This window comes from Aliiroseovarius pelagivivens (assembly GCF_900302485.1).
GTDB lineage: Bacteria > Pseudomonadota > Alphaproteobacteria > Rhodobacterales > Rhodobacteraceae > Aliiroseovarius > Aliiroseovarius pelagivivens.
In genome coordinates this window covers 966,768-1,021,222 of the sequence record NZ_OMOI01000001.1, presented here as the reverse complement: position 1 = coordinate 1,021,222, position 54,455 = coordinate 966,768, and the positions used below count along the sequence as shown (strand labels likewise).

The following is a 54,455-nucleotide window of genomic DNA, read 5'->3' as shown; positions in this document are numbered from 1 at the left end:
GTTGGACCCGCTGGAAGGCACGACGCTGACCGCCAAGGACATGCCGAACGCACTGACCGTGATCGCAATGGCTCCGCGTGGCACGCTGCTGCACGCTCCGGACGTCTATATGGAAAAGCTGGCCATTGGGCCGGGCTATCCTACGGATGTTGTGTCCTTGGACATGTCGCCGAAAGAGCGCGTCGAGGCACTGGCCAAAGCCAAAGGCTGCGAGACCAAGGACATTACCGTCTGCGTTCTGGAACGCCCGCGCCACGAAGCAATGATCGAAGGCATCCGCTCGACCGGAGCCGCCATCCGCCTGATCACCGATGGTGACGTGGCTGGTGTGATCCACTGCGCCGAAGCCGAAATCACCGGCATCGACATGTATATGGGCCGCGGTGGTGCGCCGGAAGGCGTGCTGGCAGCTTCGGCACTGAAATGCATGGGCGGTCAGATGTGGGGTCAGCTGACTTTCCGCAATGATGACGAACGTGGACGTGCCGCCAAAGCCGGTATCACCGATCTGGATCGCATCTATTCGCGCGACGAGATGGTCACCGCCGACGTGATCTTCGCCGCCACTGGCGTCACCGATGGCTCAATCGTGTCGGGCATCAAGCGCGAACCCGGCTGGTTGACCACCGAAACGCTGCTGATGCGTTCGAAAACCGGTTCGGTCCGTCGCATGATCTATCGCAACCCGGTTGCAACTACCTAATGCTGGGCGCCCTGATCCTGATCGACATTCAGGAAGGGTTTGACGACCCGTTTTGGGGCACGCGCAACAATCCAAATGCCGAGGCAAACGCCGCCCGGCTTTTAACCCATTGGCGGGCGCACTCTGCGCCCGTCTTTCACATTCAGCACCTCTCGACTACCCTGGGCAGCCCGTTGAATCCGGATGGCGGATTGGTTGCCTTGAAATCCATGGTCTCGCCGCGCGACGGAGAGCCGGTGCTGACCAAAGATGTGAACTCGGCCCTAATCGGCACAGGGCTTGAGAAAATGCTTCGGAAGCAAAGCATTGAAAAACTTACCATCTGCGGCCTGACGACGCCCCATTGCGTGTCGACCACTACCCGGATGGCCGCCAATCTGGGCTTTGATGTCACCTTGGTGCACGACGCCTGTGCAGCCTTCACCGGCAATGCAAACCATGGCTGGCGTGAGGGACACCCCCTGACAGCGGACGAGATCCACAGCTCGGCCCTTGATCAGCTGAATGGCGAGTTCGCCACCGTCGTCGCGACCAATCAGGTGCTTGCATGAACGCCTTTCTTGGGGTCGAAAGCTCGCTGACGGGTCGCAAATGGCTTGGCCCCACGGCCGAAGTCGAACGTCAGGCCGAGGCCATCGCCCAGCAGACCACCCTTCCCGAAGCCCTCTGCACGCTTCTGGCCCAACGCGGCGTTCCTGCACACGAAGCCTCTGGCTTTCTTGATCCGACCCTGCGCGAGCTTCTGCCCGATCCTCGCAAGATGAAAGATATGGACAAGGCCGCAGCACGCATCCTTGCCGCGCTTGACCAATCCGAACGGGTTGCGGTTTTTGCCGACTACGATGTGGACGGTGCAACCTCGGCCACCCTGCTGATCGATTGGTTTCGACAGTTCAATCGGAATGTCACGCTCTATATTCCCGACCGGATCGAGGAAGGCTATGGCCCCAATACCACCGCGATGGAGAAACTGGCCACCGATCACAGCCTGATCATCTGCGTGGATTGCGGCACGCTCAGTTTCGAACCAATTGCCGCCGCCCGAGCCAAAGGCGCGGACGTGATCGTGCTGGACCACCACCTTGGGGCCGAAACCCTTCCTGACGCCAACGCCGTGGTGAACCCGAACCGCCAGGACGAAGCCGATGCGCCGGGCTACCTCTGTGCTGCCGGGGTCGTTTTCCTTGTGTTGGTCGAACTGGGGCGTTTGCTGCGCGAAGCTGGACGGACCGGGCCCGACCTGATTTCAATGCTGGACCTTGTGGCACTTGGGACGGTGGCCGATGTCGCCCCGTTGATTGACGCCAACCGCGCGCTTGTTCGCCAAGGATTGAAGATCATGGCCCGCCGCTCACGCCCCGGCATGGTGGCCCTGGCGGACGTGGCCGGCCTGAATGAAGCGCCGCGTGCATACCATCTGGGATATCTTCTAGGCCCACGGGTGAATGCGGGCGGGCGGATCGGAAAAGCCGATCTGGGCGCACGATTGCTGACCACAACTGACTCGAACGAAGCCCACTCGATCGCTGAAAAACTGAACGAACTCAACGCTGAACGCCGCGAAATTGAAGCACGCGTGCAAGAGCTGGCTCTGGGTCAAGCTGAACAGCGCGGCTTGGATCTACCGCTTGTCTGGGCCGCCGGAGACGGCTGGCATCCCGGTGTCGTTGGCATTGTCGCCAGCCGCTTGAAAGAAGCCACAAACCGACCGGCTATCGTCATTGGGTTCGACGGCCCCGATGGCAAAGGGTCAGGCCGATCAGTCACTGGTATCGACCTTGGGGCGGCCATCCAGAAGCTGGCTGCAGACGGGCTGATCGAGAAAGGCGGCGGGCACAAAATGGCTGCGGGCCTAAGCCTGAGCCGCGATAAGTTGGAACCCGCAATGGCGCGCCTGACCGAGCTGATGGCAAAGCAAGGTGCCGGGGATTTGGGGGCGGCCGATTTGAAACTGGATGGCATTCTTATGCCGTCCGCAGCATCCGTCGATCTGATCGAAAAACTCGAAGAGGCTGGCCCATTCGGTGCCTCAGCCCCTGCGCCACGGTTCGCCTTTCCAGATGTTCAGATCCTGTTCGCAAAACGCGTCGGCCAAAACCATCTGAAGATTAGTTTTGGAGACGGGCTTGGCACGCGGATCGACGCAATTGCCTTTGGCGCCTTTGATGGGCCACTTGGCCCGATACTGGAACAGCATGGCGGCGCAAGATTCCACTTGGCGGGACGACTCGAAGTGAATCAATGGCAGGGGCGGCTCAGCCCTCAACTGCGTCTGGATGACGCTGCAAGAGCCTGAAAATCATATACTTTCTCAAAGTGCAAAAAAGTAAAAATGCCTCTTGCACGGCATAGGGGTTTGACATAGAAACCCCTCACCACAGAGTGGCCCGTTCGTCTATCGGTTAGGACGCCAGGTTTTCAACCTGGAAAGAGGGGTTCGATTCCCCTACGGGCTGCCATTTTCCCCTTCAAAACTCCCGTTTCCAGCTTGAACCGCAAATTTGTGCGTGGTTTCAATAGCTTGCGCATGCATATGGATTGCCGAGACCGTGGAATGGAGATGATTTCACGGTCAATGGACCGAGTGTCTCTGTCGGCCAAATTTTTCTTACTAGTTTGCATTTGGGATTTCAGAGCGTCGCGATTAGCGCCCGCTGATCTGTCCATTCAACCGGGATGGCATGGGTCGCGATCCATGTGGATGTGAGGCCTTGGGGCTGTTTCCCAGCAAGGATGTCGCGCACGACGTCAGGTGCCAGAAATGCGAACTTCAGGGTTTGTTGAACGCGCTTTTTGGTGGTGGATTCGGTTTTGGCGATCTCGTCAAATGTCTCGCCCAGCCTGACCCGATCCAGCCAGGCATTGGCCCGGGCGATATTGGCGATTAGGGCCGGGTCGGTCGTTGCCAACGAACCGGACATGACAAAACGGGCCTCTGCACCGCAGCGCCTTTGGATGAAGGGAACCTCGAAGCTGAGTTGCTCGGAATTAATGTCGCCCTGCCGAACCTCCAGTTCCGCCCCTAGTGCTTGCCCATCCAATTCAAGAGCCAGAGCGCCCTCCCCGATCGTTGCCCAACGCAAGAAACCGAGAAGCGGCAACGGATCGGAATCCTTCAGATCTTGCAGTCGTTGTATGATTTCTACAGCCACGTTGGGGATAAGATCACCGCCAATGGAACCCGACAGGTGAGTTCGGATCGCCTGGGCAACGAACCTCTCAAGCCGCTCTGCAGGCAACCGCCATTCCTTACCCTTCAGACTGTCCTTGCGCCCGGTGGCATAGCCGCGAGAGATGTAGTAGCGATACCGCCGTCCTCGTTTCCTGGTGTGGCTTGGCGAAAGGCGCTCACCCCGCTCATCGAACAATTTGCCGACCAGCGGGGATGGGCTGGTCTTGTGGGGATGGGGTTCCTTCTGTTTGGGAGAGTTGGCGCTCAACTGATCCTGGACCCTCTGCCAGCGTTCCGGCTCGATGATCGCAGGATGCTGGCCCTCGAAGATCTGGCCTTTATGTGGAATGCGGCCGGCGTAGATCGGGTTGGTGAGGATATAGTGGATGTGCCCACGCAACAGGATATTGCCACCTCGCCAGTCACCGGATTTGGTTTGCCGCCTGCGTGACCGGATGCCAAGCCGCGCGGCCTCTTCTGTCACGATGTTCAATGCAGCATGCGTCTCATAGAGATCATAGAGTGTGCGAATCAGGGTCGCTTCACCCTCATTGATCTTCAACGTCCGCCCATCGGCATCGTAGCCCAATGGCACGTTGCCCCCCATCCAAAGCCCCCTCCGTTTGGAGGCCGCGATCTTGTCGCGAATCCGTTCGGCCGTGACTTCTCGCTCGAACTGGGCAAAGCTCAGGAGTAAATTCAGGGTCAGCCGCCCCATGCTGGTCGCGGTGTTGAAGCTTTGGGTCACAGACACAAACGACGCCTCCGCCGCATCCAGCCGATCCACCAGCCTGGCGAAGTCTGCCAGCGACCGAGTCAGCCGGTCGATCTTATAGACCACGATCTGATCAACCTGCTTATCATCAACATCTTGCATCAAGCGTTGCAGTGCCGGACGATCCAGATGACCACCAGAGATTCCACCGTCATCAAAAGGCCGATCGATCAGCTCCCAGCCCTCGAGTTTCTGGCTCGCGATGTAGGCCTCGCAGGCCTCCCGCTGGGCATCGAGGGAGTTAAACGCCTGATCCAACCCTTCCTCGGTGGATTTGCGGGTATAGATGGCGCAGCGGACCCGTCCCAAGTCAGGCGCTTCGATTTTGGGTTAGCCCAAAGAACCTTGGCCCGCTCCAATGCGCACTGGTGATGTGACGAGCCACAGCGCTCAGAGACCTGTAGGTCTTACCATCCAGCACATAACCTTCGGAAACGGCTTGCACCCGATACACACGACCATTCCATTCCCGCACCAGAGTCGCACCTTCGCCAACATTCTGGACTGCTTCATTTGCGTCGCCGCCCGCCAGAACGGCCTTCAGGACCCGCTTGTTGGCAGCAGAAAGGCCACCAAGCTTCCGGCACTGCAAATCATGCGCCAGCACCCGCTGCATGAACGGAATCGAGAGGTACCTGGGCGGATCTGATTTGAAAGCGCGGCGCCAGCTAAGTTGGCACTGGCCCCGATCCAGCGTCGCGATTTCCCGGAGCATGTCTGGGAGGTCATCAATTGCTGTCCGCACGCTCAATGTGCATCCGCCGGCTTAACGACCCGATAGACCGAGCCAGCCTTGCCCGGCGTACACTCCACCGTCATCCCGGCTTCACGCACTCCGGAGATTGCCGCCCGCACCGTGTGTGGCTGCCAGCCGAATTCCTTTTGCAGCACCGCGACACTTACTCCGCCTTTCCGCTTCAGAAGCGCCAGAAGCCTGACTTTCTTGGTTGTGCGTTTTGTCGAATTCTTGTGAGACAGCGGTCCCGTTGCATCGGCCACTCGCGCCGTTGTACTATGTGCTTTCGATTTGGTCGCCATGGTCGGACCCTCTCAATACCGGGGCCAGCCAATCCGGCCCCTTGTACTGAGCAAAACCCGGAAGTCCGGGCCACCCATTCGGGGCTTGCGCAGTCACGCTTGCGCGGCACGCGAAGTCCAGCCGGAATAGTGCAAGACTGCTCTCAAACGGACCATGACATCAAATGCACACAACGGCTGGAAAGAGCCTTTACGTAGCCTCCGTGAAATCTGCGTTGTCCGGCGCGAAGGGCGGGGAGCGGTCATTCGCTGCGGTTTGCGTAGATGTCTGCAATGCGGGACAAAGCGCCAATTGGCCGCAGTTGCGCTAACGGCGACTATAGGAAGGTTGCAACAAGCTTGGTATGCGCGGCTGCTCTGAAAGATCACCGTCTTAATCGGGTCATAGCCAAACGCTTACTTGAGGGTTTCGACCATTTCGGCGTAGCCGCGGGATATGGCATGTTGCAGCGGCGTGACTCCATCGCGATCTCCGATGGATTTGTCTGCGCCTGCATCGACGAGGATTTGCACAGTCTTGATGTGGTCAGGGCCTCCGTCGCCCAATACGACCGCTTCAATCAGTGCCGTCCACGCCAGATTGTTGATATGATCCAGTGGTGCGCCACCTTCGACAAGACGCGCGACCACATCGTGATGTCCAAGATGGGCAGCAGCGATCAGGGCTGTGCCGTTGTAAACGCTGGTGATCAGGTCTGGCGCGTTACCAAGCTCTATCGCCAGGGACACCATTTCCGGGTCATTCGCGACGGCTGCGATGGTCAATACGTCATAGACACGATTTTCGAGCGCGTTCATATCCGCTCCACCATTGGCCAGTGCGATCAGCACATCATCATGTGATGCAAAGGCCGCGACATGTGCGGGCGTGCGCCGTGATCGATCTCGGACATCCACATCGACACCTGCTGCGATCAAACGGTTGATTTCATCCACGTCACCCTCGTGGGCGGCATGGTGTAAGCCTGTGTAAGATGCGATGTCTGAGGCAGATGGGGCCGTTTGCGCATGGGCAGACCCGGCGGCGGCGATGGTCAAGGCGAACAGGAGGGAACGAAACATGATGTTACCTTTCAAGTAGAATGGCCCGCCCCGCTGAAGGGACAGGCCGTGTAATTTATTCAGCGCCGATTGCGTCAAGACCTGCACGAGCACATGTCTCGTCGATCGCGCCGGATGGCGCGCCACCGACCCCGATGCCGCCGACCAATGCACCACCGATCCGGATGGGCAAACCGCCAGCCTGGATCACCAGACGGCTGTCCATGTCGCGCAGACCGCCATTTTCAGGGTTGCCGCCGATAAAGCCCGCAAGACCTGCCGTGTCACGGCCCATGCTGGCGGACGTGAATGCTTTGCCTGTGCTGGAACCGACAGTGTGTGGGCCCGCATTATCCGCGCGCAAAAGCACTTTGGTCTCACCGCTGCGCGCAACGATTGCAACGCTGACATTGTAACCTTCGGTAGAACATGCAGCGACGGTGGCTTGGGCAGCTGTGGTTGCCATCTCAAGCGGCAGGTAAGGAGCGGTGGGCAGGTCTTGGGCGAAGGCGGCGATGGGTGTGAGCAGCGCGGTCGCAAGAGCAATAGAACGGATCATTGGTGTGTTTCCTTTTGTTGAACTGATGCTTCGGTTCTAATGCCCCGCCATGACCCGCGATATTCGTAGCATCCACACGGCTGTCCGTAGTTCTACCGACCCAGTCGTTAGTCTGCCTGTGCATCCAGCCAATAACGCGTAAGCTCCGCCGCTGAAGATGTGCCCGCTTTGGCTGCAATCGCTGCGCGATGGCTTTCGACCGTGCGTGGCGACAGGGTCAGCGCATCTGCGATTTGCTTTGTGGTCAGCCCTTTTGCGATCATCTCCAACACTTCTCTTTCCCGCGCGGACAGGTGCCGCACCAACGCCACGGCTTCTGCGCGTTCCGCTGACGCCTGTTGGCGGTTTTCAAGCTCTGCATGACCCTTCTGGATCGCGTCGATCAGGTCATTTTCGTCCACCGGCTTGCTGAGGAAATCAACAGCACCATTGCGAAACGCACGCCTGCACGCCTCTATGTCGCCGTGACCACTGATGATCACAGTGGGCCAAGTCACGCCCTTTTCAGTCAGCTTTTCCTGGAGTTTCAGACCTGAAATCGCAGGCATCCGTATATCAAGGATCAGACACCCCGGCGTCAGGTCAGCCGTTTGCGCTAAGAATGTTTCAGGAGACGCAAAACTGCGCACAGTCAGCCCGACAGTTTCCAACAACAGGCTGAGGGCGCTGCGGACCGCCTCATCATCATCCACGAGGTAGACGTGGTTGGTCATGATGCCTCCGTCTTGTTTGAGAGCGGCAGGGACAAACGGAACGTGGTCTGGGCCGTGTCATCCAGCAGCATGATATCACCACCCATTTCCTCAACCAGCCTATGACACAGCGCGAGGCCAAGCCCGGTTCCATCCGGCTTGTCTGTCACGAATGGTTCAAAGATGCGGGGCTTGAGGTGGTCAGGCACCCCGGGCCCGGTATCGCTGACATCCAATATGACGAAGCGCCCATCGACCAGCGTGCGGATCGTGACCTTTGCCGCGTCCGAGGCATCAAGCGCATTGCGCACCAAATTAAATACAACTTGTTCCAGCTCGACCGGATTGGCATCCACAAAGAGCGGATCGCCGTGCAGCGACAGGGTAATGGCAGCACCCTTCGTCTTCGCCTCGAGCGCTAACAGGTTTTGAACGCTTTGCGCGGCTTCATGAACAGAACAAACCTCTGATGGCGCACGGTTCGGTTTGCTCCACCGCCGCAGCCGCTCAAGGATATTCGCCGCACGCTGCGCTTGTGAAACCGTGTCGTCCAACACCGTAGCAAGACGGTCAACATCACCACGCCGCGCCATGTGGCGGCCAGCCTGTGCTTGGCTCAGGATCGCGGTCAATGGTTGGGCGAGTTCATGCGCCATGCCGCTGGCCATTTCTCCCATCGCATTGACGCGTGAGGCATGGGCCAACCGGGTTTCCTGCGCGCTGAGCTTGGCGCGATTTTCCGCGTCTTTAGTGCGCGCGCGTTGTTTGAAACCGAAAGCTGACAGCAGAAGGAGCGCCGTGACCAGCGCAATGACAGATAGCACTTTTCTGAACGGCAAGAGGTCAGACAGACCAACGGCCAAAGATGTCTCAAACACCAACGGCTGAGACGCACTACCAAGCGGCTTGGAAAACCCGGCCTCTTGTGACTGAAGTTGCCCCACCAATGCTGTTTGGCTGTCCGGCGTTGAAAGACGCAAAGACGCCGAAGGCGCGTCCCAAAACGGATCGTCGGTGGCGACCAACCCGCGGGCATCGATCACAAGCGCCAGTCCATACTGTGCGGCGTCCGAATTGGGTGTACGTTTCACGAGCAGGTAGTGATCTGGCACGTCGGGCAATTGCCCGACTTGCAACGCCCCGGTCGAGCGGCGGGCCAGTTCAACGACGCGATCCCTCGCCTGTGCAGAAAGGCCGGGCTGCGTTTCTATCACGGGTTGGGAAGGATCGTATGGCACGACATTCACCGACGTAATCCGAGGGTAAAACCGCTTGATCGTCGCGGCCACGTCGAGCAACAAATCCTGCCGCGCCACCCCGCCTGCCACAAAAATCGCAGACAACGATGTTAAATGCGCATCATGCTGATCTGCGCGTTGAGAAGCCAGACGATGCAGCGTTTGACTTTTGACCGTCAGTTCACTCACGAGATTTTGCCGTTCAAAGAACGCCAAACCGCAGAGCACGAGCGCGACGGCACACGCCAATAGCAAAGCGTTTTGCAGGAATTTTTTTGGGCGTGTTACGGTCATTTCTAATCATCGCAGGTGCGCGTGCAAACACCAATCCGTAATTCTACGGTGACCAGGCTTTGCCGCGATGACAATTTGATTGAGACACCGTATCGAAAGGACCTGTCATTTTCACAGTATCTTCGGGGCAAAAAAACCGCCATTGATACAGCCTGCAGCATCCGTAAATTTGGACTCTTCGCAGCCGATCGCCGCGTGTGTCACGAAGGCCTGGTGTGCTTATTGAACCGGCCGTTCGATCAATTGGTAGGGTTGGTCGGTTGACGCTTCATCAAGGACTGGATCACGTTCTACAACACTGAGCGGCCCCATTCCGCGCTTGATCGCCGAACGCCGGATGATGCATATTGGGCTGGCTTGGATCAGCAAAAAGCAGCATGAAACCTAAAAACGATACACCTTAGATACGCTGCAAAACTGTCCGAAAAGGTGGGACCACTTCACTGAACGCTAGATTAGCGCCTTGCCCGTCTCAACCGGATTTCCTCTGACAGAACCCTGTGCACGGCCCATGAGTATGCTGGACCACGCTTGCTCAGTTTTCAGTTTTCCGCGAATGGGCGGTGATGACGCTTTGGTGGGGCCTGTCTAAACGACCTTGTTGCGGCCTTGACTTCTCCAATCTGGATAGCCTTCCGAGCAGACGGCCATCAAGAGTGACAAGCGCTAGCATGATCAGTGTGAGGCCAGCAAATTGCGAGGTGCCAGTGGGCTCGTGCAGGGCAAAGGCACCTATTGTAAGCGCAGATACCGGCGCGACGAACGTCACTAAAGATAGGTTGGTTGCCCCGACGCGGGGCAGAATTGTGAACATCATCAGAAATGGTAGCGTCGTCAGGCCGATCCCAAAAAAAGCCACGCTGGTCAGGACACTCGGATCTGTTGCGTGGGGCACGCCGTCAGTGACAAGAGCAAACGGTGTTATAAGGAACGCACCTCCCGTCATCGCCCATGTGGTTGTGACGACGGGATCGATCGATTTTAGCTTGGTGACGATGTTCAACCCGACCGCATAGCTGAGCGGGGCGGTCATTGCTAACAGGGCGAACCGCCAATCGGATATCCCGATCTCAGGGCCGCCAGTCAACAGAATGACGGTTCCCACCATCCCGAGACCAACCCCGATTGATTTCCGAAGCGTTGCCTTTTCTCCGCCGATCCAGAAGTGCGATACGATCACCACCATAACTGGGGTCATTGCATTGGCAATTCCTGCGACCGAGGATGTGATCTGACCCTGTGCAAGTGGCAAGACTGCAAAAGGCATAGCAAACTGGAAGAATCCAAATGCAACCACCGCAATTAACGTGCTGAGATCCAAACGCATCGGTTTACGAGACGCGATTGCCCAAGCCCAACAGCCCGCTGCGCCCACACAAACCCGCAGCATTGAAATGGTGAGGGGGCCGAACTCATCCAGAAGCACCTCATTTAAAGCAAACGATGCGCCAAAAATCGTTCCGATCATGGCAATCAAGGCCCAGTGAAGAAGAGACATTTGTTCGATCCTTTCGTGATCTAGTGTCAATGATTTGATGGTCCTTAGCGCTATCGGGGATGAAGCCATTTGGGCAGGAAGCTGTAGGCGTCGCCGATATCGTCATGGCGAACTGCTACACCGACCCGTTTCAGCTTGTCGGCAAGCGATCCGTCATTGATTGCGTCGAACGTCTCGGTTGCACCGCCGATATGTGTTCCGTCGACGAAGATCTGGGGAATGGTTGGGCTGCCGGTCTTCACAAGCAGTGCCGCGCGCACTTTGGATGCAAATTCCGTTCCGCCAGAGAACTCCACGGAGTCCAGATCGACCGATCTGTAGCTGATACCTGCGGCTGCAAACAGCTTGCGCACCGACCAGCAGAATTCGCACCATTCCAGCGCAAATATGACAACCGGCTCTTTGGTGTCGCGAACTGCTTCTTCAACGAAAGCCTTGGCTCTCTCGTCGACCTCTGGTGCCGCAGCGGTGGGCGCGGACGCCGAAGGTGTCGATGCTTGTGGCTGACCAAAGCGAAATCCGGGCGAGGAGGCCGATATCGCCAATTCGTCAACAGACATGTCTTCGGCGATGTCTTCGAACAGCGGCGTCGATAGATAGCGCTCCCCGGTGTCGGGGATCATGGCCAGTATCCTGGAACCTGCAGGAGCGCTTTCGGCGATCTTCAAAGCAGCGGCCAGAGTTGCACCACTGCTGATTCCAGCAAGAATGCCCTCGCGCACCGCCAGATCTTTTGCCAAGCGCAATGCGTCCTTACCCGAAACAGGTGCGAAATCGTCGATCAGGCCGTCGGACAACGCCTCATAAGCCAATGGCGCGACAAAATCCGGTGACCAGCCCTGCATAAGATGGGGACGAAAGCGCGGGTGGCTTTTGCCCGGTTCAAGCTGCCGGATGTCGCTAGCGAGTATCTGCGCGTTGTCCGGTTCAGCCACGATGATCCGCGTTTCGGGGGATTGCTGTTTGAGGATGCGCGCCACCCCCTGCAAAGTGCCCCCGGTCCCGAAGCCCGTCACCCAGTAATCAAGACCGGTCTCTCCAAAGTCAGCCAGAATTTCCCGGGCTGTCGTTTCAGCGTGAACTTTTGCATTTGCGGCGTTTTCAAACTGGCGGCTCAGAAACCAGCCATGGATTCTGGCCAGTTCTTCTGCCTTGGACAACATGCCACTGCCCTTTTCTGAGGCCGGGGTCAGAACAACCTTGGCCCCAAGGAACCGCATCAGTTTACGCCGCTCGACCGAGAAATTCTCGGCCATCACGATGACAAGCGGATACCCTTTCTGAGCGCAGACCATTGCCAGACTGATGCCCGTATTACCCGACGTTGCTTCGACCACGGTCTGACCGGGTTTGAGAGCACCGGATCTTTCTGCGGCCTCGATAATGCCAAGCGCGGCTCGGTCTTTGACTGATCCAAGCGGGTTGAAGCTTTCAAGCTTGGCGAAAATCTCCACATCGGCCGGTCCGATGTTGTTGAGCCTGACCACAGGCGTATCACCGACTGTATCAAGGATGGATGCCCTGGGTCCGAAGCCGCGGCGGTCGCGCGCATGATCTGGTTCGGACAGCAGTTGACGTACATCGCTGTGAAGGGAATTGAGAGGTGCCAGAATGTTCATGTTCTTCCCCTTTATGCAGCTTGGGCCGCGTCAGCATTTGGACCGCGCAATTCGGCGTATTCCGCCTTCATGCAAAGGTTGAGGTCACGGTGCAGAGCCTTCAGCGACGAATGGTTCCAGTTCAGCGCGGCAACTTTTTGTGTGATGTCGAATAGCCGCCTACTTTGGGCGTTGCGTTGGAGCTGATACGCCAATGGGTTGGAAGGATTGCCGCCGAGTGCCTGTGCCAAGCGATGCGCATCAAGGAAGGCATCCGTAATGCCATGAGCCGTTGCCGGATCTTTGAAATACCCGGCGTCGCCAACAAGGGCCCATCCCGGCCCGGCGCAGTCCCGCATATGGCTTGGTGCCCCGCCAAAGCGGCGCAATCGGCCATCGGTAGAGCCGCGCTGCAGATGCTGGGCAAGATCTGGATCGCATTCGGCAACCACTGACTGCATACCAGCAAGCGGATCTGGACCGAACCGGTCCTTGAAAGCGTCCCGGTGCACCGCTGCAAAGACACAGTGAGCGCCTGCGTTTGTCGGAATTGCACCGGAGTAACTGTCACGCCCAAAGAACCAGCGGTAGCCGTCGTTGGGAATTTCGTCGAAGTACCCGTAGACGACGGCAGAACGTTCCTGCCCTTCGACTTGTGTCGCGGCACCGACCGCGCTGGCCACAGTGGACTGACGACCATCCGCCCCGATCAAGACATTGCAGGATACCGACATTTGCCGTCCGTCTGCGGTGACCAAATGCGCTCCGCACACACGGCCTTGGCTATCCTTGCTGGCGGACTGGAAGCTTACTCCGGTGTGTAACTCGGCCCCAAAGTCAACTGCCTTGTCGGCAAGTAACCGGTCAAGAATGCCTCGTCGTGGAGCGTAAAGTCCCTTAATGGCACCGTCTGGCTTGATATCCACCGATATCTTTTCGGCCCCGTAGTGAAAATTGGTGACACTAACCAAAGGCGTTTTTGCCTTTTCGATATCGGGCAGCACGCCCCAATCATTCAGAAGGCTAATCGCCGGACGCATCAACGCGTGGGTGGACAAAGTGTCATTTCCGGGTTCGTCACGATCTATCAGCAGCACCCGCGCACCGGCGCGCGCCAGTTCGATGCCGGTCGCGGCCCCTGCGCAGCGGGCACCGATGATGACGGCATCGTAATGGCTGTGCTTGAAAACTCTCTTGTTCATATGATTTCTCCTTCAGGCGGCCTTGATCAGGCCGAGGTTGCGAGTGAGGTGATTTGCAAGGTCGCGGGCGTCGTTGGCGGCTCCGTCGATAAAGGTCGATTTGCGTTGGCGCAGGAACGGCAACCCCATGACGTAAAGGCCCGGCGAAACGAAGCCTCCGTCGTGGCGAATGCGCCCTTTACGATCAAAGACAGGCAGATCGATCCAGCTGTGATCAGGACGGTATCCGGTCGCCCAAATCACCGTGCCAATGCCTTCGCGGTCCAAGTCAATTGAAAGGCGCGGCGCATCGGGGACACGGGTACGGGCTGGCCGGTCGCGGGCATCCACTTTGTCGAACAGCCCATTCTCATGCGCCCAATCGTCAAACCCGTTGAGCAGACGGTTCATTTTCAGGTCGGCAGCAGCGCAAACATTTGCGAGCGAACCGGAAAACATCACGGTGTTGTCGCGAACGCCAGCCATGCGGCCAACGATTTCAACGCCTATGTCCTGAAGGGCGTTGAGATCGAGCGGGTTCGTCCCGGCCTGACCGGTCAATTGCAAAGAGGGTACGCCCCGCTGACGGTCGAGATCCTCAACCTCGTCATAGCGATCGCCCCAGCGGCCGGTTATCTCCATCCAACTCAGAATGTCAGCATCGCGATAGCTGCGTGGCACGCGGACATGTTCGCCCACGGCAATCGTTACGTCCCGACCGGAGTTGTGGATTTCCCGGGCGATCTGGGTGCCAGAGGCAGAGGCGCCAACCACCAACACCCTGCCAGGCGGCAGATCGTTGGGGCGCTTGTAGTCCAAGGGCGATAACTGGGTAATATTTGCGGACAGATCCTGAGCAAACGAAGGTCGGCTGGTACGGGACGCTGCCCCGGTTGCGACGACGACGTTTTCACAGTCGATTGCCCCCTGATCGGTCTGCACCCGGAATCCTACGCCAAAGGGCGAGACACCGAGAACTGAAGTCTCCTCCATCACAGGGGCCCGGTTTGCGGCGGCAAAACCGGCCAGATCGTCCGCGAATTCGTTGACGGGCATGTAGCCTTCGGGATCTCTGCCTAAATAGGGCGCACCGGGCAAACCATTCATCCAGTTGGGGGTCAGCAGGCGCAGTGAATCCCAGCGCTCTTTGCGCCAGCTATTGGCGATTTGCCCGCGTTCCAGAATGACGTGGTTTATGCTGCGCTTTGACAGCTCTCGGCTCATGGCGAGACCGGTTTGTCCCGCCCCGATAATGACTGTATTTGAGCGTTTCATCGTTATAATCCTTCTGGCGAGAGCAACAGAACCCGGTGGGCCCATTGCGAGACAGATTGTGCGGTGTGCAGTGTGCGGCGGCGGTCCCTTAGGAACCGCCACCGGTGGGCTTCAGAGCCAGCTGCGCGGTGAAACGAGCGCGCGCTTGACATCGTCGGTGGTCAAATTGATGTCGCTGAGAAGATGGTCGTTCAAACGCAATTCGCGTTCTGCAATCAGCTTGAAACGACCGCGGCGTTTTTCCCGTCGGGATTTCTGCGCGGATTTCATCGCGGATGCGATCCAGCGAAAACTCCAACGCGGTTGGGGCAAAGCGGCCATAACATTGGCTCCTTTCATGCTGTGTCCCGCCTCAGGCGACGGACACGCTCACGTTGCTAGGGTTGGTGATGAGGTCGAAAACGGCAGAGCGTTTCTGCGACTGGGCCACAACCGCGGCGATCTCGTCGTCGGTAGCGTCAGCGTCGACTTCAAAGCGAACGCGGATGGCGGTAAAGCCGTTGCGGACGTCTGCATCTATGCCCAGGATGCCGTAGAGATCCATGTCACCTTCGACGAAGGCTGTGACCGAGCGCAACTGAATGCCGCGGTTTTGAGCGACCGAGGCGACGCCGGAAGCCAGACAGCTTCCCAGACCAGAAAGCACGATTTCGACAGGCGTCGGACCGTTGTCCGAGGCCGCGAATTCCGCCGGGTGATCCGCGTCGATGGTAAAGGCTTTACGATGCTTGTGCTCTTCACCCAGGCCGAAGAACCCTTCGATGGTCGAACGGCTATGCACACCGTTCTGCCATTCGGTTGCTGCCCGCCAGGTAAACTGGGCTGCGGCAGGCGCCTGAGAAAGCGCATCGCGTGCGTCGAGCAGTGCTTGCACGTTGACACCATTGTTGGCGGTATTTGCTTTGGATTGGTCGTTCATTTTCATGTTTCCTTGTTTGTTTGCAGAGAGGACAAAAGTGATCGAGTCATGGGTTTTCCATGTCATTTGACGACCCAATCAAACTGGTTACGGTACAGGCGGAACTCTTGGTTGCGCCGCTCGACCGACGTGGACGATTGGCAAAGAAATTCCATTCAGAGCCCGGCGCGGGCTCCGATCTTGGTTCCCGTTCGAAATTCGACCGGGCTGCTAGTGATGCTGTCCTGTGGTTCTCAGGATATCAGGATTAAAAACGGGGCCTTTAACCCCGCCTTAGTCCCGGAGCCGCCACCAGGTCGGACCCATCCACTCGGTTGCAGCTTTCCTCTGCAATCTTCGAGCTTCGCGCACGGCGGTTGCGCGAGAGATCCCAATGTCGTTGAGCATCCAGTCCTCCATGGACAGTAGATCAGCGGCTTCGCGCGAATAGCTCCGCCATTGAGGTTTGGAGTTGCGGGTTTCCGCTTGAAGGATGGGTCGTGTGAAAAAATTCAAAATTGTGGTCGTCATGTCGTTTCCTTTTCATCTGCTATGAGGAGGCCCGCGAATGAGTACTCCTACGGCGGTCTCTCCTCGCTTCGCTCTTTTGGTATTGTGTTGGGGACGGAGCAGTCATCGTCCGCACCACTCAGACATCTGCGCGGTTTCAGATACGCCTCGTGCCGCCAGATACGCGCACAGGGCTGCCGGGGGTGTTATCCAGTTCGACGCCTATTAAAGACGGCTGCCCCATATCCTCGCCCTGCCGGATCGTGAAACGTCCGCGGTGGGGCCAATTTCGATCCCTCAGGTATCCCCCAAAAGCCGCTGCAGCCGCGCCGGTGGCGGGATCTTCGAGGACACCCCCCGACGCAAAAGCATTTCGAACGACAAATGTTTGATCGTCCTTGACAACCACAAGCATGATTGTGGCAACTCCGAGTCTACGCATCACGTCCCGGCCTAGGCTCAGATCATAGGTCATGCCTGCCAATCTTGTTCGGTCTGACAACAGCAGTACAATGTGATCGGACCCACCATGAATGCGCGCGGGCGGCAGTCGATCATCAAGATCAGCCTGCCTGAATCCGAAGAGCGACAGAACTTCAGTAAGCAAGGCATCGGGCACAGCCTGGCTGTTTGTGGGCGGTGAGGTGAGCGTCGCCACCACACCTGTCTCGGATCGATGTGCATCAACTGTTATAACTGCGTCATTCAGCGTCAGTTCAAACGTTCCCCAACCAACCTGCTTGCCCAATACTGTGCCTAGGGCGATCGTCGCATGGCCGCAAAAGGGCACTTCGGTTTCCGGGGAAAAGTACCGAACGCGCCATTTCTTGCCAGACGCATCCAGCGGAACTGCAAAGACAGTTTCCGAGTATCCCACTTCTGCTGCAACGCGGACCATTTCTTCCTCGCCAATTGACGTATCCAGCAAAACTACTCCAGCGGGGTTGCCGCCTTCATGACCCTTGCTGAATGCCGCTATTCTTTGGATGTCCATGTTGTCGTCCTTTGTATTGGGTCGCCATCACACAACGTAGCGAGCCAGTGTTTGTTACGAAGCGAGGATGGCGGGGGAAAAGTGCTATCCTGACATCACGCGAATTTGGTCGGGAAACTGGCCCCGAGCCGATCGTGCTGATCAGCCCGAAGTGGGCTTACGCCGCGATACGCGCTTCTTCCGGTTCCCATGCGAATGGCTTGAACGCCTCGTCGAGAGGAAGGTCCAACGAGATGCTGGTCAGGTTAGAGATGGTCTTTTCGCTGATGCCAATGATGACCTCATAGACCTGAGCCTCGGTGTATCCGGCGGCTCGGAACCGCTCCAATTCACTCTGTTCGACATGTCCGCGTTTGATTACCAACGCCCGAGTGAAATCGTGAAGCGCCGCAAGTTTGGGATCTGCAATGGTGCCCCGGGTGCGCACTGCCTCAATCACCGCATCGTCGACTTTTTGAGCCTTGGCGAAGCCCGTGTGTCCGGCCACGCAATAACTGCATCCGTTTTCGACGCTGGTCGCGATGTGCACGATCTCGCGTTCGGTCGCGTTGAGGGACGATGCGCCGAACTGTTTGGTCACTTCGACGAAACCGTTCAATGCCGAGGCTGAACCGCCCATAACTGCAAAGACATTGGGAACAAAGCCAACCATCTTTGCCAGCCCTTCAAGAATGGGCCGTGCATTTGGTGCTGCTGATTGCAGGTTGTGAATAGTGAAGTGTTTCATTTGTGTCTCCTAAGGTTTTTCTAGTCTTCGAGTTCATCGAAGTCAGTCAAACCCTAGGAGATGGAACGGCACGTTCGATATTCCACGATCGGTGCGAATTCACTATCGTTTGAATTGCAGAAAACTACATAATGTGTAGTGATATTATATTCCGCTGTCGGAATCCGAACCGGAGAACACGCTGGGTTTCATCCAACCCGAAACGTTGTCGGTCAGCAATCTTGGTCCGATGATGGTCATATCTCCGTCAGCGATTGCCTTGCGATACGTTGTGTCCCCCATCCAGGCATCCACCATGACTTTGACGGTGGTTGTGAAATAGACATCAACGTCCTTGCCCGGGTCTTTGTCGCAAATATCAATCTCGCCGGATTGCACGACAAGCCACCAGGTAGACCCTTCCTGAACATCGATGAATTTGAAGTGGATGACGACTTCCCCCGACGGCAGTTTGTCGGGCTGGATGCTGCGCTGCAAGTTGGTGATGAGCAGACCAACATCATAATCCTTGGAGGTCAAATTGGACCGCGCCCATTGCATGCCCCAGTCCCCCAGAGAAAGCAAAATAGGCAAAAGCAACCGGCAGGATTCGGTCGGGAGGTACTCGAAGCCCTTCTGCCCGCTGATCCGTCGCTTCATGATCATTCCACGGTCTTCCAGATGAACAAGACGTCGTGTCAGAAGTGTCGGAGAGATTGCACCCAACCCTCGCTGCAATTCAGAAAAACGGCGACTTCCCATCAACAATTCGCGGATGATGAGAAGCGTCCATTTTTCTCCGATAATCTCAGATGCTTTCGCAATAGGACAAAACTGTCCGTACTCCATCTCACCCCCTGTGGCTGGGCGCGCCAGCTGCTTCTACACTTTATGGAGTGAAGTGTAGACCGGGAACAGTCGGCATGCAAATCTTGGAGCCTGAATTCGATCCGGAAAAGGGTATCTGCCTGATCAGGCCAAGGTCGAAATAGTCTTCTTTATTGCCTGAAGGGTTCGGTCGATATCAGCATCGGATGTGGCCCAGGAAGCCACAGAAAACCGCAACGCGGGGCGTCCATTCCAATTGGTTGCCCCGAACCATGCCTCTCCGCTTTCCTGCACCATCTGCGCAATATCAGACGAGCGCCCTTCGAAGTCGGGGAAGGTCGCCACAACCTGATTGAGAACAACATCATTCAGTATTTCAAAACCGCAATCTTGCAATCCTGCTGCAAGTCTTCTGGCCAAGGCGCAGCTCCGGTCAATCAGATCAGCAACCCCCTCTTTGCCCAACGAATGAAGGGCTGCCCATACTTCTACGCCCCGCGCCCCGCGAGAGAACTCTGGCACCATGTCTTTGGGAGCCGCGACACCTCCGATTTCAAGGTACGGAGCTTGTGTCGCCATTGCATTATGGATGGCGTCTGGGTGCCGACAAATGGCCATTCCGCAATCATAAGGCGTGTTGAGCCATTTGTGCCCATCGGTCACCCAGCTATCTGCGGCGTCATACCCGTGTAGCTGCGCTTGCGTTCGTGGCGAGGCCGCCGCCCAAAGACCGAAAGCACCGTCCACATGGACCCAAGCGTCGTTTGCCGCAGCGACGATTTCGGCAATCGGGTCGCTTGCTCCGGAATTCACATTGCCTGACTGAGTCAAAATCAGCGTCCTGTCGTCAGTATCGGGCAGTTTCGCCGATATCATTCGGCCTTGTGCATCGCAATCAACCCACTCGATTTCGTCCGTTCCAAAGCCAAGCAATTTAAGCGCCTTGAGCACTGTTACGTGCACCTGCCGCCCGGCCACGATGCGGACAGGTGGCGCGCGCCAGAGTCCCTTCCTCGAAACGTCCCACCCCTGACGTTCAAGCAATGTGTTCCTTGCTGCCGCCAGACAGGTGAAGTTGGCCATTGTCGCCCCTGTCACAAATCCGACAGAGCAGTCTTTTGGCAATCCCAAGATGTCCAGCAGCCAGGCTGAAACGACTCTTTCCAGCTTCACACCAATCGGGCTGGTCGCTTCGTTGAAGACAACCTGATCCCAAGCACTTGCCAACACTCTGGCCCCCAGAGCCGCTGGCAGGGTTCCACCAACAACCAATCCATAGAAGCGCCCCCCGACCGAGGCAGTTGTGGCGGGCGAGCCTATCTCATCCAGCATGGCAATTGTCTTCGCCGGAGCGCTCGGTTGCTCCGGCATTGGCGTGTCAAACTCCGTTAGCCTGGATATGGCATCGGGCGTCGGGGCGACCGAACGATCCGGGACGGTTTCAAGGTAGGCATCGGCTCTGGTGAACGCTTCGACCAGTGCAGCCTGTGAATGTGTCAGGGGGTTTTGCATTGTTGGCTCCGAATAGAATGGATCGCTCAGTGGTCGTCGATTAGCCAATAGGTACTTGTAGTGCCGCTTGCTCAGGGCTCCAGACGTAAGGCTCGAACGCTTCATCAAGCGGCAGGTCATGCAAGCTCGCGGTCATGTTAGATAGGGTTTTCGCGGCCACGCCAACGATGACGTCAAATGTGTGGGACCGTGTGTATCCGGCGGATTGAAACTGTTCCTCTACGTGCTTGGCAGAATGCCCCCGATTCAAGGCAAGGGTTTGGCTGAACATCCGCAAGGCCTCATATCTGGCGTTGGAAATGGGTTCCGCCCGCCGCATTCGGTCCACGTCCTCTGCGTCAACACCTGCTTTGAGTCCATAATAGGTATGCCCTGCGACGCAATACCGGCATTTGTTGGCAACGCTTGTGGATAGAAATACGACCTCGCGCTCGGCGTCCGTAAGCTGGCCCGCTCCAAAGCTACTTGAAAGTGCCGCAATTCCACCAAGCAATTCCGGGCGGGGTCCATAGATTGATAGGACATTGGGAACAAATCCCTTCTTCTCAATGGTTTGGTCGAATATGCTCCGCACTTCGGGTGCAAGGTTGGTCATTGTTTCATTGTCATATGGCATGTGGGTGGCTCCTTGGTTGTCGAATGCGAAATGGTTTAGGCCCCGAAAGGTGCGTCCTGCGCTTCGTGAACGACACATGTGATCGCCGATGCGGCCAGTGACGCCTCGGCAAGAGCGCCGCTTGCGCCGATCAATGCCAAATATTCGTGCCACTCCAAAAGGGAGCGCGATTTGCCTTGGTGTCGTTGTGTGGTCCTATCTGATCTGTATTGAGCTGACTGATTTCAGCGCCATACACAGCTGTCTAGTGAACCAATGGCCACCGATATACTGCACGATCGAAAGCAATCCACTACACAATTGAAAGTAACTGGGCGCGACCATCCGGCAAGTCACCCACAGGAAGGTAGAAGCACCCTGTCAAATTTTCCCGGCCAAACTTCGGCTAAATTACAGTTGGATTCAGGGATTTGGGAACATTCCACATTAATGTATGCTGCTAGGGACAACGAATATTCTAGCGCGCACAACTTTCGTGACAATCGATGCGTATGTATTGTGATGACAAAGGGGCAAGTTCAGCATGCATATTGGCCTGATTGGCGGGATTGGTCCTGCCGCAACAATTGCCTATTACAACAATCTGGTTTTTGAGTTTAGGAAAGCGGGACTACCCCTGGAACTGACTATTGTGCACGCAGATGTTACCACTTTGATATCCAACGCTGGTTCCGATAACCGTGAAGCTCAGGCTGCCGTTTTTGTGAAGCATCTTCGACAATTGAAGGCAGCGGGATGCGATGTGGCGGCGATCACTGCGCTCACTGGGCATTTCTGTTTCAATGAAACGCTGTCACAATCTCCCTTGCCATTGCTTAGCGCAATCGAAGCAATAGACCGCTATTGCGAGGATCAAGGGATTAGTATTGTCGGCTTGCTGGGCAGCCCGCCTGTTCTGTCTTCCCGTTTATTCGGACAATTGCGAAACACTAACTGTGTAGTCCCTAAATCTAACCCAGAGGAGTTGGGAAGAGACTACTTGGAAATGGCAACCTCCGGCGTTTGCTCCGAACTGACCCGCCAGAAGTTTCTTAATGCAGGGGCGGATATGGTAGCCGAGCAAAAGGCCGAGGCGATATTGCTTGCCGGAACGGACCTTGCGCTTGCCTTCGACGGACAATCCCCAGGCTATAAGACCATTGATGCCCTCGCTATTCACATTAATGCTTTGCTATCACTGGCACGTAGATAAATTTACAAGAATTCGTTTCCAGCTTCGGGCTCTTAGCCGCCCTCAGAGGCGGTGCGGCATCCTGTGATATGGTGGCCGGGTCAACGTCGGGTTGTCGCCGTGGGAGGGAGTGGCGGATCGGAGGATCAACCATGCAAACACCCAACTTACCTGCCATTCGAGCATGTCGCCCTGCCTGGAACAAAGGCCGCATTGTCGGGCAGAAACGCCCGCTGTTGCCCAAGCAGGTCTGGGCAATCCGCGTGCGATTGGAAATCGCTGAAAATCATCGCGACCTTGCCCTGTTCAATCTCGCCATCGACAGCAAACTTCGGGGATGTGATCTGGTCAAACTGATGGTGGCTGATGTCTTCGCCGCAGGGCAGGTTAAAGAGCGGGCCTCGATCATTCAGAGCAAGACACAAAAACCTGTCCGTTTTGAGATTACCGAAGGTACGCGGAAATCTCTTTTGAGGTGGATGGAGGAACCGCTAATGATCGGTTCCGAATTCCTCTGGCCGGGGCGATTCCACGAACGGCTTCATATTTCGACACGGCAATACGCGCACCTGGTCCGAGACTGGGTGAAATCGATCGGACTGGAGCCGAGCGCGTATGGAACCCATTCCATGCGGCGGACGAAGGTTGCACAGATCTACCGGAAGACCGGCAACCTGCGTGCTGTTCAGCTCCTGCTCGGACACACCAAGATGGACAGCACAGTCCGATATCTTGGTGTCGAGCTGGAAGACGCTTTGACGATCGCTGAGGCGGTAGAAATCTGAAGGCGCGGGCCGTCTTCGCGGACGGCCCATTCCGGACATTCGTGAATTTCGCGGCGAATGGCCGGAAAGAGCCCAGAGTTACCGATGTCGCGCAGCTCACGAATGACTGAAAACTCTCATGAACGGTCATAGTATTCACTCTTGGGCATTCCATAACACTGATCTTACGGCAAGTTATGAACCCGCTTTCGATTTCGGTCAGCGGCTCACTTCTGGGCGCGGCACCACGGCGGCTTCGGACAAGGGGAACCACTTCGAAAACCGTCGGCAGACAGCATTCTCCCCAAATAATTTTATCCGTTCATCTTTTAGAGCAGCAGAAAGTGACACATCGCCCATCCATACTTCCGTCATCAGGCGGGATTGGGCGGTAACATAAGCGTTCACGTCCTTACCGGGATCCTGATAGCACAGGTCGATATCATTTTTGGTGCAAACCAGCCACCATGTCCCAAACTCATCCAAGTCGGGATATTGGAAGCAGATGACCGTCTCACCATCAGGCAGTTCATCCAGTACGATATTTCTTTGGACATCAAACATCAGGAAGGTCACATCCCAATCATCATCATCCATTTCGTCACGCGCCCAACGCATGCCCCAGACGGCCAGGGCATCCACAACTGAAGACAATTCTTTTCCCGCCGCAGTTAGCCTATAATCGTGGCCACGTTGCCCGCTGATGGGTCGTTTGATGAGGATCCCACTTGCCTCAAGGTCTTTTAGGCGGGTGTTTAGAACAGTCGGCGAGATGCGCGGAAGCCCTTTCTGAAGGCTGGAAAACCGGCTGGATCCCAGCAGCAGTTCACGCACGATCAGTATGGACCAAGAATCCCCCAGAATCTCGGTTGCCTTTGCGATCGGACAGAACTGACCGTACTTCTTCATCCCGCACCTCCTAGGACAAATGTTAGTAAATACCTCCTAACTACGCAATTCGTAGTTCATTGCTACGCATCGCGAAGTATCTCGAATTCTTCTCGCCGGGCATTTTGAATCTTATCGCAAACACGGTCGCCGCTAGGTCGACCCTTGAATGGAGACTTCAAATGAAACGCCCTGGACTGATTGCATATGGCCTTTTGTGCTATGCGTTTTTCAACGCTTCCTTCCTGTACATGGCGGGCTTCCTGCTCGACCTTGTCGTGCCAAAGGCGATTAATGATGGCGCACCGGCAAGCACGCTGATCGCGATCGCGACGAATTTCGCGCTGATTTTCCTGTTTGGATTTTTTCACAGTTTGATGGCACGGCAGTGGTTCAAAGACTGGTGGACGCAACTCGTTCCGGTCGAAGCCGAACGCAGCACCTATGTGCTTCAGGCCGCGACCTTTCTTTCGCTTCTCATGGCCTTCTGGAAACCGATGCCAGCTGAGATCTGGTCGGTCGACGGACCTTTGGCTCTTGTAGCATATGCAGTCTTTGTGATTGGGCTGGTTATGGTGCTGGTGTCGACCTTCCTGATCGACCATTTCGAGCTTTTTGGCTTGCGGCAAATCTGGTCCGCGAATCTACAAAAGCCGATGCCCAATCCAACGTTCAAAACACCAATGCTCTACAAAATCGTGCGTCATCCGATGCAGCTAGGTGTGATCCTCGTGTTCTTTGCAACACCCACTATGACCGCCGGGCACCTCTTCTTAGCACTGTCAATGACTGGGTACGTCTTGATCGGCCTCTACTTCGAAGAACGTGCGTTGGTTCGTGAGTTTGGAAAAACCTATCAGAGCTATCAGGCTCGGGTACCGATGCTGTTGCCTAATCCGATGCGCCTTATGTTGCGCGGAAAACGAGTCGCCTGATCTTCGCTTTCTGCGCGGCGAACGGACCCCACACTATAGCTGGAGCAAAACGCAAACCGTTTGAACCCGAGCAACAGGCCTCGCGTGAATGCGTGGCCCAGCCTTTTAAGGGAGAAGTCCAATGACCAAATATGAACGAAATCCCGCGTTTTCGGCGCCTTTGGGCCCGGTTTCGCCAATCGTGAGTTTCTGGAACGATGTTCTAGCTCCGAAATTTATCGCCTACAGGCATATTCTGGAGGGCGGCCTGTCACGCCACAGCGAGCAGATTTTCCCGCAGCTAGATATCCGCAAGGGAGAGCGCATCCTCGACGTCGGTTGCGGGTTCGGAGACTCGACCTTGAATCTGGCAACGAGGGTTGGGTCAGAAGGGCATGTGACCGGCATTGATTGCTGTCCGGATTTTCTACACCTGGCGCGATCCGAACAGTATCATTCGGGTGTGCGCAATGTAGATTTTCAGGTCGCGGATGCCGAGGCAGACCTGCCCAAGGAAGCGTTCGACATGGTGTTCGCCCGTTTTGGCACCATGTTTTTCACGAACCCAGTCAATGGGCTGCGGAACCTGAAAAATGCGTTACGCCCCGGCGGGCGGTTGACGCATATCGTATGGCGCGAGCGCGAGGAAAACCCGTGGTTGGCAGCGGCCCGATCAATTCTTCTCGACCATCTTCCGCAACCTGACGCAGATGCACCGAGCTGCGGGCCAGGCCCATTTTCCATGGCCGAACCTAAGCTTGTCCATACCCAGATGACAGCTGCAGGGTTTGTCGACATCTCGTTTGAGAAGATTGACGCGCAGGTCCTGGTCGGGCGAACCATTGACGAGGCCATTGCCTTTCAACTGGCAGTTGGTCCGGCCGGCGAAATCTTCCGCACAGCTGGCGATGAAGCGGAACGCAAGCGCGAGGTGATAGAGGCCGACCTCCGCGACATGTTTTTGTCGGCCGACTGCGACAAAGACGGCATCTGGATGAAAAGCGCTTCATGGATGATTAATGCAACGTCACCGCAACAACTGGGGAAGGACGCGCCATGAACATTCTACCCAGTGAAAATGCACCTGGAATGCAGGTAGGTGAATCCATTGAGGGTGGATGTACCTGCAGCCATGTCAGGTATCGCCTGTCTTTGCGGCCTTTGATCGTGCATGGTTGCCATTGCACATTATGCCAAAAACAAACTGGCGCGGCCTATGCTGTTAACGCGCTGATCGAGGAAAACCGGGTCAAAATCTTGTCGGGATCGGTACGTGACATGCGTGTCACGACACCCAGCGGCGCCGGGCAGACGATCACGCGCTGTAACCGTTGCGGTGTCGCGGTCTGGAGCAAATATCACGCTCTGCCAAAGATCGGAAATCACGTGCTTTTCATTCGTGCCGGGACGTTGAACGATCCTGCAAGGATGCCGCCTGATGTGCACATCCACACCTCAGCCAAACAGCCTCACGTGATCCTTTCCGAACAAACACCGCAGTTCGACCAGTTCTACGATCCAAGGAAGGCCTGGCCGCCTGATAGCATCAGGCGTTATGCCGATATTATCACATCCCATGACATGCGAAGTGAAACTACTGCGGTCCGATTGGGGGGCTGTGTCTAGTGGCAAGCTTGGCTTGGCCCCTTCAAGTTTATTGTTGGAATGGCAGATCCTATCTTGCCGATCAAACCATGGATAGCAGATTTCCAATGTCGGCTATGTCCCGCTCAGCAGTCACTCGGCTTTTGAAAATGCTGCGCAGCCGATGAATGGCCGGTCTGGCGAAGCTGCACTGCGGCGCGGCCGAACACCACCAAAGGTCGCTTTGGGCCGATAGCAGCGTCTGCGGCGATTGGGGGGGGCTCGTTTTTTTCCGCAAACAAGGCATTTGATCAGAGCGCCGCGAAGGGCCGGTGCCTAGCAAAGTTACAACAACCGTATACTCGGCATAGCCACCGGCTCTGCATGCCATTTGAGGAACTGCGATAGACTGTCGACCTGATCGTCATGTCTGCCGTTTGGAAACAGGGTGATCTCGCGCTGGAATTCGGCCAGCCACGGAGATTCAACGGGCACCGAGATCTGACCGCCTTCGATCAGATGTGACACCGAAAGCAGACGTGTGGCCTTGTCATCCTTCGGAATCATGCCCCTGATGCTCAGAAAAGTGTCCGCTTTGAGGTCCTGGATCAGCTGGATACCGGAGCCAGCCTCTTCGATCAGTATCAGCTTGGCTTCCCACGTGCCTGCATGCGCTACAATCCTACGGCGCAGTTGCGGAAACTCGAGCTTGGCCCGCATTACGTCCAGCAACCAGGCAGTCTTTCCGCGCACCAGCCAGGTCGTGCAGACTGACCAATCATTGGCTTGATCCGCCTTTGAGGCCGTGTCCCAGCTTTGAACGATCCGGTCACCGGAACGCTGGCTCGGGACGGCCTCATAGGCCTGGAACCAGTCCCATTTGACCAGGCCACCGCCCAGCGGTGCCGGGCGCTGTTGATACTGGGCGGCAAAGACATAGGAGCCAAGTTCGGATTTGCGCTCCTCCAGAAGGGTGCGCGGCAGGCGCTCTGGATGCAGCAGGTGGCCGGGTTCCCGCACCACCCTACCCCGCCAGCCAATATCAATCCCACACGGGTCTTCGGCGATGGCCGGAAGGTCAAGATGATGCCAACCGCCCTGCTCCAGCAGGACGCCTGCCAGATCGGCCTCATGCACCCGCTGCTGGATCAGGATGATGGCGGAATTGGCCGAATCATTCAGTCGGCTCAACAAGGTGGACCGATACCAGTTGAGGACCGCGTTGCGTTTCACTTCCGACGTTGCGTCTTCGGGCTTGTGCGGATCGTCAATGAGGATGATGTCACCACCCCGGCCGGTCAGCGTGCCGCCGACTGTGGTCGAGTAGCGCCCGCCGCCCCTTGTGGTGCCAAAGTCGGCGCGGGCCCCCTGGCCTTTTGCGATCCGGGTTGCGGGGAACGCGTCCCGGTACCACCCGGTGCCCAGCACCTTCAGGCAGTCTAGCGCCAGCTTTTCCGAAAGACCATCCGCATAGGACACCGCCAGAATGTTGAGGTCGGGGCGGTGCCCCAGCATCCAGGCCGGAAACGCCACCGACGCCGAGATCGACTTCAGGCAACGCGGCGGAATGGTGATAATCAGACGGTTGATCTTCCCAGCCGCCACCTGGTCCAATTGATAAGCGATGGCATCGATATGCCAGTTGTGCTGATAACTGGCGCCGGGATCGACGGTGGCAACCGTGCGCTGAATGAAGCTCGACAGATCCTTGCGCAACAGGGCGCGCAGGATCTCGGCTCGGTCAAGATCTCCCATCATCATCCTGCTCAACCTCCGAGTTTTCTCTGTCCTGCTCTCCATTTTGTGTCTGGCCAATCAAGCAGTCCGCGTAGCGCTCCAGAATTCCGTCTTCGGTGGCGCTCAGCTGGCGCTCTGTCTCGCGAGAGCCCTCTTCAAAGGATTGCGCCTTCGCAAGATCAAGCATCCTGTCAATCGCCCGGGCATTGCCCTTCAGCGCCTGTTCACGAAGTCGCATCAGGGTGGCCCTCTGACTGCTCACTTTACGCGATTTGCCATTCTCACTGACGGTGACTTTGGCATTCAGAACATCGCGCAGGTCGCTGCCAAAGTCCTTCGAGCCCTTTGGGCGACCCTTCGGATTGCCCGATTTGCCCTTTTTGAACCGGGATATTTCCGGCGGTTTTCCAAACCCGATTTCATAGTCTTTCTTCCTCATGACTCGCCTCGCGCCTCGCATTGCTCTTCGAGGGCGCTGAACGACATACCATCACCGATGCGCACCGGATCTTCGCCAGTCTCCTTGCGCCATCTGCGCAGGATCACATCGACATAAGCCAGATCGATCTCCAGGCCGCGTGCCACCCGGCCAGATTGTTCGGCGGCAATCACCGTGGCACCCGCCCCAAGAAACGGATCCAGCACGATGTCGCCACGCCTGGTGACGTCCAGTAGCGCGTCTTTGACCATCGTCACCGGTTTGGCGGTCGGGTGCGCATGCAGCTCTTCCATCCGGCCCGCACGGAACGTGTTCACCCCGGCATAGGTCCAGATATTGGTGCGGTTGCGGCCATAATGGCCCAGCTGCACGTTGTTGCGATGGCGCGCTTTGCCTTTGCGGAACACAAAGACCAGCTCGTGTTGTGAGCGGTAAAGAGATCCCATGCCGCCATTGGTCTTGGCCCAGACACACAAGTTCAGAAGGTTGCTGAATGCATCGTTGCCAGCCACCAGCATTTCCCCCATGTGGCGCCAATCCATACAAGCGAACCAAACCGCGCCATCGCGACTGAACTCTGACGCCAGACCCATCGTGGCTCTAAGGAATTCCGTGAATTCAGGCTTCGACATCTCGCCCGAGGCCTCGGCAAACTCCCGATGCTGAATGGCGCCTTTGCCAGAGACATGGCCATTGATGCGCACGTTGTATGGTGGATCGGTAAAACCAGCATCTGCGCGTTCGTCACCCATCAATCGCTGCATGTCTTCCTTTGAACGCGCATCACCGCAAAGAACGCGGTGGACGCCAAGCTGCCAGAGATCGCCGACCTGGGTGACAGTCTCCGCACCGACCTCAGGCGTTTTAACCACGTCTGGTTGATCGCAAGCGACTTTACTTCGGCCTTCCAGGATCACGTCAATCTCACCAACCTCAAACCCGGTCAGATCCACGTCAAAGCCGATTTCCATCGCACTCAGATCCGCCAGTTCTGCCGCCAGAAGGTTCATATCCCAACCAGCATTCAGCGCGATCTTGTTGTCCGCCAGCATCAGACCCCGTTTCTGCTCCGAACTCAGATGGCCCATAACAATCACCGGTACCTGCTCCAGCCCAACCTCCTTCGCGGCCGCCAGACGTCCGTGGCCGGCAATCAGCACGTTGCTCTCGTCGACAAGGATCGGATTGGTGAACCCGAAAGCCCGGATACTGTCCGCAATCTGGCGCAACTGGCGCCGGTCATGCGTTCGTGCATTGTGCGGATTGGCCGTCAGGAAGGACGGTGGGTGGTAGCTGATGGAAAGGGAATGCATGTGCCTGTCTCCTTCTGTCAAAGGCTACTCAAGCAAATCCGACCTTCCAGTCGAGCGATAATGGACCGGTTAATTCTTTACCGCCCTCAGGACCTCGAGCGGTCTAGTTCCCGCAGATGTTCTATGGCTTTTCGATACGGTTTCGCCATATCAGCCGGAGTTTTCGGGCGGTATTTCTCCGGCAGCACTGCATGCAAATCGCCTGCCAAAAGACGGCATATTTCCAGCCCCATGCCAGTGTCACGCTCTTCATAAGCGTTGTAAGTCCGTCCTGGCACGGTGCCGGATGCGCACCAATAAGACTGGGCAAAATACCCAGCCAGATAGGCCAGTGCCGGCTCGCTAGGGCCGCGTTTCACACCAGCTGCAATGGAAACGTCCAACAACTCCAGGACCTGCGGCAGGAATTCAGCCGCCTGTTCTGGCGCGTTTCGCAGAGGATTAATGACCTCCCACCGCAGGCACTCCTCCAAATGGATGGTGACCAGCCGCTCCAGCACAGGGAACTGTTCAATATCTCGCACGAATTGATCCAGCGGAACCCGCTGTTCACCTCTTTGCGCCCTCTCCAGAACCAGCCGCAAGTTGCGTATATAATCCCGCAGCAGAACGCCCAGCTTCACTGGCACAGGTTTGGTGTAGCTTATTTGCTCAGCGTGGGTCGCCAGCTCTTGCCACAACCCGATCTGGAATTGAGCCATATCCACTGCACTGGCAAAGCCACGCCCCAAGTCCGCCATCAAGAGGCCAATTTGATCCTGAGTGAGCCGGGTCTCAAGAAGTTTCCGGATAGTTTCCAAACTGGGCTCGGAAATAGCGGCACGATCTGCGACCCACCCGAAATCCGCTATTCCCAGACTTGTCAGTAAGGTTTCCTCAAGCGCGGGGCAATAATCATCAGGGCAAGACATGGCCAAACTTAGCAGATCCCAATGCCAACGGACAGAGACGGAAAAAACAGCGGGCGGAGATCACGCATTTCCAAGCTGAGGGGTAAGCAGCTGTCATTCGCTGCGGTTTGCATCAAGGTCCGCTACGCGGACGAAGCCGACATATCGGTTTGGATGAATCGGGTCGCGCCGCAGCTAGTTTTTCCAGACCCGGCGATCGGCCACAGTCTTCGCAGTTGCTCCAACGACGAGAACACAAAGCCCGAATTTCGAGATGATCTCCATCGTCCCTTCGATCAGCATGGCATGAAACACGCTACTGGCCACGGCAACAGTAATGAGGGCGGTGTGGACGCGGCGCCAATTGCGCGGACTTAGCCCCAAGCTCTTGCGAAAGGCTGCCAGACCTGCGGCTCCGAATATCGCCCACATAGCAAGAACCCCCCAAACGGAAAACGGTGTGGGAGAACGAAAAAGCAGCGCGTCGATCACGTCTGGAGGACTGGTGATCCAAAGACCTGCGACGTGGACAATGATCGTCGCAACCAGAATGCCGCCGACCAAGCGGTGCGCCGACCGCCCCCACCGGGGCGGCAGCCCGGGCAGATGGACACCCGCCAACAAGGGCTGTAGGAGCATAAGTACCATAGCAGACACACCCGCGAACCCAGCCGCGATGTATATTGGTTGGCGCCACGCAAGTAGCGGGCTTGACGCCGACAGGGCTAGTGGAACGACAATTGCCGTGGCAAGAACTCCCCAAACCAATATACGTTGAGTGGGGCTCACGTTTTTGCTGTCCATCAGATTACTTGGGTTGAAGCACGAAGTGGGCGCTGAGAGTGGTGTCTTTCGAATTGGGCATCACTGGACGCAGGTAGACGGTTTCAAACGCACCACTGTCATAGGCAAGGTGGCCGTGCGCCTGCCCAAACGCAGGCACGATTTGTGGCATTTCCAGGTGGAACTCACCGTTGGCATCGGTCAGCGTTGCGCCGTGGCTTCGCAAGTCTCGTTCGTGCCCTTCAGTTGTGTGTGCCCAGATCTGAATACGCTGTCCCTCAAGCGGCATGCCGTCACCTGCGCGCCGCACGGTCCCGTGCATCAGAAAACCGCCATTGCCGATCCGGTCCACAATCGGAGCGCCTGGGCGGTAGTTGTTTGCGCCACCCCGCATTGAGGGAGTCGGCGCCAGACCCTTGGCTCTGGCGGGTGCAAGACTGCCTGAATACCCCAGCCCCGCAACCACGCATCCGGCCGTAATGAACGATCGACGGGTAAACAGAAAGTTGGGCATGGCACTTGCTCCAATATCGAATTTCTCTTGTCGCGCTGTCTGAAAAGACCAGTCGCAGGACCATGATACTATAGCAGATTGCGTAAGTTTCCGAGAGCCGGATGCCGGCAAATGCGCCAATTCATGCTCAATGTTTCGTGATATTGGTTGGGCCGTACACCCCCCGAAACTGGTGTCTGTAAAACTGGCAATGCTCTGCACAAATGACGGCATTTGAAAAATTGATTAGGCCAGATCGCCTGTTTCAGGCGACATTCAATACACGCTGACCGGGAGGAACACCATGAACCGCATGACCGCAAAGGACTTTGATCAAGAGCTGTTGGATCTTTATGATTTCTACGCTCACGGGAAGATAACGAAACGCGAATTCCTTGATCGCGCCGGAAAGTTCGCGGTTGGAGGCATAACCGCTGCTGCGCTTTTAAGCATGCTCAGCCCGAATTATGCCTTGGCAGAACAGGTGTCCTTCAACGACCCCGATATCCATGCCGATTATATCACGTACCCGTCGCCAAACGGGACCGGTGATGTCCGTGGGTATCTGGTACGTCCCGCAAACACCGAAGGGCCTTTGCCCGCAGTCTTGGTGATCCACGAGAACCGGGGCCTAAACCCTTACATCGAGGATGTCGCCAGACGCTTGGCGAAGGCAGGCTTCATGGCGCTTGCCCCGGATGGTTTGACTTCGGTTGGCGGCTATCCCGGCAATGACGCCGACGGTCGAGAGCTTCAGCGCACGGTTGATCGCGCTGAGCTTATGAACGATTTCTTTGCTGGTTTTGAACATCTCCTTGCACGGGATGACAGCACCGGAAAAGTCGGGGCCGTAGGGTTCTGCTATGGCGGCGGGGTCGTAAGCGCGATTGCGGTTGCCTATCCGGAATTGTCCGCAGGAGTGCCGTTTTACGGACGCCAACCTGCCGCTGACGATGTACCCAAAATCGAAGCCCCCCTGTTGATCCAGATGGGCGAGCTTGACGAACGCATCAATGCGGGCTGGCCGGACTTCGAGGCCGCTCTTAAAGCGAACAATAAAGTGTACGAGGCCCATATTTACGAGGGCGCAAACCATGGTTTCCACAATGACAGCACTCCACGTTACGATGAAGCCAAAGCGACGCTCGCGTGGCAACGAACCATAGCTTGGTTCAACACATACCTGACATAATCTGCAGTTCGCGACGGCACTGCACGTCACTCCGTTGCCCCACGACTTTCGGGCAAGGCGGATGCCACGCTTATCATCAGTGTCCGCTTCGGGCTCGATGCCGTCATTTGCCGCACATCGTTCGAGTGACCGGTTTGGGTCTCACCCTGTCCCTTGTCGCCACTTCCCTGTTAATCTGACTTCCTTCCCTGTTTTCTCAAAGAATTTCCCTGTTAGCATTTGCAGGGAATTCTCTGTCAAGTCATTGCCTACACACGGGAAATACTGATCCAGATGTGTGAAAGAACCCCCAAACCGACTAAATTCCCTGTTCTTTCCCTGTAAAACAGGGAAATTCAGGTGAGACTGGCTAGCTCGAGACTGGGCGCACTGCCATTTATTTCCGACAATAGAAACCGTTCATGCACCCGATACACATCCGGTGCCATGCCTTCTGTTCCATTCTGTCATTGTGAAACTTTTTTGCACTTCGCGCATTTCAGCCCTTGCGCTTGCAAATAGGCTCGCCTAATAAGCCGCCTACCAACAGCGTGGCCCGTTCGTCTATCGGTTAGGACGCCAGGTTTTCAACCTGGAAAGAGGGGTTCGATTCCCCTACGGGCTGCCAGTTGGGATCTTCTCAAAAAATACTGTGACTGGAATAGCAACCGAGCCGATGGCTGGATGTAAGATGTTCAGCGCGACCTTCTTAGTGCCCCACCTGAAACTTTGCGCGACCGCCCGGGCCTTCGAATACCACCACGCGGATTTCACCATCAGACGCATACTCAGCAGTGACCGTCATGCAAATCGGCGCACCTGTCAGACCACGTGTAAACTTGCGGCAATACTTGCCGTCCTCCAAAGTCCATGTTCCTGCAAAAGAAATGCCGTTGAACACACCTTCAAGCGTTCCATCGGCGTGAATATAGGATTGAGATACCTGCGTGCTGTTTAATTGGCGCCCTAGGATAGATCGAACAATTTCCCCAGTCTGGGCCATCCCCGTATTCGACATAGACAACACCCCGACCGCAACGCCTGAAGCAAAGGTAATCGCGCGACATAACAATGGCATAGGGGCCTCTGACATAATGGGGATCAAGGTTGTGCTAAGGCCAATACAAGAACCTGTCAACCAGTCAGAGAATTACCAGTTTTTCCAGAATACCCTGCAATCGTATACGCTGCGCGCCCTGCGTGTTTCGAGGCATAAAGCGCTTTATCCGCTTCTTCGGACATCAAAGTTTGATCCGGCTTCAGATAATTGGAGGATGACACAACACCGATGCTGGCTGAAATCCGGCAGTCCATACCCCGGTACTTGATCGGGGCTTCAATCCGCTTGATCAGGCGAGCAGCTATTTTTTCAAGCCGCATGGGGAAGACCTGATTGTCCAGAACAATCACGAATTCGTCCCCACCAACACGCGCCACTAGATCCTCTTTGCGTGTTTCTTCTCGCAGGATCTGAGCCACAACCTCGAGTACCGCGTCCCCTGCGGCATGCCCATGCGTGTCATTGACCGACTTGAAAAAATCCAGATCCAGATGCATCAGCGAGAAAGGTACGTTGCGACGAAACTGCCGCTCTAGCCGCGCCTCAAGGGCGCGTCTATTGGCCAATCCCGTCAACCCATCTGTCAGCGCCTGAGTTTGGGCAACTTCTTTTTCATCCTGAAGGCGGTGCGCCAACTGACTGGCAATATCCATTGCGGCAGATTTGGCTTCGACCAGATACAGCATTTCGACCGTAAGGTCGGTCGGCGCAAAGTCAGACCCGGTCAATTCATAACGCGCCACCGCTTCTGCAATGGAATACCCGAAGGAGAGGTTTAACAGTACGCTGTCCATATAAGGCATCAGCGCCACCGCCCCAGTCACCGGTGTTCCGTATTCATCACGAATTTTCAACTGCACCCGCTTGGCATCAAACTTAGCTACATCTTCTATGCGTTTGATGTTTCGGGGCCGCTTTAGCTCAAGCAAGCCAAATACGTTGCGCCCAACCAACCTACGATTGGCGAACACCTTTTGGATGGTCGGACCCGCATGTTGCACTAACCCAGAGCTGTCGATCATCATGTGCAAGGGTAACACATGATCCAGCGCACCACAGGTGAAGGGTATCGGGCGTTCGATATTCATTATGCACCATCTGTTGCCCAAAGAAATTCCCGCCCCTGAGCATGTTGACGATCCAACAGGCGCGCCGAGATAATGACACCGTCTCGACTTTCGGAAAACACTTCGAGAAACACCAGCGAACCGTAGTCATCTGCCAACGCACGCAGAACGCCCAACAGGACGTAAGGCGCACCGCTAGGACTGTTTTCGCATGTAATTTCAAAGCAATGCGGCTGGGTTTCATCCACCTGCACATCGGGTAAGGTCAAATCTGGCACGGCAAGGCGCGCGCGCCCCTTGAGATCTTCAAGCGAATGTAAGAACTCGGTAAAATCGACCCCTCCGAACCGAAGTAATCGCCGCACCCGCTCGACACGCGGATCAGTAACAAGAAACGTTCCGAAATCTTCCAGCAGAGAATTTCTGTCGCGGCTTTGCTCGATCGACAGCTGCCTTAGAATCGATAGACAGATCTGATCATCATAGTGAAACATCGGCTCGACGGACTGCAGGTGAAGGTCCAGATCCGCAAGCACCTTTTCCCAGACCTGTTCCCCATAGGTCAGGCGCACAAAGGATTCGAATATCCATAGTATCAAGCCATGCATCATCATCACACGCGTCATTTCACGGTAATGTTCTAAGGCTCATTTCTTAACAATTAGAAAAGGCGCGCTTCGATCTACGCCTGTTGATCCAACCAATCAGGGATTTGCCCGATGTCATCCAGAACCACATCTGCAAAGGAAGACAACTCGCCTTGGGTGGCCAATCCTGTCAGCACACCAATTGTCTGCATCCCAGCTGCACGGCCAGCCTTCAAATCATGTAAGCTGTCACCCACCATTGCTACCTGACCCGCTTCTATGTCCACTTGCCGCGCGAAGGCCAGACAGGGAGCCGCGTCAGGCTTAACACCGTTGCCGCTGTCATAGCCCGAGATGAAATCGAACAGATCCGACACCCCCGCCCCTTCCAAATGTTGTCGCGCAGGGCGCTCGGCGTCATTGGTTGCAACCCCAAGTGCCAATCCTCGGGCGCGCAAATTTTCCAACAACGGCACCAAGGCCACAGCCTCGACCTGCGGAGCGGTTTCAGCTTCGTCGTTAAGAATAGTTTCCAGTGCACCCGCCGACAAATCAAAGTGCTTCTGCAGTGCCGAAACGATCTCGGCTGGGGTGCCAGCGATCACAACACTGTCACGCGCAAAGGTCTGGGTTTCCATATCGAACCCAATATCCCGTCCGACCTCTGCCGCTCGAGAATGGTCGCCATTCGTCAGTCGCAAAAGCACCGCATGTGCCCAAGCCTCCCACGTGGCTTTAAACTGAAAAAGCGTTCCGTCTTTATCAAAAAGAAGAGCCTTGATGGTCATGGGTAATCCTACCTGAGTTTCCTTGGCACACTGCCTATAACTGCCCATCAGGTCCAGTGCGTTTCTGACCCACCCGGCAAAGCATGTCGAACCTGTGAGACCTGATCATAGGCCAGCCCCTGAGCGTCACATGCCTGCATGATCCAGCGATCATCCATCATCAAAAAATCCAGCATCGCGGCAAGAAACTCGGGATTGCCAGCACTGTCACGAAGCGTGTCCTGCCCCGCCCCTGTTGCCCCCATAAACACCGGTAAGAGCTCCTCATTTGACACCAGCCAGGCCAGCATATTCAGCGCAATCCGTTCGGCTTGATCTGACGTCAACTTAACACTCCTTTTCATTTGGAAAGGATTTCTTAACCAATCTGCGGCAGGATGTCTGCAACTCAATTTCAACACTTAGAGAAATGGTTAGATGAGCGGAAGGATCCTGATTGCAGATGATCTTGCGACCAATCGCATCGTCCTGAAGGTCAAACTGACTGTATCAGGATATGATGTGATTCAGGTCGAGCAAGTTGACGCTGTGCTGGAAACGGCGCGGCGTGCTCAGCCTGACCTGATCATTTTGGGACGTGGAAAAGCTGGCCAAAGCCTAACCATCTGCTCTGCCCTGAAAAACGACCCAAACCTGCGTGCGATTCCGGTCATTCTGTTCGCCGACAAGGACAGCCAGAATGCCCGCATTGCCGCTTTGCATGCTGGGGCCGACGATGTCTATTCAAGCGGCGTTGAGGAAAGCACCCTATCAGCTATGGTTCGGAACTTGATCCGCACGCGCGGCACATATGACGAGATCATGCGCCATCGCGACATCTCGGTTGAGTTTGGCTGCGCCGAGGACGCTGCGCAATTTGTCCCCGCCGCACACATCGCCCTGATCGCACCAGAGCCGGAACAAGGGCTGCTCTGGCGCCGCAAGCTTGGTACCGAGCTTCCCCACCGCTTGGATGTCATGACGAAATCACAGGCCCTTTGCGATGTGAACGCGGTTAGCAATGTTCCTGATGCCTTTGTCATCAGCGCATCTCTGGCCGAGGAAACAGATGGGCTTCGTCTGGTCAGCGAGCTGCGTTCACGCATACGTACCCGGAACGCGATCATCGTGGTTATTCACGATCAAGATCGCCCTCATGACGGTGCGATGGCACTGGATCTGGGCGCCAATGCAATCCTGCATTGCGGTTTCGAGTCAACAGAGCTTGCCTTGCGTCTGAAATCCCTTCTAGCCCGCAAGTTGGAACTGGACGCTCTGCGCAATCGCTTTGACTATAACCTGTCGCTTGCAGCGCAGGATCCGCTGACTGGTCTTCACAATCGCCGCTACGCACAAAGCTATCTGAACCGTTTGGAACAAGAGGCCCAAACCAACGGCCAGCCCTATGCGATCCTATTCCTGGATCTGGACCACTTCAAATCCATCAATGACCGGTTCGGTCACGGCGTCGGTGATCAGGTGTTGATCGAAGTCGCAGATCGCCTGCGCAACAATCTGCGCGAGTTTGATCTTTTAGCCCGATTTGGTGGTGAGGAGTTTATGGTCGCCCTGCCTGATGTCAGTCGCAAGGATGTCGCGGCAATGGCAGAGCGACTGCGACGTGCCATCGGAGATGACCCGTTTTCTATCACCGAGACGGCGTTCCCGATTAACGTTACGGTCTCGGTCGGCGTCGCTGTTTGGGGTGATCTACGGGATGATACCCGCAGCGCACGCGAACTGACACAAGCCGCCGATCAAGCGCTTTATGAAGCCAAATCCGATGGCCGGAATGTCGTCACGTTTGGACGTACTGCCGCTTGATCAAGTAGGTGGCGCCCCTGCGAAATCTACTTACATCAGCGATCTTTAGCAGGTCGCCCTCGGTCGACCGCGCTTTCCAACCGATCGGCAAACTCTTTGCGGTCTTCAACAGACATTGCGCCGATCCGTTCGACCAGTAGACGACGCAAGGTCTCGCCGCGCGTACGTAGCCGCTCTGCTTGCTGCAGCATGGTTGCTTCAAAGGCGGTGGCGTCGAAACTGTCGTTCCGTAGGATCTGCAGAAGCGCCTCGAAGTCGCGCTCTAGCACTGCGCGGTTGTCCTTGAACGAACCGCTTTCGCGCTTAAAGTCACGGCCGATTTGACGCCGGTCCTTGTGATCCAAAGCCTTGGCAATTGGGCCAAATCCCAAATCGCGGATCGAACCGCGTTCCGGGCCTCGGTGATCAAAATCGTCTCCGCGATGTCCCGAAACCTTGGCCCCAACGATCAGGCCCAGCACTAGAAGGTTCAGGGTCAACGAGGCAACCAACACAAAGCGCATCCAGCGACGAGGCTGACGCGGTTCAGAGGTCGGCGTCTGTGGTGTCTGGTCTGACATGATTATCCCTCATCCTCTGCAAACAGGGTTGTTCCCAAATATCCGGGCGCAAGGTCTTCCAACGCATAAGACGTATCCGTGGTGGCATAGTCACCCGCCAGAACCAAACCGCCGGACAGCGTTTCAAGCTGAACTGGCTGTGTGAACCCGATCCAGACGCCGGCGACAGTCGCCGTCGCCAAGCTGGCAGCGGCGGGCCATCCGCCTATTGTGGCAAAAACGGACGAAATCCAACTGTTCTTGTGTGCCTTGGGTGTCGGCAACGGGTCAACCACGGGCAAGTGCGCCTGTGCGTCGGCCAAAATCGCCGCCATCAGCGTGTCTGAAGGTTCAACGGCATCCTGCCGGGCCGCATCAAAGAACAGGTCCAGCTCGTTTTCCTGAATTGGCTGATTGTCAGTCTTCGCCATATCCCAACTCCTCACGTCGCTCGGCCAAGTCCTTGGCCAGTGCCCTTTTGCCTCGGGCGGTCAAGCTTTCGACCGCCTCGATGCTGATATCCATAATCTGGGCAATTTCAGGGTTCGTCGCCCCTTCAATATGCCGGAGTGTCACCGCAACGCGTTGTCGTTCCGGCAACCGGTTCAACGCACCCTGCAAGGCTGTCGCCCGGTCGACATCCATCATGTTCTCGACCACTGATGGTTTCCCATCCTCGGGCTCACCCGCCGCATCCAGATCAACGGTCCGTCGTTTTCTAAGCCGGTCGGTGCACAGGTTCGACACCACACGGTACAGCCAGGTAGACACTTGTGCTTCCCCACTGCGCCAGCTTGCTGCCTGTTTCCAAAGACGCAACATCGCTTCTTGCGTCACGTCCTCGGCCTCGGCTCGGTCACCCCCCAGAAGACGCGTAGCATATCCCAGAGCCCTCGGCGCAAGCCGATGGGTTAACAGCTGCGCGGCTGCGGGATCGCCATTGCCGTAAAGCACCAGCAACGCTTCATCCGAAGCACCTTCATACGCGTCCAAGGCCATGTTCATACGTCCTGCCTAGCCCGTTCCCTGACCTAAGACAATGTGCGGATGCCCCACCCCGTCAGGCAGGGCACCCACGTTAGATTTAGCCCTTGCGGTCGCGGTCTTTTCCGCCATGACGCATGAACATCTCTTTCTGGGCCGCGTCGAACTCGGCTGCCGAGATCGCATTGTCATCATCCGTGTCGAACCGGTCGATCATGCGCTCAAGCATGGCTTGCTCGGGCGAGGCTTCTTCAAAGCTCAGGTTGCCATTTCCATCAGCGTCTTTTTTGGCCAGCATCTCTTCCAGCTTCCAGCCCATGCGCTTCTGGAACATCTTGCCTTTGCGCTCGCCTTTGCCGTCGCCTTTTGCGGCCATCCGCTCGGCCATGCGCGTTTCTGCCTGGGCTTTCATCTCGTCCAGCGTCAATGCACCATCGCCATCAGCGTCAGCCGTGTCGAAGCGTGCCTTAGCAGCGGCTTGCAGATCCTCGACGGTGATCTGACCATTCTTGTCCAAATCAACGTCCACGAATTCCATCTGCATGAACCCGCCTTTACGTCCCATCGCACCACGGTCACCGTCTTTGCCGCCGAAAGCCATCGCAGCGGTCGAGCTCAGCGTCAGCACAGCTCCAAGACCCAGAGCAATGGCAGTCGCGGCGGTTTTCTTGTTCAGTTTCATAATAGTCTCCTAAGGTTTCTTGCCTCTTGCGACACCGCGTTTCTGTGTCGCTATGTATCTTCAACGCGCGGCAATCAGGTTTCCGTCGCAGTTCCGTGCATTTTTCCGCGACATCCCGACGCAAGCGCATTTCTAGGCCTGATTTACATGTGAAGTTCTGTATGATGGTCTGACGCGCGAATAAGGAGTCTCCGATGACCGATAACGCTCAGATGACTGCGGATGAAATGATGCCCGCAGTTGCCGAAACTGAACGTGAGCTAAAGCCCGCCCTACGCACGGGCTGGGCGAAACGTTGCCCAAGCTGCGGCACAGGAAAGCTGTTTCAAGGCTATCTGAAGGTCCATCACGACTGCACGGTTTGCGGAGAAGAATTGCACCACCAGCGCGCTGATGATGGCCCGGCTTATCTGACCATTATTGTGGTCGGCCACGTCATGGCCCCCCTGCTGCACATCTTCTATGTGCACGTCGTGCAAGACCCGCTGATGCTGGCCACCATTTTCTCGGTCGGGACTGTCGCTGCGTCACTTTACCTTCTGCCCCGTTTCAAAGGCTTTATGATTGCCTTTCAGTGGGCGAAGCGTATGCACGGGTTTGCTGGGAAGAAGTAAAATCACGCCATAAGGGGCCGACATGGACAAATCCAAGATCATCCGCGACGCAGCTACCGTCATTCTGATCCGGGACAAAGCCACGCGCCCACAGGTTTTGATGGGGCAACGCGGCGCGAATGCAGCCTTCATGCCCAATAAATTCGTCTTTCCGGGCGGCGCGCTGGACGCGACCGATGCGCAAGTCCCTCTGGCGGACGCAGGGGCAGAACCCTGCCTGACCCGTCTGGGTGTGCAAGCTGATGCATCGAAAGCTCAGGCACTCTTGGTCGCTGCCATTCGTGAACTTTGGGAAGAAACCGGCCAAATCCTTGGCGAAGCTGGCGCATGGTCCGGCGACATTCCAAGCGATTGGATGAGCTTTGCAGAGTCCGGGTTCATTCCGTCCGCCAAAGGCATGTCCTTTGTCTTCCGCGCCATCACGCCCAAAGGCCGTCCGCGTCGCTTTGATGCGCGTTTCTTTGCAGTGGACGCGGACGAGCTGAAGACGGATGTCGACAACTTCTCGCGCGCCTCGGACGAGCTGAGCCACCTGCAATGGATCCCGCTGGATGATGTGCGCCGCTTTGACCTGCCTTTCATCACCGAAGTTGTGCTGGCCGAGATCGTGGGCAACCTGCCTGATCTGGGTGCCCCCGCACAGGTTCCGTTCTTCAACAACTCGGACGAAGAAAGCCTGTTCGAGCGGTTGGGCGGCGTCGGCCCTCTGTCCGCCACGCTGTAACGGCGCTATTTCAAGTACAGAACCAGCACGAGGACCGAGGCAAGGATCAGCGCGGTTCCCGCATACTCGCGCCCGCTGACCTTTTCTCGGAACACGAAAAGCGTGGCGGCGTAGGAAAACAGAAGCTCAACCTGACCAAGCGCTTTGACAAGGGCCGCGTTTTGCAGCGTGAAGGCTGTGAACCAGCAGAAACTGCCGATCATCGAGCTTAGCCCAACCAGCACGCCCACGCGCCACGCTTTGAGCACGCGGGTGACTTCGCCTTTCTCGCGCAGGACCATCCAGCTGGCCATGACAAGCGACTGAAACGCAGTGACAATGGCCAAGGTGAAGCCTGCACGCGACACCACATCCTCGACACCCAACGACAGGGATGCGCCGCGGTACCCGATGGCCGAAAAGGAAAAGAGCAGCCCAGCCCCAAGCCCCAAGGCGGCCGCCTTGTTGAAAAACCGGCGCCAGCCTTTCCCACCCTCCGGTGGGTCAGACAGAAGGATCAACCCGAAGAACCCGATGCCAATCGCCAGCGCTCCGGCCATTCCGATCCCTTCGCCAAGCACCAAAAGTCCGGTCAAGGCGGTTAGTACGACCTCGGTCTTTTTGAAGGTGATCCCAACAGCGAAATTGCGTTCAGCAAACAGCGCAACCACACAGATCGTCGCCAGAATCTGGGCAATTCCGCCGGTGAAGGCAAAGACAAAAAATCGCGCGTCGGGCCGTGGTACATCCAGCCCGGTGACCGCGAAATAGCCCGCCATCAGCACCGCCACCAGCGGGGCCGAATAGACAAACCGCGCGAAGGTGGCCCCTGTCGCGCTAAGCCGTGTATCCTTCAGCCGCTTTTGCAGCATAAATCGCAGGTTCTGCGAGAACGCGGCCAGTATGGTGATGGGGATCCAAGCTTGCATGATCACGGCTTCGCATGTCCCACGCTCCTTCGCAAGCGCGTGCTCTACCGCGTTTGCAACCGATCTTTGGCGTAACCGTTGAAGGCCAGCACCTCGGCCGCGGCCTTGATCCGATCTTCACCGCCAGTGCGGCTTCGGTCGATGATCCAGCCGAAACTTCCCGAAGGTGTACCGATCGCAGCCGTGCGAAAGTCAGCATCCACCCAAAGCACCCAGTATTCCGTGCCGAAAGGCGGGGTGCCTACGGTGATCCGGCCAGGGGTGCTCATCCGTGCGTCATACCGTTCTCGTGCGCTCGCTGCATTGCTCAGCGTGATACCAGTGATGCCGCCTGCGCCGTGTTCGACCGAGACATTGCCGTAAAGGGGCTTCTGACCGGGATGCACAAACTCGCCCCGGATCACCCAGTCTCCGGCAAAACGAGCCGCATCAAAGCGCGTGGTCGAACTGATGGGACGTTTGGTATTGCGGTGAAATTCAACACCGCCATTGCTGACGCAGGCCGCGACCAAGGATGGCGCAGCGGCAACCATCCCCAGTTTCAACACAGATCGTCGATCAATCATTCCAAACTCCGTCCGTGAGTTCCAACACACCAGCCCTTAGTAGGGCATAGGATGCGCGCGATGTGCCGCGTCGATATCGGCCAGAACATCGTCCGACAAGACCAGATCTTTACCATCCAGAATATGCCCCAGCTGCTCCATCGAGGACGCACCGAAGATCGTAGAGCCCATGAAGGGCCGACCGACCGAGAAGGCCAACGCCATCTGGACCAGATCAAGGCCATGCTTGTCCGCAACCGCCTGATAGGCATCCACGGCCGGGAACGCACGATCGGTCACACGCCCACCAAGTCCGGGGTAGATCGAAAGCCGAGACCCATCAGGAACGGCACCTTTCTGGTACTTCCCGGACAAAAGGCCCGTCGCCAACGGCGAATAAGACAAAACACGCGCGCCTTCCTGCATGCACATCTCGGCCAGATCGGTGTCGGCCAGACGGCACATCAGGCTGTATTCATTCTGGATCGAGATCACCTCAGGCGCGCCCATTTCACGGGCCAGACGCAACCATTGGGCCGTGCCCCAAGCGCTTTCATTCGACAGGCCGAAGTGGCGTACTTTGCCCGCGGCCACGACCTCGGCCATGGCAGTCAGAACGTCACGCATATGGGCTTCTGTTTCTTCGCGGTTCTGGTTCGACGGATCAAAAGTCCAGTTCTGACGGAAGGCATAACTGCCACGCAGAGGCCAGTGGGTCTGGTAGATGTCGATATAGTCGGTCTGCAGCTTATCCAGCGACTCATCCACCGCCTGATGGATGATCGCGCTGTCATAGCCCTTGCCATCGCGTTTCCAACCGGGGTTGTCACCAGACACTTTCGTCGCGATGACCACATCGTCACGCCGCCCAGTCTTGGCCAGCCATGTGCCAATGACGGCCTCGGATGCACCGCAGCGTTCTGCCTTGATCGGGTTCACCGGATACATCTCGGCCGTGTCGATGAAGTTGCCGCCGTGATCCAGAAACATGTCGATCTGAGCGTGACCTTCGGCCTCGGAATTCGTTGACCCCCACAGCATCGAGCCCAGAGAAAGCGCACTAACCTCAAGTGCACCATTGGCAAGCTTATTCATTCGCATTCTGCGTCTCCCTTATCGGACGGTCAAACTGGTGTGACGGCAAAGTTATGTACGCCAGTGAAAATCACAAGTCGTCACCGGCATTTCCTGCCATTCCAGTAGATTTAGAGCGTCGTATTCGTGGCACCACCATCCAACAGCACATTTTGGCCAACCATGAAGCCAGCATGCTGCGAACACATGAACGCACAAGTGGCGCCGAACTCTTCCTTGGTGCCATAGCGACCTGCGGGAAGCGTGTTGTATTTTTCAGCCCGCGCTTCATCGAAAGAAATTCCGCCAGCATCCGCAGCAGCCTGATCCAACGAGATCATGCGATCTGTGTCGTGCAGCCCCGGCAGAAGATTGTTGATGATGACACCCTGTCCCGCCATCTGACGCGACACGCCGGCGACAAAACCGGTCAGTCCGGTGCGCGCTGTATTGGACAGCCCCAGAACGGCAATCGGCGCTTTCACGGACACGCTGGTAATGTTCACAACCCGGCCCCAGCCGCGATCTGCCATGCCCGGGATCAGCGCCTGCATCAAGGCAATTGGTGTCAGCATGTTGGCCTCAAACGCCGCAATGAACGCATCGCGTTCCCAGTCCGTCCACGTACCCGGAGGCGGCCCGCCCGCATTGGTCACAAGGATATCAACGTCGCCCGCTGCTTCCAAAACCCGTGCTCGACCCTCGTCCGAGGTGATGTCGGCTGCAACAGTTACGACCTCGACACCTGTTTCGGCGCGGATCACCTCGGCCGCTTCAAGCAACGGTCCTTCGGTACGCGCATTCATCACAAGCGACACGCCTTCGCGCGCCAGCGCCTGCGCGCAGCCAAAACCCAATCCTTTGGACGATGCGCAAACCAGCGCGCGTTTTCCAGAGATTCCCAGATCCATCTTATCCTCCACCGTGTTTGATCAAGACCTAACAGCGCACCGGGCGCGAGGGAAGCGTCCATGCATGTTGCACCACCCTGCCCTCGCCGCTATATGCGACCCATGTTGGATACGAACACAAACCGCCCCGAATTGCCGCCCGAGATTGCGCGCCGTCGCACATTTGCGATCATCAGCCACCCGGACGCCGGCAAGACGACCCTGACTGAAAAATTCCTTCTGTATGGTGGCGCCATTCAGATGGCCGGACAGGTACGCGCAAAGGGCGAAGCACGACGCACGCGATCTGACTTCATGAAGATGGAGCAAGACCGGGGGATTTCGGTTTCCGCCTCGGCCATGTCGTTCGATTTCGGCAAGTATCGCTTCAACCTTGTCGACACGCCCGGCCACTCCGACTTCTCGGAAGACACCTATCGCACGCTGACTGCCGTGGACGCGGCCGTCATGGTGATCGACGGCGCGAAAGGTGTGGAAAGCCAGACGCAGAAACTGTTCGAGGTCTGCCGCCTGCGTGACCTTCCGATCCTGACCTTCTGTAACAAAATGGACCGCGAAAGCCGCGATACATTTGATATTATTGATGAAATCCAAGAGAACCTGGCCATCGACGTATCCCCTGCCAGCTGGCCCATCGGCATGGGTCGCGATTTCATGGGCACCTATGACCTTCTGAATGACCGTCTGGAACTGATGGACCGCGCCGACCGAAACGTCGTCGCCGAGACCATCGAGATCAACGGTCTGGACGACCCAAAACTGGCCGAGCACGTGCCCGAGCACCTGCTTGAGAAGTTCTTGGAAGAGGTCGAGATGGCCAAAGAGCTTCTGCCCACGATCGACCCGCAGTCGGTGCTCGAAGGCCATATGACGCCGATCTGGTTCGGCTCGGCCATCAACTCGTTCGGCGTGCAGGAACTGATGCAGGGTATCGCCAATTATGGCCCCGAACCCCAACCCCAACAGGCTTCTCCTCGCACCATTGCACCCGAGGAAAAGAAGGTCGCTGGCTTTGTCTTCAAAGTTCAAGCGAACATGGACCCGAAGCACCGCGACCGTGTGGCGTTCATGCGTCTGGCCTCGGGACATTTCAAACGTGGTATGAAACTGACCCATGTGCGATCGAAAAAACCGATGGCCGTGTCGAACCCTGTGTTGTTCCTTGCTTCAGACCGTGAACTGGCGGAAGAGGCATGGGCGGGCGACATCATCGGTATTCCGAACCACGGACAACTGCGCATTGGTGACACTCTGACCGAAGGCGAGATGATCCGCGCCACCGGCATTCCGTCTTTCGCGCCCGAACTGCTGCAAGTCGTGCGGGCGGGCGATCCTATGAAAGCCAAGCACCTCGAAAAGGCGCTGATGCAGTTTGCGGAAGAAGGTGCCGCCAAGGTATTCAAACCGAACATCGGCTCGGGCTTCATCGTCGGCGTTGTCGGCGCGCTTCAGTTCGAAGTGCTCGCCAGCCGGATCGAGCTGGAATACGGTCTGCCGGTACGCTTTGAACAGTCACAGTTCACCTCGGCCCGCTGGATCCTTGGCGACAAGGACGAGGTCGAGAAGCTGGTGAATTCCAATAAACAGCACATCGCCCATGACAACGATGGCGATCCGGTGTTTTTGACGCGCCTTCAATGGGATATCGACCGGGTTGAACGCGATTATCCCGATCTGACATTGTCCGCCACCAAGGAAATGATGGTGTAAGCCATGTGCCCGCCACGCCCTTCGCCCCTGCAAAACCGCGTTTTGCCAACGGGCGAGATCGTGGCGGATCCCGCACGCGGCATGTTCACCGGGAACCGGGGTATTCTGCCTTTCACTGAAGGGCGTCTTGGTACGTCGCGTTGGAAGCACCAACACTGGATCATCTGCGACCTGACGCATCCCAGGGGACGCTATCACGGCCCGATGCCTGTGCGCGCGTGGACACCTTTATTCTTCCTTGATGAAGCCGTCGGACTTGCCGCCGGCCATCGTCCCTGCGCCTATTGTCGTCCTGACGCCTACCGCGCCTTCAAGTCTGCGTGGGAAGAAGCGTATGGCCTTATGGGGCACCAACAGATCGATCGCATGCTGCACAAAGCCCGCGTGACCCGCAGCCGACAGCAGGTCCGACATATGGCCCATTGCTCGGATCTGCCTGACGGGACGTTCATTTTGCTGGACCAGAATCCGCACCTATTGCTTGGTGCCCTCGCCCGTCGCTTTTCCAAGCACGGATACAGCACCTCTGCTGCCCGCCCAAACACAATGGTAGAGGTTCTGACCCCAGCCCCAACGGTCGCTATATTGCGCGCCGGGTTCCGGCCAAAGCTGCATTCTGGCGCGTGATCCGTGCAACAGCGGCGAGTTTTCGTCCGTAATTCACGCAATCTGACCCATGTCATTGACCCTAGCGCCTTTTTTCTTTAGGCACTTCGTCATCAGAAGGGACGCGAAAGCGCACGCCAAACGGGCTTCCCTTATTAAGCCGCACGGGCGCAGGATGTCCGTGAAACAGGACATACATGACCAAATTTTCTGACTTGAAACTCAGCCCCAAGGTGCTGAAAGCTATTGACGAAGCGGGCTATGAAAGCCCCACCCCCATTCAAGCAGGCGCTATTCCCCCTGCCCTTGAAGGCCGCGACGTGCTGGGCATCGCCCAGACCGGCACCGGCAAGACAGCCTCGTTCACGCTGCCCATGATTTCTGCGCTTGCGCGCGGTCGGGCACGGGCGCGGATGCCGCGATCTCTGGTGCTCTGCCCAACTCGCGAGCTGGCCGCGCAGGTTGCCGAAAACTTCGACGTTTACGCAAAACACGTAAAACTGACCAAAGCGCTGTTGATCGGCGGAGTCAGCTTTAAAGAACAAGATCAGCTGATCGACCGTGGTGTCGATGTTCTGATTGCCACGCCGGGTCGTTTGCTGGACCATTTCGAACGTGGGAAGCTGCTGCTGACTGGCGTGCAGATTATGGTGGTAGACGAAGCCGACCGTATGCTGGACATGGGTTTCATCCCCGATATCGAACGCATCTTTGGCCTGACACCGTTCACCCGCCAGACGCTGTTCTTCTCGGCCACGATGGCTCCGGAAATCGAACGGATCACCAACACCTTCCTGTCGAACCCCGAACGGATCGAGGTTGCCCGTCAGGCCACCACATCCGAGACGATCACGCAGGAATTGTGCATGTTCAAAGCGTCGCGTCGTGATCGAGCTGCCAGCGAAAAGCGCAAGCTTCTTCGGGCTCTGATCGACCGTGAAGGCGATAAATGCTCCAACGCGATCATTTTCTGCAACCGGAAGACAGATGTAGATATCTGCGCGAAATCTCTTAGCAAGTACGGCTATGACGCGGCCCCAATCCACGGGGATCTGGAACAGTCCAAGCGCATGGAAGTACTTGATGGGTTCCGTGCAGGCACGCTTCGGTTCTTGTGTGCGTCGGATGTGGCGGCCCGTGGGCTTGATATTCCGAATGTCAGCCACGTGTTCAACTATGATGTGCCGGGCCATGCGGAAGACTACGTTCACCGTATCGGGCGCACCGGGCGCGCCGGGCGTGAAGGCAAAGCCATCATGATCTGCGAGCCGCGCGACGAAAAGAACCTGGATGCTATTGAGCGCTTGATCGAGAACGCCGTTCCGCGAGTCGACAATCCTCTGAAGGCCGATAGCCCATTGAAGGACGAAAAGCCCAAGCGCAGCCGCGCAAAGCCGGATGAAGAAAAGGCCGAAAAGCCCGTCCGTAAGCGCAGGACCGAGAAGCCTAAAGAAGACGTGGTCGAGGCCGCGCCTGCGGAACAGCCACAGCCCGAAGCCAAGCCAGAACGCAACGAGCGTAACGAGCGTAACGAGCGTAACGAGCGTAACAAACCTCGTGGCCGTGGCAACAATCGCGGCGGCGGCAATAAGGTTGTTGGCATGGGCGATCACCTGCCCGAGTTCATCGCCAAAAGTTTTGATGAGCGGCGCGCGGGATAACTCCAGCGCCACTCTGCACAACTAAAAACGCGACGCCCAATCAGGCGTCGCGTTTTTTTGTTTCAGCTCTTAAGACTGGATCACTCCAACCGGCTGACCACGATGGTCACTTCCGGCTTGCGCCCAATCTCGTCATTGGTGGACTTGCGTGCGATGCGTTTCAGTTCATCGCCCAGCTTGTCTTCGTCACGCAACGTCTTGTTTGACGCACGCATCAGGAACTGGCCCAGATCCTGTTCCAACACGTCGACAAGCGGCGCTTTGGATTTGCCGACCTCGGGCAGGCCCATCAGCTCGACCCACGGTTCGCCCAGCGGTTCGTTGCCATCCAAAATGACATTCACAATCACATGGCCATTCAACGCCAACCGGATCCGGTCGCGGACGATCCCGTCCAGGGCACCGATCAGGATGTCTCCGTCCAGATAGATCCGATCCGTTTCAACATGTTCCACCACATGTGGCACATCGCCGGTCAGGTCACAGACCGCGCCATTCACCACGACCAACGAGGACCGTCCGCCCTGTTCGGCCAGTTTGGCGTGTTCGCGCAGATGGCGGTGCTCGCCGTGCATTGGGATAACCATCTGCGGGTCAATGATCTCGTGCACACGTAGCAAATCGGGGCGATTGGCGTGACCGGACACGTGATAGCGATCGTTTTCGGCTACCAGTTCGACTCCCATCTCGGAAAACGCGTTCATAATGCGGATTACACCGCGTTCGTTGCCCGGAATGGTCTTGGACGAGAACAGGAACATGTCCCCTTCCGCCATCGATAAGCCCATATATTTTCCGCGCGCCAATTGCGCCGAAGCGGCACGGCGTTCGCCCTGCGATCCGGTCACGATCAGCATCAGGTTCTCGCGAGGAATATCGCGCGCGTCTTCCGGCGTCACCGTGGTTGGGAAGTCGTGAAGAACCGAGGTCTCGATCCCCGCCTGAACCATCCGCCGCATGGCGCGTCCCAACAGACAGACCGAGCGGCCTGCAGCCTTACCCGCGTCCGCGAGCTGCTTTACCCGCGCCACGTTCGAGGCAAATGTGGTTGCTACCACCATATGGGGGGCGTCTTTCAACAGCGTTACCAGCTCGGGGCCGACCTCGGCTTCCGAGCGGCCCGGAGCGGGGGAAAACACGTTGGTCGAGTCGCAGACCAGTGCTTTCACACCGGGCTTCGCCACCTCGCGCCACAGCTCTTCATCAAATGCGTCGCCCAGAACCGGTGTTTCATCCAGTTTGAAATCGCCCGTATGCACGATCCGGCCCGCAGGTGTGTCGATGATCAAACCCGCACTTTCGGGAATCGAATGGCTGAGCGGAAGATAGCTGACTTTAAACGGCCCAGCTTCGATTACCTGTGGATAGACACCAGCCGTGATCACCGCTTCGGGCACCTGTCCTGCTTCCTCCATCTTGCGCTGCGCATGATATCGGGTGAATGGACGTGCATGGATCGGCGCCTTCAGTTTCGAATACAACCGACCCACTGCGCCCACGTGATCCTCGTGCGCGTGGGTGATGAAAATCGCTTCCAAACGGTCGACATTTGCCGCAAGCCACGAAATATCGGGCATAATCAGGTTTACACCCGGTGTCGTATCCATATCCGGGAAGGTGACGCCCAGATCCACAAGGATCAGACGTTCCTTGCCGGGCTTGCCATAGCCATAGACATAGGCGTTCATGCCGATCTCGCCGGCGCCCCCCAACGGGAGGTAAATCAGACGGTCAGCACTCATATGTTGCCCTGTTCCTTGTTGTAGTCATAGATGCGCACAAGCCCGTGCATGGTCAGATCATGATCGATCTCGTCATATAGATGGGCGCCTTGTTCAAAGAGCGGCGCCAGCCCTCCTGTTCCGATGACCTTCATTGTAAGGCCGTATTCGTCTTTGATTTTCTGCACCAATCCCTGCACCAGGCCCACATAGCCCCAGAAGATACCAGATTGGATGCAGCCCACAGTGTTGGTTCCAATGACCTTTTCGGGCTGGGTCACGTCGACATGGGGCAGTGCCGCCGCCCCTTGGTGCAAAGCTTCAAGCGACAGGTTTACACCCGGCGCGATCACACCTCCGATATAGGCACCGTCATGCGCCACCACATCAATATTCGTGGCGGTGCCGAAATCCACGACCATGCAGTCGCCGCCATAGCTTTCAAACGCGGCCACTGCGTTGGCCAAACGGTCCGGCCCCGGTGTGGTCCCCTGATCAACACGAGGGGCTACTGGCAGAAGACAATCCGGCCTGCCAACGACAAGCGGGCGGCAACCAAAGAAACGATCCGCAAAGACACGCAGGTTCCACACCACGCGTGGCACAGTCGAGCTGACCACCACGCCGGTGATGTCCGGGTCGATCTTATAGTGGCTGATCAGCGTCGAGAACCACGTGAAATAAGCATCCGCCGTGCGCGAATGGTGGGTCGAGGTCCTGAGCGTGCACAGGAATTTCTCGCCATCCCAGATCGAGAAAACGGTGTTCGTGTTGCCGCAATCAATGGCCAAAAGCATGGGCCACTCCTTCAGAAAAAGATCTCTGCCGCGGGGATGACCTCGCGGGATTTTGCTGTTGATAGGACAAGGTTGCCCTGCGCGTCTACTGTTTCAAATCGTCCCACGTATTCGTCGCGGGTGGTGCGGGCTGTGATGACCTCGCCCAGACGGGCGGCGCGGGCCAGCCAAGCCTCGCGAATTGGCTCGAACCCATAGGTGGTAAATTGGGTTTCATAATGCTGGTAAGCAGGGGCCAGAAAACCCAGAAACTCTTCAGGGGTAAGCTGCACACCCGTTTCGCCCGCCAGACTGACTGGGGCCAAGGCGGTGGCTTCGACCTGTTCTGTTTGTGGCGCGTCGATCAGATTCACACCGATCCCGATGGCGATGTGGCTGACCTGTCCACCGGCCAAGCCTGCGCTTTCTAGAAGGATGCCCGCAACCTTGCCACCATTCAGCAGCACATCATTGGGCCATTTTAGCGAAAGCCCACTTGTACGTCCGGTAGCTGCGGCAAACGCATCATAAAGCGCCAAGGACGCCACAAAGCTGCGCAGCGCAACCTTATCTGGAGTCTCATTCGGACGCATAACCAGCGTGGCCGAGAAGTGGCCGCGCGGCGCGGCCCAAGGCCGGCCCCGGCGCCCGCGCCCAGCAGTCTGCTTTAGCGCCAGCACCCATGCGGGGCCCAAAAGGCCCGGCGCGATACGCCGGGCCTCTTCGTTTGTGCTGTCCACACTGGCCAGAATGCGCTTTTCAACACCTTCGGGCCAATGGGGCAGACCGTTATTTGACAAGAGCTTCTGCCGCCGCTGCTGCGGCTCCTTCGATGCCGAAGAAGTTTACAACACCCAGCAGGATGATCGCAGCCGATCCCATCAGGGCGGCCCATGCTGCAGGCGACATATTCAGCTCGACGCCCTCACCTTCCGCACCGAAATACATGAAGTAGACGATACGCAGGTAATAGAAGGCACCGATGACGGATGCGATCACACCAGCCACAGCCAACCACGCCATTCCGGCCTGAACGGCCGCGACAAGAACACCATATTTGGCAAAGAAGCCAAGCATCGGCGGCACACCGGCCAGCGAGAACAGCAGGATCAGCATGGCCAGACCCTTCAGCTTGTCGTTCACGGCAAACTGGTTTAGCGACGCGATGTCGGTGACCGCGCGACCATCACGCTCCATCGACATGATGAAAGCGAAGGTGCCGATGTTCATGGTCAGATAGACAGCCATGTAAAGCAGCATGGCCTGAACGCCATACTCACTGCCCGCGGCAAGACCCAGCAGGGCGAAGCCCATATGCGCAATGGACGAATACGCCATCAGACGCTTGATGTTGGTTTGACCAATCGCAGCGAACGCGCCAAGGAACATCGACAGTACGGCCAGAAGCGCGATGATCTGCTGCCAGTCGCCTACGGCTTGACCGAAAGCGTCAAACAGAACGCGGGCAAACAGGCCCATTGCGGCCAGTTTCGGCGCTGTGGCGAAGAAGGCGGTGACCGGGGTCGGCGCGCCTTCATAGACGTCCGGCGTCCACATGTGGAACGGCACGGCCGAAACCTTGAAAGCCAGACCGGCAGTCACGAAGACCAGACCGATCAGCATTCCGAGGCCAACCTGACCGTGGTTCGCGGCTTCTATGATGCCCGAGAACAACGTCGTACCCGAATAGCCATATACCAACGACGAACCGTAGAGCAGAAGGCCTGACGACAGAGCACCCAGCACGAAGTATTTCAGACCGGCTTCGGTCGACTTCACGCTGTCTCGATTCAACGAGGCGACGACATAGAGCGACAACGACTGAAGCTCGAGGCCCATATACAGCGTCATCAGATCGCCAGCCGAAACCATGACCAACATGCCAACTGTTCCCAGCGTGATCAGAATGGGGTATTCGAATTTCAGCAGACCACGACGCGACATGGTCGCCTCGCCCATGACCAACACAGCAGCTGCGGCCAGCAAGATCGCAACCTTGGCGAACCGCGAATAAGCGTCGTCCAGGAACATACCGCCGAAGGCAGCGGTGTTTCCGTCTCCGCCGGCGACCATCAGGGCCACGACAACCATCACGGCGCCGGTGATCCAGGTGATCGGTTTGGCCAGCGCGTCCTTCGATGTATAGACCGCGCCCAGAAGCGCCACCATCGCATAGACCGCAAGGATCAGCTCAGGCAGAACCGTTTGAATATCAACAGAGCTCATCTTTCGCTCTCCTTAATGCGCTGCGGCCTGAGCCATCTCTGCAGCATCTGCAGGAACGGCGGCGTGGAAATTGGTCAGAAGCGCCTCGACCGAGGGGCCAATGATGTCCGTGACCAGCGACGGGTAGACACCCAGAAGCAGGGTCATGAAGACGAGCGGTGCGAAGATTGCTTTCTCGCGTGCGTTCATCTCGG

Annotated in this window: 60 protein-coding genes, 2 tRNA genes and 1 pseudogene (2 of these 63 cut by a window edge); 18 read left to right on the top strand and 45 right to left on the bottom strand. The window is 56.9% G+C overall.

Annotated features, from left to right (window positions below; genetic code table 11):
• The 4 genes from glpX to ALP8811_RS05020 all read left to right on the top strand — a co-directional run.
• Window positions 1–703 carry the 3' portion of a class II fructose-bisphosphatase gene (gene glpX, locus ALP8811_RS05035; protein ID WP_108856065.1) on the top strand. The gene continues 269 nt to the left of window position 1, outside the view, so 703 of the gene's 972 nt are visible here — the last part of the coding sequence; its start codon lies beyond the left edge, outside the window; its stop codon occupies window positions 701–703.
• Entirely contained in the window at window positions 703–1,254 is a 552-nt protein-coding gene (locus ALP8811_RS05030) for a cysteine hydrolase family protein (RefSeq protein ID WP_108856064.1), read from the top strand. The genes glpX and ALP8811_RS05030 overlap by 1 nt, the downstream gene beginning before the upstream one ends.
• Window positions 1,251–2,999, top strand: coding sequence for a single-stranded-DNA-specific exonuclease RecJ (gene recJ, locus ALP8811_RS05025; RefSeq protein WP_108856063.1), 1,749 nt, complete (start codon window positions 1,251–1,253; stop codon window positions 2,997–2,999). Before ALP8811_RS05030 ends, recJ begins: the two co-directional genes overlap by 4 nt.
• Window positions 3,000–3,087: 88 nt before the next feature.
• Window positions 3,088–3,162, top strand: a tRNA-Glu gene (locus tag ALP8811_RS05020).
• A 171-nt stretch (window positions 3,163–3,333) separates the two neighbouring features.
• Here the strand turns inward: ALP8811_RS05020 and ALP8811_RS05015 are convergent.
• The 7 genes from ALP8811_RS05015 to ALP8811_RS04985 all read right to left on the bottom strand — a co-directional run bounded on the left by ALP8811_RS05015 (window position 3,334) and on the right by ALP8811_RS04985 (window position 9,512).
• A complete protein-coding gene (locus ALP8811_RS05015) occupies window positions 3,334–4,959 on the bottom strand; it encodes a recombinase family protein (RefSeq protein WP_108856062.1) in 1,626 nt (541 codons plus the stop codon).
• 1 nt (window position 4,960) lies between these two features.
• A complete protein-coding gene (locus ALP8811_RS05010; protein WP_108856061.1) occupies window positions 4,961–5,365 on the bottom strand; it encodes a DUF2924 domain-containing protein in 405 nt (134 codons plus the stop codon).
• Between the two features lie 32 nt (window positions 5,366–5,397).
• Window positions 5,398–5,688 carry a DUF3489 domain-containing protein gene (locus ALP8811_RS05005; protein WP_108856060.1) on the bottom strand — a complete coding sequence of 97 codons (291 nt, stop codon included), beginning with the start codon at window positions 5,686–5,688 and terminating at the stop codon, window positions 5,398–5,400.
• A 396-nt stretch (window positions 5,689–6,084) separates the two neighbouring features.
• On the bottom strand, window positions 6,085–6,750 hold the full coding sequence (locus tag ALP8811_RS05000) for an ankyrin repeat domain-containing protein (protein ID WP_108856059.1): 666 nt from the start codon (window positions 6,748–6,750) through the stop codon (window positions 6,085–6,087).
• 55 nt (window positions 6,751–6,805) lie between these two features.
• The gene (locus tag ALP8811_RS04995) at window positions 6,806–7,288 is read right to left on the bottom strand and encodes a GlcG/HbpS family heme-binding protein (protein ID WP_108856058.1); all 483 of its coding nucleotides are present in this window, start codon (window positions 7,286–7,288) and stop codon (window positions 6,806–6,808) included.
• Between the two features lie 107 nt (window positions 7,289–7,395).
• On the bottom strand, window positions 7,396–8,001 hold the full coding sequence (locus tag ALP8811_RS04990) for a response regulator transcription factor (RefSeq protein WP_108856057.1): 606 nt from the start codon (window positions 7,999–8,001) through the stop codon (window positions 7,396–7,398).
• Window positions 7,998–9,512: a sensor histidine kinase gene (locus ALP8811_RS04985; protein ID WP_245924569.1), complete on the bottom strand. Its 1,515-nt coding sequence runs from the start codon at window positions 9,510–9,512 to the stop codon at window positions 7,998–8,000. Before ALP8811_RS04985 ends, ALP8811_RS04990 begins: the two co-directional genes overlap by 4 nt.
• Before the next feature lie 270 nt (window positions 9,513–9,782).
• On the opposite strand from ALP8811_RS04985, the gene ALP8811_RS16555 reads away from it, so the two are divergent.
• The gene (locus ALP8811_RS16555) at window positions 9,783–9,893 is read left to right on the top strand and encodes an integrase core domain-containing protein (RefSeq protein WP_108857436.1); all 111 of its coding nucleotides are present in this window, start codon (window positions 9,783–9,785) and stop codon (window positions 9,891–9,893) included.
• Between the two features lie 154 nt (window positions 9,894–10,047).
• Here the strand turns inward: ALP8811_RS16555 and ALP8811_RS04975 are convergent, their stop codons facing one another.
• From ALP8811_RS04975 to ALP8811_RS04920, 13 genes and pseudogenes are all read right to left on the bottom strand, one after another.
• A complete protein-coding gene (locus ALP8811_RS04975) occupies window positions 10,048–11,010 on the bottom strand; it encodes a DMT family transporter (protein ID WP_181363693.1) in 963 nt (320 codons plus the stop codon).
• A gap of 50 nt (window positions 11,011–11,060) precedes the next feature.
• Complete coding sequence (locus ALP8811_RS16420) at window positions 11,061–11,399, bottom strand: glutaredoxin (RefSeq protein WP_281260716.1); 339 nt, start codon at window positions 11,397–11,399, stop codon at window positions 11,061–11,063.
• A 123-nt stretch (window positions 11,400–11,522) separates the two neighbouring features.
• Window positions 11,523–12,578, bottom strand: a pseudogene (locus tag ALP8811_RS04970) (PLP-dependent cysteine synthase family protein); the annotation flags it as partial.
• A gap of 62 nt (window positions 12,579–12,640) precedes the next feature.
• A complete protein-coding gene (locus tag ALP8811_RS04965) occupies window positions 12,641–13,810 on the bottom strand; it encodes an NAD(P)/FAD-dependent oxidoreductase (protein WP_108856054.1) in 1,170 nt (389 codons plus the stop codon).
• Window positions 13,811–13,822: 12 nt separating this feature from the next.
• A complete protein-coding gene (locus ALP8811_RS04960; protein WP_108856053.1) occupies window positions 13,823–15,064 on the bottom strand; it encodes an NAD(P)-binding domain-containing protein in 1,242 nt (413 codons plus the stop codon).
• Window positions 15,065–15,175: 111 nt separating this feature from the next.
• On the bottom strand, window positions 15,176–15,385 hold the full coding sequence (locus ALP8811_RS04955) for a hypothetical protein (protein ID WP_108856052.1): 210 nt from the start codon (window positions 15,383–15,385) through the stop codon (window positions 15,176–15,178).
• A 31-nt stretch (window positions 15,386–15,416) separates the two neighbouring features.
• Window positions 15,417–15,983 carry an OsmC family protein gene (locus tag ALP8811_RS04950; RefSeq protein ID WP_108856051.1) on the bottom strand — a complete coding sequence of 189 codons (567 nt, stop codon included), beginning with the start codon at window positions 15,981–15,983 and terminating at the stop codon, window positions 15,417–15,419.
• A gap of 273 nt (window positions 15,984–16,256) precedes the next feature.
• Window positions 16,257–16,493, bottom strand: coding sequence for a YjiS-like domain-containing protein (locus ALP8811_RS04945; RefSeq protein WP_108856050.1), 237 nt, complete (start codon window positions 16,491–16,493; stop codon window positions 16,257–16,259).
• A gap of 136 nt (window positions 16,494–16,629) precedes the next feature.
• Entirely contained in the window at window positions 16,630–17,466 is an 837-nt protein-coding gene (locus ALP8811_RS04940) for a PhzF family phenazine biosynthesis protein (RefSeq protein WP_108856049.1), read from the bottom strand.
• 157 nt (window positions 17,467–17,623) lie between these two features.
• The gene (locus ALP8811_RS04935) at window positions 17,624–18,193 is read right to left on the bottom strand and encodes a carboxymuconolactone decarboxylase family protein (RefSeq protein WP_108856048.1); all 570 of its coding nucleotides are present in this window, start codon (window positions 18,191–18,193) and stop codon (window positions 17,624–17,626) included.
• 144 nt (window positions 18,194–18,337) lie between these two features.
• Window positions 18,338–19,021 (bottom strand): winged helix-turn-helix transcriptional regulator, encoded by a 684-nt coding sequence (locus ALP8811_RS04930; RefSeq protein ID WP_108856047.1) that lies wholly within the window; start codon window positions 19,019–19,021, stop codon window positions 18,338–18,340.
• 123 nt (window positions 19,022–19,144) lie between these two features.
• Window positions 19,145–20,617 carry a pyridoxal phosphate-dependent decarboxylase family protein gene (locus ALP8811_RS04925; RefSeq protein ID WP_245924568.1) on the bottom strand — a complete coding sequence of 491 codons (1,473 nt, stop codon included), beginning with the start codon at window positions 20,615–20,617 and terminating at the stop codon, window positions 19,145–19,147.
• Window positions 20,553–21,107 carry a carboxymuconolactone decarboxylase family protein gene (locus tag ALP8811_RS04920; protein WP_181363691.1) on the bottom strand — a complete coding sequence of 185 codons (555 nt, stop codon included), beginning with the start codon at window positions 21,105–21,107 and terminating at the stop codon, window positions 20,553–20,555. Before ALP8811_RS04920 ends, ALP8811_RS04925 begins: the two co-directional genes overlap by 65 nt.
• A 544-nt stretch (window positions 21,108–21,651) precedes the next feature.
• On the opposite strand from ALP8811_RS04920, the gene ALP8811_RS04915 reads away from it, so the two are divergent.
• Window positions 21,652–22,320 carry an aspartate/glutamate racemase family protein gene (locus ALP8811_RS04915; RefSeq protein WP_108856044.1) on the top strand — a complete coding sequence of 223 codons (669 nt, stop codon included), beginning with the start codon at window positions 21,652–21,654 and terminating at the stop codon, window positions 22,318–22,320.
• Window positions 22,321–22,451: 131 nt separating this feature from the next.
• Complete coding sequence (locus ALP8811_RS04910) at window positions 22,452–23,084, top strand: tyrosine-type recombinase/integrase (protein ID WP_108856043.1); 633 nt, start codon at window positions 22,452–22,454, stop codon at window positions 23,082–23,084.
• Between the two features lie 198 nt (window positions 23,085–23,282).
• Here the strand turns inward: ALP8811_RS04910 and ALP8811_RS04905 are convergent, their stop codons facing one another.
• Window positions 23,283–23,972, bottom strand: coding sequence for a winged helix-turn-helix transcriptional regulator (locus ALP8811_RS04905; RefSeq protein WP_108856042.1), 690 nt, complete (start codon window positions 23,970–23,972; stop codon window positions 23,283–23,285).
• A gap of 59 nt (window positions 23,973–24,031) precedes the next feature.
• On the opposite strand from ALP8811_RS04905, the gene mddA reads away from it, so the two are divergent.
• From mddA to ALP8811_RS04890, 3 genes are all read left to right on the top strand, one after another.
• Window positions 24,032–24,886: a methanethiol S-methyltransferase gene (mddA, locus tag ALP8811_RS04900; RefSeq protein WP_146183992.1), complete on the top strand. Its 855-nt coding sequence runs from the start codon at window positions 24,032–24,034 to the stop codon at window positions 24,884–24,886.
• Window positions 24,887–25,007: 121 nt separating this feature from the next.
• Window positions 25,008–25,925 carry a class I SAM-dependent methyltransferase gene (locus ALP8811_RS04895; protein ID WP_108856040.1) on the top strand — a complete coding sequence of 306 codons (918 nt, stop codon included), beginning with the start codon at window positions 25,008–25,010 and terminating at the stop codon, window positions 25,923–25,925.
• Window positions 25,922–26,491 (top strand): GFA family protein, encoded by a 570-nt coding sequence (locus ALP8811_RS04890; RefSeq protein WP_219928718.1) that lies wholly within the window; start codon window positions 25,922–25,924, stop codon window positions 26,489–26,491. Before ALP8811_RS04895 ends, ALP8811_RS04890 begins: the two co-directional genes overlap by 4 nt.
• Window positions 26,492–26,794: 303 nt before the next feature.
• On the opposite strand, the gene terL is transcribed toward ALP8811_RS04890, so the two are convergent.
• The 6 genes from terL to ALP8811_RS04860 all read right to left on the bottom strand — a co-directional run bounded on the left by terL (window position 26,795) and on the right by ALP8811_RS04860 (window position 32,125).
• On the bottom strand, window positions 26,795–28,204 hold the full coding sequence (gene terL / locus ALP8811_RS04885; RefSeq protein WP_108857434.1) for a phage terminase large subunit: 1,410 nt from the start codon (window positions 28,202–28,204) through the stop codon (window positions 26,795–26,797).
• Complete coding sequence (locus ALP8811_RS04880; protein WP_108856039.1) at window positions 28,191–28,625, bottom strand: DUF5681 domain-containing protein; 435 nt, start codon at window positions 28,623–28,625, stop codon at window positions 28,191–28,193. Before ALP8811_RS04880 ends, terL begins: the two co-directional genes overlap by 14 nt.
• On the bottom strand, window positions 28,622–29,938 hold the full coding sequence (locus ALP8811_RS04875) for a site-specific DNA-methyltransferase (protein WP_108856038.1): 1,317 nt from the start codon (window positions 29,936–29,938) through the stop codon (window positions 28,622–28,624). The genes ALP8811_RS04880 and ALP8811_RS04875 overlap by 4 nt, the downstream gene beginning before the upstream one ends.
• An 86-nt stretch (window positions 29,939–30,024) precedes the next feature.
• Window positions 30,025–30,849, bottom strand: coding sequence for a hypothetical protein (locus ALP8811_RS04870; protein ID WP_108856037.1), 825 nt, complete (start codon window positions 30,847–30,849; stop codon window positions 30,025–30,027).
• A gap of 174 nt (window positions 30,850–31,023) precedes the next feature.
• Window positions 31,024–31,476, bottom strand: coding sequence for a ferric reductase (locus tag ALP8811_RS04865; protein WP_306418709.1), 453 nt, complete (start codon window positions 31,474–31,476; stop codon window positions 31,024–31,026).
• Between the two features lie 160 nt (window positions 31,477–31,636).
• Window positions 31,637–32,125 carry a peptidase associated/transthyretin-like domain-containing protein gene (locus ALP8811_RS04860; RefSeq protein ID WP_108856035.1) on the bottom strand — a complete coding sequence of 163 codons (489 nt, stop codon included), beginning with the start codon at window positions 32,123–32,125 and terminating at the stop codon, window positions 31,637–31,639.
• Between the two features lie 283 nt (window positions 32,126–32,408).
• Here ALP8811_RS04860 and yghX point away from each other — a divergent pair, with 283 nt between their 5' ends.
• Both yghX and ALP8811_RS04850 read left to right on the top strand, forming a co-directional pair.
• Entirely contained in the window at window positions 32,409–33,296 is an 888-nt protein-coding gene (yghX, locus tag ALP8811_RS04855; RefSeq protein ID WP_108856034.1) for a YghX family hydrolase, read from the top strand.
• A gap of 532 nt (window positions 33,297–33,828) precedes the next feature.
• Window positions 33,829–33,903, top strand: a tRNA-Glu gene (locus tag ALP8811_RS04850).
• Window positions 33,904–33,984: 81 nt separating this feature from the next.
• Here ALP8811_RS04850 and ALP8811_RS16235 read toward each other — a convergent pair.
• The 5 genes from ALP8811_RS16235 to ALP8811_RS04825 form a co-directional block, all read right to left on the bottom strand.
• Entirely contained in the window at window positions 33,985–34,278 is a 294-nt protein-coding gene (locus ALP8811_RS16235; RefSeq protein ID WP_181363690.1) for a hypothetical protein, read from the bottom strand.
• 131 nt (window positions 34,279–34,409) lie between these two features.
• Window positions 34,410–35,423 carry a GGDEF domain-containing protein gene (locus ALP8811_RS04840; RefSeq protein ID WP_108856032.1) on the bottom strand — a complete coding sequence of 338 codons (1,014 nt, stop codon included), beginning with the start codon at window positions 35,421–35,423 and terminating at the stop codon, window positions 34,410–34,412.
• A complete protein-coding gene (locus ALP8811_RS04835; RefSeq protein WP_108856031.1) occupies window positions 35,423–36,028 on the bottom strand; it encodes a heme NO-binding domain-containing protein in 606 nt (201 codons plus the stop codon). Before ALP8811_RS04835 ends, ALP8811_RS04840 begins: the two co-directional genes overlap by 1 nt.
• 56 nt (window positions 36,029–36,084) lie before the next feature.
• Complete coding sequence (locus ALP8811_RS04830) at window positions 36,085–36,777, bottom strand: HAD family hydrolase (RefSeq protein ID WP_108856030.1); 693 nt, start codon at window positions 36,775–36,777, stop codon at window positions 36,085–36,087.
• 47 nt (window positions 36,778–36,824) lie between these two features.
• On the bottom strand, window positions 36,825–37,103 hold the full coding sequence (locus ALP8811_RS04825) for a DUF3572 domain-containing protein (RefSeq protein WP_306418708.1): 279 nt from the start codon (window positions 37,101–37,103) through the stop codon (window positions 36,825–36,827).
• Window positions 37,104–37,194: 91 nt separating this feature from the next.
• Between ALP8811_RS04825 and ALP8811_RS04820 the strand changes: the two genes are divergently transcribed.
• A complete protein-coding gene (locus tag ALP8811_RS04820) occupies window positions 37,195–38,580 on the top strand; it encodes a diguanylate cyclase (RefSeq protein ID WP_108856028.1) in 1,386 nt (461 codons plus the stop codon).
• 35 nt (window positions 38,581–38,615) lie between these two features.
• Here the strand turns inward: ALP8811_RS04820 and ALP8811_RS04815 are convergent, their stop codons facing one another.
• The 4 genes from ALP8811_RS04815 to ALP8811_RS04800 form a co-directional block, all read right to left on the bottom strand.
• Window positions 38,616–39,140 (bottom strand): periplasmic heavy metal sensor, encoded by a 525-nt coding sequence (locus ALP8811_RS04815; protein WP_108856027.1) that lies wholly within the window; start codon window positions 39,138–39,140, stop codon window positions 38,616–38,618.
• Window positions 39,141–39,142: 2 nt separating this feature from the next.
• Complete coding sequence (locus tag ALP8811_RS04810; protein ID WP_108856026.1) at window positions 39,143–39,550, bottom strand: dihydroorotate dehydrogenase; 408 nt, start codon at window positions 39,548–39,550, stop codon at window positions 39,143–39,145.
• Complete coding sequence (locus ALP8811_RS04805; protein ID WP_108856025.1) at window positions 39,537–40,124, bottom strand: RNA polymerase sigma factor; 588 nt, start codon at window positions 40,122–40,124, stop codon at window positions 39,537–39,539. Before ALP8811_RS04805 ends, ALP8811_RS04810 begins: the two co-directional genes overlap by 14 nt.
• 79 nt (window positions 40,125–40,203) lie before the next feature.
• Window positions 40,204–40,785, bottom strand: coding sequence for an EF-hand domain-containing protein (locus ALP8811_RS04800; protein ID WP_108856024.1), 582 nt, complete (start codon window positions 40,783–40,785; stop codon window positions 40,204–40,206).
• Between the two features lie 194 nt (window positions 40,786–40,979).
• Between ALP8811_RS04800 and ALP8811_RS04795 the strand changes: the two genes are divergently transcribed.
• Both ALP8811_RS04795 and ALP8811_RS04790 read left to right on the top strand, forming a co-directional pair.
• Complete coding sequence (locus ALP8811_RS04795; RefSeq protein WP_245924566.1) at window positions 40,980–41,399, top strand: DUF983 domain-containing protein; 420 nt, start codon at window positions 40,980–40,982, stop codon at window positions 41,397–41,399.
• A 22-nt stretch (window positions 41,400–41,421) separates the two neighbouring features.
• Window positions 41,422–42,123 (top strand): NUDIX hydrolase, encoded by a 702-nt coding sequence (locus ALP8811_RS04790; RefSeq protein WP_108856023.1) that lies wholly within the window; start codon window positions 41,422–41,424, stop codon window positions 42,121–42,123.
• A 5-nt stretch (window positions 42,124–42,128) separates the two neighbouring features.
• On the opposite strand, the gene ALP8811_RS04785 is transcribed toward ALP8811_RS04790, so the two are convergent.
• The 4 genes from ALP8811_RS04785 to ALP8811_RS04770 form a co-directional block, all read right to left on the bottom strand.
• Complete coding sequence (locus ALP8811_RS04785; protein WP_108856022.1) at window positions 42,129–43,031, bottom strand: DMT family transporter; 903 nt, start codon at window positions 43,029–43,031, stop codon at window positions 42,129–42,131.
• A 44-nt stretch (window positions 43,032–43,075) separates the two neighbouring features.
• The gene (locus ALP8811_RS04780; protein WP_108856021.1) at window positions 43,076–43,597 is read right to left on the bottom strand and encodes a lipocalin family protein; all 522 of its coding nucleotides are present in this window, start codon (window positions 43,595–43,597) and stop codon (window positions 43,076–43,078) included.
• A gap of 36 nt (window positions 43,598–43,633) precedes the next feature.
• Window positions 43,634–44,677, bottom strand: a complete 1,044-nt coding sequence (locus ALP8811_RS04775) for an aldo/keto reductase (RefSeq protein WP_108856020.1) — start codon at window positions 44,675–44,677, stop codon at window positions 43,634–43,636.
• Between the two features lie 104 nt (window positions 44,678–44,781).
• Entirely contained in the window at window positions 44,782–45,561 is a 780-nt protein-coding gene (locus ALP8811_RS04770; RefSeq protein WP_108856019.1) for an SDR family oxidoreductase, read from the bottom strand.
• Window positions 45,562–45,663: 102 nt separating this feature from the next.
• Between ALP8811_RS04770 and ALP8811_RS04765 the strand changes: the two genes are divergently transcribed.
• From ALP8811_RS04765 to ALP8811_RS04755, 3 genes are all read left to right on the top strand, one after another.
• Entirely contained in the window at window positions 45,664–47,271 is a 1,608-nt protein-coding gene (locus ALP8811_RS04765) for a peptide chain release factor 3 (protein ID WP_108857432.1), read from the top strand.
• Window positions 47,272–47,274: 3 nt separating this feature from the next.
• Entirely contained in the window at window positions 47,275–47,898 is a 624-nt protein-coding gene (locus ALP8811_RS04760; protein ID WP_108856018.1) for a hypothetical protein, read from the top strand.
• Between the two features lie 176 nt (window positions 47,899–48,074).
• Complete coding sequence (locus ALP8811_RS04755; protein ID WP_108856017.1) at window positions 48,075–49,538, top strand: DEAD/DEAH box helicase; 1,464 nt, start codon at window positions 48,075–48,077, stop codon at window positions 49,536–49,538.
• A gap of 80 nt (window positions 49,539–49,618) precedes the next feature.
• Here ALP8811_RS04755 and ALP8811_RS04750 read toward each other — a convergent pair whose 3' ends face one another.
• The 5 genes in view from ALP8811_RS04750 to ALP8811_RS04730 are tightly spaced (at most 12 nt apart) and all read right to left on the bottom strand, a layout consistent with a single transcriptional unit that may run on beyond the window.
• Entirely contained in the window at window positions 49,619–51,280 is a 1,662-nt protein-coding gene (locus ALP8811_RS04750; protein WP_108856016.1) for a ribonuclease J, read from the bottom strand.
• Complete coding sequence (locus ALP8811_RS04745; RefSeq protein ID WP_108856015.1) at window positions 51,277–52,056, bottom strand: type III pantothenate kinase; 780 nt, start codon at window positions 52,054–52,056, stop codon at window positions 51,277–51,279. The genes ALP8811_RS04750 and ALP8811_RS04745 overlap by 4 nt, the downstream gene beginning before the upstream one ends.
• 11 nt (window positions 52,057–52,067) lie before the next feature.
• Window positions 52,068–52,820 (bottom strand): biotin--[acetyl-CoA-carboxylase] ligase, encoded by a 753-nt coding sequence (locus tag ALP8811_RS04740; RefSeq protein WP_108857431.1) that lies wholly within the window; start codon window positions 52,818–52,820, stop codon window positions 52,068–52,070.
• 4 nt (window positions 52,821–52,824) lie between these two features.
• A complete protein-coding gene (gene nuoN, locus ALP8811_RS04735) occupies window positions 52,825–54,261 on the bottom strand; it encodes an NADH-quinone oxidoreductase subunit NuoN (RefSeq protein ID WP_108856014.1) in 1,437 nt (478 codons plus the stop codon).
• Between the two features lie 12 nt (window positions 54,262–54,273).
• Window positions 54,274–54,455, bottom strand: partial view of an NADH-quinone oxidoreductase subunit M gene (locus ALP8811_RS04730; RefSeq protein ID WP_108856013.1) — the end only. It continues 1,363 nt past the right edge of the window; the window shows 182 of its 1,545 coding nt (coding positions 1,364–1,545); the start codon falls outside the window, past its right edge — the gene reads right to left on this strand; it ends in the stop codon at window positions 54,274–54,276.

What these genes read in the sequence shown, in the direction of transcription:
- ALP8811_RS05030 (WP_108856064.1), top strand. Translation starts at nt 703, where the DNA reads ATGCTGGGCGCCCTGATCCTGATCGACATTCAGGAAGGGTTTGACGAC.
- recJ (WP_108856063.1), top strand. Translation starts at nt 1,251, where the DNA reads ATGAACGCCTTTCTTGGGGTCGAAAGCTCGCTGACGGGTCGCAAATGG.
- ALP8811_RS05010 (WP_108856061.1), bottom strand. Translation starts at nt 5,365, where the DNA reads ATGCTCCGGGAAATCGCGACGCTGGATCGGGGCCAGTGCCAACTTAGC.
- ALP8811_RS05005 (WP_108856060.1), bottom strand. Translation starts at nt 5,688, where the DNA reads ATGGCGACCAAATCGAAAGCACATAGTACAACGGCGCGAGTGGCCGAT.
- ALP8811_RS05000 (WP_108856059.1), bottom strand. Translation starts at nt 6,750, where the DNA reads ATGTTTCGTTCCCTCCTGTTCGCCTTGACCATCGCCGCCGCCGGGTCT.
- ALP8811_RS04995 (WP_108856058.1), bottom strand. Translation starts at nt 7,288, where the DNA reads ATGATCCGTTCTATTGCTCTTGCGACCGCGCTGCTCACACCCATCGCC.
- ALP8811_RS04990 (WP_108856057.1), bottom strand. Translation starts at nt 8,001, where the DNA reads ATGACCAACCACGTCTACCTCGTGGATGATGATGAGGCGGTCCGCAGC.
- ALP8811_RS04985 (WP_245924569.1), bottom strand. Translation starts at nt 9,512, where the DNA reads ATGACCGTAACACGCCCAAAAAAATTCCTGCAAAACGCTTTGCTATTG.
- ALP8811_RS04975 (WP_181363693.1), bottom strand. Translation starts at nt 11,010, where the DNA reads ATGTCTCTTCTTCACTGGGCCTTGATTGCCATGATCGGAACGATTTTT.
- ALP8811_RS04965 (WP_108856054.1), bottom strand. Translation starts at nt 13,810, where the DNA reads ATGAACAAGAGAGTTTTCAAGCACAGCCATTACGATGCCGTCATCATC.
- ALP8811_RS04960 (WP_108856053.1), bottom strand. Translation starts at nt 15,064, where the DNA reads ATGAAACGCTCAAATACAGTCATTATCGGGGCGGGACAAACCGGTCTC.
- ALP8811_RS04955 (WP_108856052.1), bottom strand. Translation starts at nt 15,385, where the DNA reads ATGGCCGCTTTGCCCCAACCGCGTTGGAGTTTTCGCTGGATCGCATCC.
- ALP8811_RS04950 (WP_108856051.1), bottom strand. Translation starts at nt 15,983, where the DNA reads ATGAACGACCAATCCAAAGCAAATACCGCCAACAATGGTGTCAACGTG.
- ALP8811_RS04945 (WP_108856050.1), bottom strand. Translation starts at nt 16,493, where the DNA reads ATGACGACCACAATTTTGAATTTTTTCACACGACCCATCCTTCAAGCG.
- ALP8811_RS04940 (WP_108856049.1), bottom strand. Translation starts at nt 17,466, where the DNA reads ATGGACATCCAAAGAATAGCGGCATTCAGCAAGGGTCATGAAGGCGGC.
- ALP8811_RS04935 (WP_108856048.1), bottom strand. Translation starts at nt 18,193, where the DNA reads ATGAAACACTTCACTATTCACAACCTGCAATCAGCAGCACCAAATGCA.
- ALP8811_RS04930 (WP_108856047.1), bottom strand. Translation starts at nt 19,021, where the DNA reads ATGGAGTACGGACAGTTTTGTCCTATTGCGAAAGCATCTGAGATTATC.
- ALP8811_RS04925 (WP_245924568.1), bottom strand. Translation starts at nt 20,617, where the DNA reads ATGAAGCGTTCGAGCCTTACGTCTGGAGCCCTGAGCAAGCGGCACTAC.
- ALP8811_RS04920 (WP_181363691.1), bottom strand. Translation starts at nt 21,107, where the DNA reads ATGACCAACCTTGCACCCGAAGTGCGGAGCATATTCGACCAAACCATT.
- ALP8811_RS04915 (WP_108856044.1), top strand. Translation starts at nt 21,652, where the DNA reads ATGCATATTGGCCTGATTGGCGGGATTGGTCCTGCCGCAACAATTGCC.
- ALP8811_RS04910 (WP_108856043.1), top strand. Translation starts at nt 22,452, where the DNA reads ATGCAAACACCCAACTTACCTGCCATTCGAGCATGTCGCCCTGCCTGG.
- ALP8811_RS04905 (WP_108856042.1), bottom strand. Translation starts at nt 23,972, where the DNA reads ATGAAGAAGTACGGTCAGTTCTGTCCGATCGCAAAGGCAACCGAGATT.
- ALP8811_RS04895 (WP_108856040.1), top strand. Translation starts at nt 25,008, where the DNA reads ATGACCAAATATGAACGAAATCCCGCGTTTTCGGCGCCTTTGGGCCCG.
- ALP8811_RS04890 (WP_219928718.1), top strand. Translation starts at nt 25,922, where the DNA reads ATGAACATTCTACCCAGTGAAAATGCACCTGGAATGCAGGTAGGTGAA.
- terL (WP_108857434.1), bottom strand. Translation starts at nt 28,204, where the DNA reads ATGGGAGATCTTGACCGAGCCGAGATCCTGCGCGCCCTGTTGCGCAAG.
- ALP8811_RS04880 (WP_108856039.1), bottom strand. Translation starts at nt 28,625, where the DNA reads ATGAGGAAGAAAGACTATGAAATCGGGTTTGGAAAACCGCCGGAAATA.
- ALP8811_RS04875 (WP_108856038.1), bottom strand. Translation starts at nt 29,938, where the DNA reads ATGCATTCCCTTTCCATCAGCTACCACCCACCGTCCTTCCTGACGGCC.
- ALP8811_RS04870 (WP_108856037.1), bottom strand. Translation starts at nt 30,849, where the DNA reads ATGTCTTGCCCTGATGATTATTGCCCCGCGCTTGAGGAAACCTTACTG.
- ALP8811_RS04865 (WP_306418709.1), bottom strand. Translation starts at nt 31,476, where the DNA reads ATGGTACTTATGCTCCTACAGCCCTTGTTGGCGGGTGTCCATCTGCCC.
- ALP8811_RS04860 (WP_108856035.1), bottom strand. Translation starts at nt 32,125, where the DNA reads ATGCCCAACTTTCTGTTTACCCGTCGATCGTTCATTACGGCCGGATGC.
- yghX (WP_108856034.1), top strand. Translation starts at nt 32,409, where the DNA reads ATGAACCGCATGACCGCAAAGGACTTTGATCAAGAGCTGTTGGATCTT.
- ALP8811_RS16235 (WP_181363690.1), bottom strand. Translation starts at nt 34,278, where the DNA reads ATGGCCCAGACTGGGGAAATTGTTCGATCTATCCTAGGGCGCCAATTA.
- ALP8811_RS04840 (WP_108856032.1), bottom strand. Translation starts at nt 35,423, where the DNA reads ATGAATATCGAACGCCCGATACCCTTCACCTGTGGTGCGCTGGATCAT.
- ALP8811_RS04835 (WP_108856031.1), bottom strand. Translation starts at nt 36,028, where the DNA reads ATGACGCGTGTGATGATGATGCATGGCTTGATACTATGGATATTCGAA.
- ALP8811_RS04830 (WP_108856030.1), bottom strand. Translation starts at nt 36,777, where the DNA reads ATGACCATCAAGGCTCTTCTTTTTGATAAAGACGGAACGCTTTTTCAG.
- ALP8811_RS04820 (WP_108856028.1), top strand. Translation starts at nt 37,195, where the DNA reads ATGAGCGGAAGGATCCTGATTGCAGATGATCTTGCGACCAATCGCATC.
- ALP8811_RS04815 (WP_108856027.1), bottom strand. Translation starts at nt 39,140, where the DNA reads ATGTCAGACCAGACACCACAGACGCCGACCTCTGAACCGCGTCAGCCT.
- ALP8811_RS04810 (WP_108856026.1), bottom strand. Translation starts at nt 39,550, where the DNA reads ATGGCGAAGACTGACAATCAGCCAATTCAGGAAAACGAGCTGGACCTG.
- ALP8811_RS04805 (WP_108856025.1), bottom strand. Translation starts at nt 40,124, where the DNA reads ATGAACATGGCCTTGGACGCGTATGAAGGTGCTTCGGATGAAGCGTTG.
- ALP8811_RS04800 (WP_108856024.1), bottom strand. Translation starts at nt 40,785, where the DNA reads ATGAAACTGAACAAGAAAACCGCCGCGACTGCCATTGCTCTGGGTCTT.
- ALP8811_RS04795 (WP_245924566.1), top strand. Translation starts at nt 40,980, where the DNA reads ATGACCGATAACGCTCAGATGACTGCGGATGAAATGATGCCCGCAGTT.
- ALP8811_RS04790 (WP_108856023.1), top strand. Translation starts at nt 41,422, where the DNA reads ATGGACAAATCCAAGATCATCCGCGACGCAGCTACCGTCATTCTGATC.
- ALP8811_RS04785 (WP_108856022.1), bottom strand. Translation starts at nt 43,031, where the DNA reads ATGCAAGCTTGGATCCCCATCACCATACTGGCCGCGTTCTCGCAGAAC.
- ALP8811_RS04780 (WP_108856021.1), bottom strand. Translation starts at nt 43,597, where the DNA reads ATGATTGATCGACGATCTGTGTTGAAACTGGGGATGGTTGCCGCTGCG.
- ALP8811_RS04775 (WP_108856020.1), bottom strand. Translation starts at nt 44,677, where the DNA reads ATGCGAATGAATAAGCTTGCCAATGGTGCACTTGAGGTTAGTGCGCTT.
- ALP8811_RS04770 (WP_108856019.1), bottom strand. Translation starts at nt 45,561, where the DNA reads ATGGATCTGGGAATCTCTGGAAAACGCGCGCTGGTTTGCGCATCGTCC.
- ALP8811_RS04765 (WP_108857432.1), top strand. Translation starts at nt 45,664, where the DNA reads ATGTTGGATACGAACACAAACCGCCCCGAATTGCCGCCCGAGATTGCG.
- ALP8811_RS04760 (WP_108856018.1), top strand. Translation starts at nt 47,275, where the DNA reads ATGTGCCCGCCACGCCCTTCGCCCCTGCAAAACCGCGTTTTGCCAACG.
- ALP8811_RS04755 (WP_108856017.1), top strand. Translation starts at nt 48,075, where the DNA reads ATGACCAAATTTTCTGACTTGAAACTCAGCCCCAAGGTGCTGAAAGCT.
- ALP8811_RS04750 (WP_108856016.1), bottom strand. Translation starts at nt 51,280, where the DNA reads ATGAGTGCTGACCGTCTGATTTACCTCCCGTTGGGGGGCGCCGGCGAG.
- ALP8811_RS04745 (WP_108856015.1), bottom strand. Translation starts at nt 52,056, where the DNA reads ATGCTTTTGGCCATTGATTGCGGCAACACGAACACCGTTTTCTCGATC.
- nuoN (WP_108856014.1), bottom strand. Translation starts at nt 54,261, where the DNA reads ATGAGCTCTGTTGATATTCAAACGGTTCTGCCTGAGCTGATCCTTGCG.